Source organism: Corynebacterium sp. NPDC104732 (genome assembly GCF_055583565.1).
In genome coordinates this window covers 56,210-113,116 of the sequence record NZ_JBVJNS010000003.1, presented here as the reverse complement: position 1 = coordinate 113,116, position 56,907 = coordinate 56,210, and the positions used below count along the sequence as shown (strand labels likewise).

At 58.5% G+C, this 56,907-nt stretch carries 58 protein-coding genes and 1 pseudogene (2 of these 59 only partly in view); 40 read left to right on the top strand and 19 right to left on the bottom strand.

Going from position 1 to position 56,907, the window contains the following annotated elements:
* Together ACZ6ZO_RS03605 and ACZ6ZO_RS03600 are read left to right on the top strand one after the other, a co-directional pair.
* Positions 1-954, top strand: partial view of an O-acetylhomoserine aminocarboxypropyltransferase/cysteine synthase family protein gene (locus ACZ6ZO_RS03605; RefSeq protein WP_465290614.1) — the 3' portion only. The gene continues 312 nt to the left of window position 1, outside the view; only the last 954 of its 1,266 coding nucleotides appear in the window; its start codon lies beyond the left edge, outside the window; the stop codon is at positions 952-954.
* Between the two features lie 15 nt (positions 955-969).
* Positions 970-1,356, top strand: coding sequence for a Rieske (2Fe-2S) protein (locus tag ACZ6ZO_RS03600; protein ID WP_465290612.1), 387 nt, complete (start codon positions 970-972; stop codon positions 1,354-1,356).
* A gap of 178 nt (positions 1,357-1,534) precedes the next feature.
* Here the strand turns inward: ACZ6ZO_RS03600 and ACZ6ZO_RS03595 are convergent, their stop codons facing one another.
* Complete coding sequence (locus ACZ6ZO_RS03595; protein ID WP_465290610.1) at positions 1,535-2,758, bottom strand: dicarboxylate/amino acid:cation symporter; 1,224 nt, start codon at positions 2,756-2,758, stop codon at positions 1,535-1,537.
* Between the two features lie 85 nt (positions 2,759-2,843).
* Here ACZ6ZO_RS03595 and ACZ6ZO_RS03590 point away from each other — a divergent pair, with 85 nt between their 5' ends.
* From ACZ6ZO_RS03590 to ACZ6ZO_RS03530, 13 genes are all read left to right on the top strand, one after another.
* Entirely contained in the window at positions 2,844-3,278 is a 435-nt protein-coding gene (locus ACZ6ZO_RS03590; RefSeq protein WP_465290608.1) for an SdpI family protein, read from the top strand.
* On the top strand, positions 3,268-3,738 hold the full coding sequence (locus tag ACZ6ZO_RS03585; RefSeq protein ID WP_465290606.1) for an NUDIX hydrolase: 471 nt from the start codon (positions 3,268-3,270) through the stop codon (positions 3,736-3,738). Before ACZ6ZO_RS03590 ends, ACZ6ZO_RS03585 begins: the two co-directional genes overlap by 11 nt.
* A 164-nt stretch (positions 3,739-3,902) precedes the next feature.
* Positions 3,903-5,063 carry a tryptophan synthase subunit beta gene (gene trpB / locus ACZ6ZO_RS03580; protein ID WP_465290604.1) on the top strand — a complete coding sequence of 387 codons (1,161 nt, stop codon included), beginning with the start codon at positions 3,903-3,905 and terminating at the stop codon, positions 5,061-5,063.
* A complete protein-coding gene (locus ACZ6ZO_RS03575) occupies positions 5,060-6,382 on the top strand; it encodes a chorismate-binding protein (RefSeq protein WP_465290602.1) in 1,323 nt (440 codons plus the stop codon). Before trpB (ACZ6ZO_RS03580) ends, ACZ6ZO_RS03575 begins: the two co-directional genes overlap by 4 nt.
* Complete coding sequence (locus ACZ6ZO_RS03570; protein WP_465290600.1) at positions 6,370-6,885, top strand: anthranilate synthase component II; 516 nt, start codon at positions 6,370-6,372, stop codon at positions 6,883-6,885. The genes ACZ6ZO_RS03575 and ACZ6ZO_RS03570 overlap by 13 nt, the downstream gene beginning before the upstream one ends.
* Entirely contained in the window at positions 6,882-7,886 is a 1,005-nt protein-coding gene (trpD, locus tag ACZ6ZO_RS03565; protein WP_465290598.1) for an anthranilate phosphoribosyltransferase, read from the top strand. The genes ACZ6ZO_RS03570 and trpD overlap by 4 nt, the downstream gene beginning before the upstream one ends.
* Positions 7,825-9,171, top strand: a complete 1,347-nt coding sequence (gene trpCF / locus ACZ6ZO_RS03560) for a bifunctional indole-3-glycerol-phosphate synthase TrpC/phosphoribosylanthranilate isomerase TrpF (RefSeq protein WP_465290596.1) — start codon at positions 7,825-7,827, stop codon at positions 9,169-9,171. Before trpD ends, trpCF begins: the two co-directional genes overlap by 62 nt.
* A complete protein-coding gene (gene trpB, locus ACZ6ZO_RS03555; protein ID WP_465290594.1) occupies positions 9,168-10,328 on the top strand; it encodes a tryptophan synthase subunit beta in 1,161 nt (386 codons plus the stop codon). The genes trpCF and trpB (ACZ6ZO_RS03555) overlap by 4 nt, the downstream gene beginning before the upstream one ends.
* A complete protein-coding gene (trpA, locus tag ACZ6ZO_RS03550; RefSeq protein ID WP_465290592.1) occupies positions 10,328-11,101 on the top strand; it encodes a tryptophan synthase subunit alpha in 774 nt (257 codons plus the stop codon). Before trpB (ACZ6ZO_RS03555) ends, trpA begins: the two co-directional genes overlap by 1 nt.
* 68 nt (positions 11,102-11,169) lie before the next feature.
* Positions 11,170-11,931, top strand: coding sequence for a MerR family transcriptional regulator (locus ACZ6ZO_RS03545; RefSeq protein WP_465290590.1), 762 nt, complete (start codon positions 11,170-11,172; stop codon positions 11,929-11,931).
* Positions 11,928-12,764 carry an ABC transporter ATP-binding protein gene (locus ACZ6ZO_RS03540; RefSeq protein ID WP_465290588.1) on the top strand — a complete coding sequence of 279 codons (837 nt, stop codon included), beginning with the start codon at positions 11,928-11,930 and terminating at the stop codon, positions 12,762-12,764. The genes ACZ6ZO_RS03545 and ACZ6ZO_RS03540 overlap by 4 nt, the downstream gene beginning before the upstream one ends.
* A 179-nt stretch (positions 12,765-12,943) precedes the next feature.
* Positions 12,944-14,329 carry a hypothetical protein gene (locus ACZ6ZO_RS03535; RefSeq protein WP_465290586.1) on the top strand — a complete coding sequence of 462 codons (1,386 nt, stop codon included), beginning with the start codon at positions 12,944-12,946 and terminating at the stop codon, positions 14,327-14,329.
* 9 nt (positions 14,330-14,338) lie between these two features.
* Positions 14,339-14,713: a Rieske (2Fe-2S) protein gene (locus tag ACZ6ZO_RS03530; protein WP_465290584.1), complete on the top strand. Its 375-nt coding sequence runs from the start codon at positions 14,339-14,341 to the stop codon at positions 14,711-14,713.
* Between the two features lie 4 nt (positions 14,714-14,717).
* Here the strand turns inward: ACZ6ZO_RS03530 and ACZ6ZO_RS03525 are convergent, their stop codons facing one another.
* Entirely contained in the window at positions 14,718-15,704 is a 987-nt protein-coding gene (locus tag ACZ6ZO_RS03525; RefSeq protein ID WP_465290582.1) for an NADH:flavin oxidoreductase/NADH oxidase, read from the bottom strand.
* A gap of 54 nt (positions 15,705-15,758) precedes the next feature.
* On the opposite strand from ACZ6ZO_RS03525, the gene ACZ6ZO_RS03520 reads away from it, so the two are divergent.
* Both ACZ6ZO_RS03520 and ACZ6ZO_RS03515 read left to right on the top strand, forming a co-directional pair.
* On the top strand, positions 15,759-16,712 hold the full coding sequence (locus ACZ6ZO_RS03520; RefSeq protein ID WP_182385073.1) for a bile acid:sodium symporter family protein: 954 nt from the start codon (positions 15,759-15,761) through the stop codon (positions 16,710-16,712).
* Positions 16,693-17,007, top strand: coding sequence for a hypothetical protein (locus ACZ6ZO_RS03515; protein WP_182385074.1), 315 nt, complete (start codon positions 16,693-16,695; stop codon positions 17,005-17,007). The genes ACZ6ZO_RS03520 and ACZ6ZO_RS03515 overlap by 20 nt, the downstream gene beginning before the upstream one ends.
* On the opposite strand, the gene ACZ6ZO_RS03510 is transcribed toward ACZ6ZO_RS03515, so the two are convergent.
* Both ACZ6ZO_RS03510 and ACZ6ZO_RS03505 read right to left on the bottom strand, forming a co-directional pair.
* The gene (locus tag ACZ6ZO_RS03510; protein ID WP_465290579.1) at positions 16,976-17,590 is read right to left on the bottom strand and encodes a YqgE/AlgH family protein; all 615 of its coding nucleotides are present in this window, start codon (positions 17,588-17,590) and stop codon (positions 16,976-16,978) included. The genes ACZ6ZO_RS03515 and ACZ6ZO_RS03510 overlap by 32 nt on opposite strands.
* Entirely contained in the window at positions 17,591-19,000 is a 1,410-nt protein-coding gene (locus tag ACZ6ZO_RS03505) for a CCA tRNA nucleotidyltransferase (RefSeq protein ID WP_465290750.1), read from the bottom strand.
* A gap of 248 nt (positions 19,001-19,248) precedes the next feature.
* On the opposite strand from ACZ6ZO_RS03505, the pseudogene ACZ6ZO_RS03500 reads away from it, so the two are divergent.
* The 7 genes and pseudogenes from ACZ6ZO_RS03500 to ACZ6ZO_RS03470 all read left to right on the top strand — a co-directional run.
* Positions 19,249-19,749 (top strand): annotated as a pseudogene (locus tag ACZ6ZO_RS03500) (NUDIX hydrolase); the annotation flags it as partial.
* Complete coding sequence (locus ACZ6ZO_RS03495) at positions 19,749-21,932, top strand: DUF6049 family protein (RefSeq protein WP_465290577.1); 2,184 nt, start codon at positions 19,749-19,751, stop codon at positions 21,930-21,932. The pseudogene ACZ6ZO_RS03500 and the gene ACZ6ZO_RS03495, both read left to right, overlap by 1 nt.
* Before the next feature lie 230 nt (positions 21,933-22,162).
* A complete protein-coding gene (locus ACZ6ZO_RS03490; RefSeq protein WP_465290575.1) occupies positions 22,163-24,694 on the top strand; it encodes a lipid II flippase MurJ in 2,532 nt (843 codons plus the stop codon).
* A gap of 117 nt (positions 24,695-24,811) precedes the next feature.
* Positions 24,812-25,348 carry an RNA polymerase sigma factor gene (locus tag ACZ6ZO_RS03485; RefSeq protein ID WP_182385080.1) on the top strand — a complete coding sequence of 179 codons (537 nt, stop codon included), beginning with the start codon at positions 24,812-24,814 and terminating at the stop codon, positions 25,346-25,348.
* A 10-nt stretch (positions 25,349-25,358) separates the two neighbouring features.
* Positions 25,359-26,282 carry a thioredoxin-disulfide reductase gene (gene trxB / locus ACZ6ZO_RS03480; protein WP_465290572.1) on the top strand — a complete coding sequence of 308 codons (924 nt, stop codon included), beginning with the start codon at positions 25,359-25,361 and terminating at the stop codon, positions 26,280-26,282.
* An 11-nt stretch (positions 26,283-26,293) separates the two neighbouring features.
* The gene (gene trxA, locus ACZ6ZO_RS03475; protein ID WP_182385082.1) at positions 26,294-26,611 is read left to right on the top strand and encodes a thioredoxin; all 318 of its coding nucleotides are present in this window, start codon (positions 26,294-26,296) and stop codon (positions 26,609-26,611) included.
* Positions 26,612-26,626: 15 nt separating this feature from the next.
* Positions 26,627-27,808: an N-acetylmuramoyl-L-alanine amidase gene (locus tag ACZ6ZO_RS03470; RefSeq protein ID WP_465290570.1), complete on the top strand. Its 1,182-nt coding sequence runs from the start codon at positions 26,627-26,629 to the stop codon at positions 27,806-27,808.
* 22 nt (positions 27,809-27,830) lie between these two features.
* On the opposite strand, the gene ACZ6ZO_RS03465 is transcribed toward ACZ6ZO_RS03470, so the two are convergent.
* Complete coding sequence (locus tag ACZ6ZO_RS03465) at positions 27,831-28,700, bottom strand: polysaccharide deacetylase family protein (RefSeq protein WP_465290568.1); 870 nt, start codon at positions 28,698-28,700, stop codon at positions 27,831-27,833.
* Between the two features lie 33 nt (positions 28,701-28,733).
* Between ACZ6ZO_RS03465 and ACZ6ZO_RS03460 the strand changes: the two genes are divergently transcribed.
* Both ACZ6ZO_RS03460 and ACZ6ZO_RS03455 read left to right on the top strand, forming a co-directional pair.
* On the top strand, positions 28,734-29,537 hold the full coding sequence (locus tag ACZ6ZO_RS03460; RefSeq protein ID WP_182385084.1) for a DUF3800 domain-containing protein: 804 nt from the start codon (positions 28,734-28,736) through the stop codon (positions 29,535-29,537).
* 5 nt (positions 29,538-29,542) lie between these two features.
* A complete protein-coding gene (locus ACZ6ZO_RS03455; protein ID WP_182385085.1) occupies positions 29,543-30,067 on the top strand; it encodes a hypothetical protein in 525 nt (174 codons plus the stop codon).
* Between the two features lie 238 nt (positions 30,068-30,305).
* Here ACZ6ZO_RS03455 and ACZ6ZO_RS03450 read toward each other — a convergent pair whose 3' ends face one another.
* The 8 genes from ACZ6ZO_RS03450 to rpmH all read right to left on the bottom strand — a co-directional run bounded on the left by ACZ6ZO_RS03450 (position 30,306) and on the right by rpmH (position 35,152).
* The gene (locus tag ACZ6ZO_RS03450; protein ID WP_182385086.1) at positions 30,306-30,848 is read right to left on the bottom strand and encodes a hypothetical protein; all 543 of its coding nucleotides are present in this window, start codon (positions 30,846-30,848) and stop codon (positions 30,306-30,308) included.
* On the bottom strand, positions 30,848-31,810 hold the full coding sequence (locus ACZ6ZO_RS03445; protein ID WP_182385087.1) for a ParB/RepB/Spo0J family partition protein: 963 nt from the start codon (positions 31,808-31,810) through the stop codon (positions 30,848-30,850). Before ACZ6ZO_RS03445 ends, ACZ6ZO_RS03450 begins: the two co-directional genes overlap by 1 nt.
* On the bottom strand, positions 31,810-32,727 hold the full coding sequence (locus ACZ6ZO_RS03440) for a ParA family protein (RefSeq protein WP_208768362.1): 918 nt from the start codon (positions 32,725-32,727) through the stop codon (positions 31,810-31,812). Before ACZ6ZO_RS03440 ends, ACZ6ZO_RS03445 begins: the two co-directional genes overlap by 1 nt.
* Before the next feature lie 36 nt (positions 32,728-32,763).
* Complete coding sequence (gene rsmG / locus ACZ6ZO_RS03435; protein WP_465290564.1) at positions 32,764-33,390, bottom strand: 16S rRNA (guanine(527)-N(7))-methyltransferase RsmG; 627 nt, start codon at positions 33,388-33,390, stop codon at positions 32,764-32,766.
* Between the two features lie 70 nt (positions 33,391-33,460).
* Complete coding sequence (gene yidC / locus ACZ6ZO_RS03430; RefSeq protein WP_465290562.1) at positions 33,461-34,414, bottom strand: membrane protein insertase YidC; 954 nt, start codon at positions 34,412-34,414, stop codon at positions 33,461-33,463.
* An 8-nt stretch (positions 34,415-34,422) separates the two neighbouring features.
* A complete protein-coding gene (yidD, locus tag ACZ6ZO_RS03425; protein WP_182385091.1) occupies positions 34,423-34,686 on the bottom strand; it encodes a membrane protein insertion efficiency factor YidD in 264 nt (87 codons plus the stop codon).
* Complete coding sequence (rnpA, locus tag ACZ6ZO_RS03420) at positions 34,649-34,999, bottom strand: ribonuclease P protein component (RefSeq protein WP_182385092.1); 351 nt, start codon at positions 34,997-34,999, stop codon at positions 34,649-34,651. The genes yidD and rnpA overlap by 38 nt, the downstream gene beginning before the upstream one ends.
* 9 nt (positions 35,000-35,008) lie before the next feature.
* On the bottom strand, positions 35,009-35,152 hold the full coding sequence (rpmH, locus tag ACZ6ZO_RS03415; protein WP_182385093.1) for a 50S ribosomal protein L34: 144 nt from the start codon (positions 35,150-35,152) through the stop codon (positions 35,009-35,011).
* Between the two features lie 758 nt (positions 35,153-35,910).
* On the opposite strand from rpmH, the gene dnaA reads away from it, so the two are divergent.
* The 12 genes from dnaA to ACZ6ZO_RS03355 all read left to right on the top strand — a co-directional run bounded on the left by dnaA (position 35,911) and on the right by ACZ6ZO_RS03355 (position 50,721).
* Positions 35,911-37,359 (top strand): chromosomal replication initiator protein DnaA, encoded by a 1,449-nt coding sequence (dnaA, locus tag ACZ6ZO_RS03410; protein WP_182385094.1) that lies wholly within the window; start codon positions 35,911-35,913, stop codon positions 37,357-37,359.
* 556 nt (positions 37,360-37,915) lie between these two features.
* Entirely contained in the window at positions 37,916-39,097 is a 1,182-nt protein-coding gene (gene dnaN, locus ACZ6ZO_RS03405; RefSeq protein WP_465290558.1) for a DNA polymerase III subunit beta, read from the top strand.
* Positions 39,098-40,270, top strand: coding sequence for a DNA replication/repair protein RecF (gene recF / locus ACZ6ZO_RS03400; protein WP_465290556.1), 1,173 nt, complete (start codon positions 39,098-39,100; stop codon positions 40,268-40,270).
* Positions 40,254-40,787, top strand: coding sequence for a DciA family protein (locus ACZ6ZO_RS03395; protein WP_182385097.1), 534 nt, complete (start codon positions 40,254-40,256; stop codon positions 40,785-40,787). The genes recF and ACZ6ZO_RS03395 overlap by 17 nt, the downstream gene beginning before the upstream one ends.
* Positions 40,788-40,955: 168 nt before the next feature.
* On the top strand, positions 40,956-41,396 hold the full coding sequence (locus tag ACZ6ZO_RS03390; RefSeq protein WP_465290554.1) for a hypothetical protein: 441 nt from the start codon (positions 40,956-40,958) through the stop codon (positions 41,394-41,396).
* A 13-nt stretch (positions 41,397-41,409) separates the two neighbouring features.
* Positions 41,410-41,580: a hypothetical protein gene (locus tag ACZ6ZO_RS03385; RefSeq protein WP_465290552.1), complete on the top strand. Its 171-nt coding sequence runs from the start codon at positions 41,410-41,412 to the stop codon at positions 41,578-41,580.
* A gap of 156 nt (positions 41,581-41,736) precedes the next feature.
* Entirely contained in the window at positions 41,737-43,761 is a 2,025-nt protein-coding gene (gene gyrB, locus ACZ6ZO_RS03380; RefSeq protein ID WP_182385099.1) for a DNA topoisomerase (ATP-hydrolyzing) subunit B, read from the top strand.
* A 76-nt stretch (positions 43,762-43,837) separates the two neighbouring features.
* On the top strand, positions 43,838-44,788 hold the full coding sequence (locus tag ACZ6ZO_RS03375; RefSeq protein ID WP_182385100.1) for a pyridoxal-phosphate dependent enzyme: 951 nt from the start codon (positions 43,838-43,840) through the stop codon (positions 44,786-44,788).
* Positions 44,785-47,382: an FAD/NAD(P)-binding protein gene (locus ACZ6ZO_RS03370; protein ID WP_465290549.1), complete on the top strand. Its 2,598-nt coding sequence runs from the start codon at positions 44,785-44,787 to the stop codon at positions 47,380-47,382. Before ACZ6ZO_RS03375 ends, ACZ6ZO_RS03370 begins: the two co-directional genes overlap by 4 nt.
* A 59-nt stretch (positions 47,383-47,441) precedes the next feature.
* On the top strand, positions 47,442-47,705 hold the full coding sequence (locus ACZ6ZO_RS03365) for an ATP-binding cassette domain-containing protein (RefSeq protein ID WP_465290547.1): 264 nt from the start codon (positions 47,442-47,444) through the stop codon (positions 47,703-47,705).
* Positions 47,706-47,813: 108 nt separating this feature from the next.
* Positions 47,814-49,307 carry a DUF4143 domain-containing protein gene (locus ACZ6ZO_RS03360; RefSeq protein WP_232843216.1) on the top strand — a complete coding sequence of 498 codons (1,494 nt, stop codon included), beginning with the start codon at positions 47,814-47,816 and terminating at the stop codon, positions 49,305-49,307.
* A gap of 73 nt (positions 49,308-49,380) precedes the next feature.
* On the top strand, positions 49,381-50,721 hold the full coding sequence (locus ACZ6ZO_RS03355; protein ID WP_465290544.1) for a plasmid pRiA4b ORF-3 family protein: 1,341 nt from the start codon (positions 49,381-49,383) through the stop codon (positions 50,719-50,721).
* 10 nt (positions 50,722-50,731) lie between these two features.
* Here the strand turns inward: ACZ6ZO_RS03355 and ACZ6ZO_RS03350 are convergent, their stop codons facing one another.
* Both ACZ6ZO_RS03350 and ACZ6ZO_RS03345 read right to left on the bottom strand, forming a co-directional pair.
* Complete coding sequence (locus ACZ6ZO_RS03350) at positions 50,732-51,106, bottom strand: antitoxin HicB (protein WP_465290542.1); 375 nt, start codon at positions 51,104-51,106, stop codon at positions 50,732-50,734.
* Entirely contained in the window at positions 51,096-51,290 is a 195-nt protein-coding gene (locus ACZ6ZO_RS03345) for a type II toxin-antitoxin system HicA family toxin (protein WP_465290748.1), read from the bottom strand. Before ACZ6ZO_RS03345 ends, ACZ6ZO_RS03350 begins: the two co-directional genes overlap by 11 nt.
* A 325-nt stretch (positions 51,291-51,615) precedes the next feature.
* Here ACZ6ZO_RS03345 and ACZ6ZO_RS03340 point away from each other — a divergent pair, with 325 nt between their 5' ends.
* Positions 51,616-51,870, top strand: coding sequence for an AlbA family DNA-binding domain-containing protein (locus tag ACZ6ZO_RS03340; protein WP_182385106.1), 255 nt, complete (start codon positions 51,616-51,618; stop codon positions 51,868-51,870).
* Positions 51,871-52,325: 455 nt separating this feature from the next.
* On the opposite strand, the gene ACZ6ZO_RS03335 is transcribed toward ACZ6ZO_RS03340, so the two are convergent.
* On the bottom strand, positions 52,326-52,742 hold the full coding sequence (locus ACZ6ZO_RS03335) for a DUF6918 family protein (protein ID WP_182385107.1): 417 nt from the start codon (positions 52,740-52,742) through the stop codon (positions 52,326-52,328).
* 9 nt (positions 52,743-52,751) lie between these two features.
* Complete coding sequence (locus ACZ6ZO_RS03330; RefSeq protein ID WP_182385108.1) at positions 52,752-53,699, bottom strand: L-lactate dehydrogenase; 948 nt, start codon at positions 53,697-53,699, stop codon at positions 52,752-52,754.
* 169 nt (positions 53,700-53,868) lie between these two features.
* On the opposite strand from ACZ6ZO_RS03330, the gene ACZ6ZO_RS03325 reads away from it, so the two are divergent.
* Entirely contained in the window at positions 53,869-55,776 is a 1,908-nt protein-coding gene (locus ACZ6ZO_RS03325; RefSeq protein WP_465290539.1) for a fructose-specific PTS transporter subunit EIIC, read from the top strand.
* Here ACZ6ZO_RS03325 and ACZ6ZO_RS03320 read toward each other — a convergent pair.
* Both ACZ6ZO_RS03320 and ACZ6ZO_RS03315 read right to left on the bottom strand, forming a co-directional pair.
* Complete coding sequence (locus ACZ6ZO_RS03320; RefSeq protein WP_465290537.1) at positions 55,760-56,533, bottom strand: HAD-IIB family hydrolase; 774 nt, start codon at positions 56,531-56,533, stop codon at positions 55,760-55,762. The two genes, ACZ6ZO_RS03325 and ACZ6ZO_RS03320, sit on opposite strands and share 17 nt — an antisense overlap.
* Before the next feature lie 165 nt (positions 56,534-56,698).
* Positions 56,699-56,907, bottom strand: partial view of a hypothetical protein gene (locus tag ACZ6ZO_RS03315; RefSeq protein WP_465290535.1) — the 3' portion only. The gene runs 52 nt beyond the window's last position; the window shows 209 of its 261 coding nt (coding positions 53-261); its start codon lies beyond the right edge, outside the window — the gene reads right to left on this strand; its stop codon occupies positions 56,699-56,701.

Here is a 56,907-nt window from a genome sequence, read left to right as displayed (position 1 = left end):
ATCTACGGTGGTTCCTCCAACCTCTTCGCCACCACGCTGAAGCGCTTCGGCATCGACGTCATCTTCGTGGACCCAGATGCTTCAGAGGAGGAGATCGCCGCAGCTTTCCAGCCGAACACGAAAGCACTGTTCGGGGAAATTATCGCGAACCCGTCGATGACGGTACTGGACGTCGAAAAGTTTGCGCGCGTTGCCCACAGCCAGGGCGTACCGCTGATCGTCGATAACACCTTCGCCACGCCGGTGCTGTGCAAACCAATCGAACACGGCGCCGACGTCGTGGTGCACTCCACCTCAAAATACCTCGACGGCCACGCCATCCAGGTCGGCGGCATGATTGTCGACGCCGGTAGCTTCGACTACACCAACGGCAAATTCCCGGACTTCACCGAGCCGGACGAATCCTACCGCGGCATCGTCTACACCAAGGACTACGCGGCCGCGCCGTTCGTCATTAAGGCCCGCATGCAGCTGCAACGCGACTTCGGTGCCTACCCCGCGGCCCACTCCGCATTCATGCTCAGCAACTCCCTGGAAAGCCTGGACGTGCGCATGCAACGACACTGCACTAACGCACTGAAAGTTGCGGAATTCCTCGAGGGACGCCCCGAAGTTGCCGAGGTCCGCTACCCGGGCCTGAAGTCCTCGCCGTACTACGAGCTCGCCCAGAAATACCTGCCACACGGCGCCTCTGGCGTCGTCACCATTGACCTGGCCGGCGGCCGCGAAGCCGGCACGAAGTTCATGGATGCGCTTAAGATCATCACCCGCCAAGTGCACGTCGCCGACGCACGCTCCTGCGTCCTCCACCCGGCATCCACGACGCACCGGCAAGTCCCCGACGAGCAGCTGCCAGCCGTCGGAATCACCCCCGGGCTCGTGCGCCTGTCGATCGGCCTCGAGCACATCGACGACCTGCTCGCAGACATTCAACAGGCGCTGGAGGCGCTTTAGACCCATAATGACTATATGGTCTGCACTCGTCGTTTATTCCTGCTCGGCACCGCGACCACGTTGTCCGGTGCTGTACTAGCCGCCTGCTCCGCGCTGGGGGAGAAGCCTGAGCCGGAACACATCGCCAAGTTTGATGCTTCGGAGATCCCGGTGGGAGAGGCGGTGAGTTTCGGCAACTTCTTCGTCGCGCAGCCACGCGAGGGCCTATTCAAGGCCTACAGCTCCGAGTGCACGCACCAAGGCGGCACCGTGGATACCTTTGAAAACGGTAAGGGTCGGTGCCGGGAGCATAACTCCACCTTCGACCTGGAAACCGGAGAAGTGACCTGGGGCCCGGCGCGCGAGCCACTCAAGCCCGCCTCACTGGAAAACCGCGGGACCACGCTCTATCTGAACCCTTGAACGGTTGGTTAAGAGGAGCGTGCTAGGGATTCGTAGCGCGGGACAAATCCCTTCGCCTTACCCTGGCAAACTCCCAGGACACCGAGCCACAACGGCGTAGGGATTAGAAAACGAAAACAAATCGCTATCCAAGAACCCAAGAAAAAAGCACCCCGCAGGGTGCTTCTTACTTCCTGGATTACTTTCCGAAGACCTCTCGGGTGAGTTCCTCCTCGCCCTCCAGGTTGGTTTCCTTCACGAGCTTCCCGCCAGCGAACTTGTTCACCATGATGGCGATGGCGCCATCGCCGGTGACATTACATGCGGTACCGAAGGAGTCGATGGCGATGTACGCGGCGATCATCAGCGCTACCTGACTTTCATCGAAGCCCAGGTTAGATTGCAGCAGGCCAACAGCGGCCATGATCGCGCCACCTGGGACGCCTGGGGCCGCGATCATCATGATGGCGAGCAGGAAGATGAAGCCAAACATTTGGGCAGGTGGCATATCCATGCCGTTCATCCACATGATGGAAAAGGCGAAGAGGCCGATCTTCATCATCGATCCCGACAGGTGGATGGTGGCGCACAGTGGCACCACGAAGCCGGCCACGGCTTCGGATACCCCATTCTTCAAGGTGGAAGCGTAGGTGACTGGGATGGTTGCTGCGGAAGAAGACGTGCCCAGGGCCGTGCCGTAGGCCGGCAGCATGTTCTTCAGTGCAACGAATGGGTTCTTGCCAGACACGGCGCCCGCAATCACGTACTGCAGGAGCAGCACGATCCAGGTCATGATCGTCGCCAAGAGCAGCACCTTACCGAAGGCCGTCAGCGTCAGCATCAGGTTGCCGTTCATGCCCATGGACAAGAAGAGGCCGAAGATGAACACCGGTAGCAGCGGGATAACGAACTTAGCGATCACCTTCATGATCACCTCGTTCAGTTCATCCGCCGCCGCGAACAAGGTGTCGGACTTCACGGCCGTCATGCCCAGGCCGACAGTAAAGGCGAGCAGCAGCGCCGCCATCACTTCCATCGGCGCGGGCATCTCCACCTCGAAGTAAGGGGAGAGGGCAGTGGCGTCAATATCTTTACCTTCCACCACCTGCTGACCTTTAAGCAGCCACGGGTAGACGGTCACGGCGATGAGGTACGCGATGGAACCGGACACGATAGTGGAGGTGTAGGCAATACCCGTGGTGACGCCCAACCACTTACCCGCGCCACGGCCGAGCGAGGCGATCGCCGGGGTGATGAGGGCAAAGATAAGAATCGGCACAAAGAAGCCAAGGAAGTTACCAAACAAGCCGTTGAATGTCACGAAGACGCGGGCGAGCCATTCCGGGAAAATGAAGCTGCAGACGATGCCTAGGATGATCGCGACGATCACCTTAAACAGCAGCGATCCAGTGAATTTTTGCAATGGATTACCTTTCTAAGAAAAACCACTTGTAGTATGCACGATCCTGGAATATATACAAAGTTTTTTAGGTCGTAAGATAAGGCGTATGACGATTATCTCGATTGTGGTTCTGGTTCTCGCGGTGCTGGCAATGGCCGTCGGTATGCTGGCGTGGACCCGCCACCTACCTGGAAACGGCCTCGTGGGCTTGAAGGTGCCTGAGGTGCGTAAGTCGAAGGAGACGTGGGATGTCGCCCACGCCGTCGCCGCCCCAATGTGGACCGCGGCGGGCGTATCGATGCTGTTCGGCGGTTTGGTAGCACTGCGCTTAACGACGCTCCCCGGCCTCATTTTCCTCATCGTCACCGTGTTCGTAGCGCTGGTGTTCTTAGGCATTGGCGCGAATCTCGGCGCAAAAGCGGCCTACCTGATGGATCAGCAGGATGAGGGCTGTGGGGATTCTTGTGGCTGCGGTGGTGAAGAAGAAAAGCCCGAAGTGGATGTCGCTGCGCTGCGGAAAGCAATGGGCAATGACGCCTGATTTCATTCTGCGGCTGCGTGAGAAGGTAGGGCACCAGGAGCTGTGGCTGCCGGGAGTGACGGCAGTGATCCTGGATGGCGATGCTGTCCTGCTGGTGAAACGTTCCGACAACGGGCAGTGGACGCCCGTGTCCGGTATCTGTGATCCACGCGAGGAGGCACATCTGGCGGCAATCCGTGAGGCCAAGGAAGAAACGGGCATGGATATCAAGGTCGATCGGCTGCTCTGGGTTCAGGCAGTGGGTCCGGTGGAGTATCCCAACGGCGATATCACCAGCTACATGGACACCGCGTTCGTATGTTCCCTGGAAGAGGGCTCCCCGGAAGCGTATGTTGCCGACGATGAATCCACCGAAGTGCGGTGGTTCCCTCTCAATGCATTACCCCCGATGAAACCCCGCTTTACGCACCTCATTCAGACAGCTCAAACAGAAATTTCGGGATTCGGTTCCCAAAACTGACAAAACCGTGTTACTCTAACCACATGACTTATTCGAATGCACAGTGGTGGTGGCCCAACTAGCGGGCCCCCTTTTGGCATCTCGAATTAAGGCCCGCACCGCACAGGTAGCGGGCTTTTTGCATGTCTGTCTACCTGTTTCACACAAAACAAAGGAGACAAACAATGCGCAAGACCCTACTTCCCGCTTACTTCGGCCAGTTCGGCGGCCAGTACGTTCCCGATGAGCTGCTTCCGGTGCTCGATCAGCTGGAGCAAGCCTATGTGGATGCGATGAATGATCCGAGCTTCCGGGAAGAGCTCGATGATTTATACCGGAACTACTTGGGGCGCCCGACCCCGATTACGGAAACCAAGAACATTAGGTTTCCGAACGCTCGGATCTTCCTCAAGCGCGAAGACCTCGTGCACGGTGGTGCTCACAAGGGCAACCAGGTGGTAGCCCAGGCTCTGCTGGCCAAGAGGCTGGGCAAGACCCGCTTGATTGCTGAAACCGGCGCCGGGCAACACGGCACCGCAACCGCGATGGTCGCCGCGCTCTTTGACATGGACTGCACCATCTACATGGGTGCCAAAGACGTCGCCCGCCAGCAGCCGAACGTGTACCGCATGGAATTGATGGGCGCCACTGTGGTCCCGGTAGAGGAGGGCGGCAATGGCCTGGGCAACGCCATCGACGTGGCGCTGCAGGACTGGGTCGAATCCTATGACACCACCCACTACCTGCTCGGCACCGCAGCCGGCCCGCACCCATTCCCGACAATCGTGAAAGAATTCCAGGCAGTGATCTCCCGGGAATCCAAGCCGCAGATGATTGAGCGCACCGGCGGGCTTCCCGACGTCGTAGTGGCAGCCGTCGGCGGTGGCTCTAACGCGATCGGTGCCTTCGCCGACTACCTGGACGATACCGACGTGAAGCTTGTCGGCGTGGAACCTGCCGGTGAAGGCCTAGACACTCCTCGTCACGGCGCGCCGCTATGTCGCGGTAAGGTCGGCGTGCTGCACGGGTCGAAGTCCTACGTCGTGCTCAGCGGCGAGTCGCACTCAATTTCCGCTGGTTTGGATTACCCAGGCGTCGGCCCGGAGCATGCCCACCTGCTGGAAAGCGGGCGGGCTCAGTACGTAGGGATCACCGATGATGAGGCTCTCGCTGCGCTGCGTCTGCTGGCCCGCAAGGAAGGCATCATCCCAGCCCTGGAGTCCAGCCACGCGTTGGCCTACGCGTTGAAGCTGGCCGAAGATGCCACGGAGCCAACGAATATCATGGTCAACCTTTCCGGTCGGGGTGATAAGGACATCGAGTACATCCGGGGGCTCGGACGATGAAGATCCCTTATGAAGACGCAGCGACGATCTACGCGCGCTACCGCGGCCCGAATACGGCGTTGCTGGAATCGGCCGATGCCTCCAAGCGGCCCATTAAGTCCCTAGCCATCTTGCAAGCGAAGGGCAAGCTCACCTGCCATGGCGATACCGTGACGGCGACTGGGGCGATAGTTCCGGAGCTGGATCGCCAGTTGGAAAAGTACGGCAGCGGAGGAGTGTACCGCTTCCCGCGCGCGACCGCGTTGGATGAGCGGGAACGGTTGCTGGAAACCAGCTCCACCCTGCCGCTGAAGCTCCTGGAGCATGAGCTGCTCATCGGCGGTTTCGCCTTCGACTACCTGGAATCTTTCGAAGAGCTACCCTCGGTTGCGCCGGGGCGTAATACCTTCCCGGACTACGAATTCCTGGTCTCTGAGATATCGCTTCACATCGATCATGCCGCTGAGACAGCCGAGATCATCGGCGGTGTTCCACGTGAAACATCCTATGAATCACTGCCAGCTGGTCAGGCCCCGGAAGGCATGACCGACGAGGAATTCGAGCAGTGGGTGGTCGAGCTGCAGGACAATATCCATGCTGGCGACATCTACCAAGCAGTGCCATCGCGTGCGTTCTACCGCCCTTGCGGCGATGCGTTCGCGGCCTACCTCCGGCTCAAGGATTCCAACCCCAGCCCCTATTTGTTCTTCCTACAGGGGGAAGATTATGAGCTGTTCGGGGCCAGCCCCGAGTCCTATTTGAAGTTTGATCCGGTTTCACGTGAAACCGAGCTTTATCCCATCGCCGGCACCCAGCCACGGGGCGCCACTCCGGAAGAGGATACCCGCCTGGAACTACTGCTTCGCACCGACGCTAAGGAGATCGCGGAGCACACCATGTTGGTGGACCTGGCCCGCAATGACCTCGCGCGGGTGTGCTCCGAGCGTCACGTCACTCGGCTCATGGACGTGGATAAATACTCGCGGGTGATGCACCTGGTCTCCGAGGTGAGCGGCACTTTGGAAGAAGGACTCGATGCCCTCGACGCCTACCGCGCCTGCATGAACATGGGGACCCTCACCGGGGCACCAAAAATCCGCGCAACGGAGCTGATCCGGGGCGTCGAAAAGCACCGGCGTGGGTCTTACGGTGGGGCAGTCGGCTACCTCCACAACGGCGCCATGGACACCTGCATCGTCATCCGCTCTGCCTTCGTGCAGGACGGCGTAGCCACGGTCCAGGCAGGCGCCGGTGTGGTTCGTGACTCCGTCCCCGCCAGCGAATCGGCAGAAACCCGGCACAAGGCCCGAGCTGTACTGGGGGCGCTATGCGAGTCCTGATCGATAATTTCGACTCCTTCACCTACAACCTGGTTGACGCGATCGGCGATGTCACCGTGGTGCGCAACACCGCCACGCCACAACAGATCCGCGAGCTGAACCCCACAACGATCATCCTCTCACCCGGACCAGGACGACCGAATATGCGGCCGTTCATCGAAGAGTTCCTCGGTGAAGTCCCCATCGTGGGCATCTGCCTGGGTTTCCAAGCCATCGTGGAATACTTCGGCGGCGAGATCAAAGAGGTCGGCCCGGTCCATGGCTTCCGCGATACCCTGGCCTCGGACCACCCTGTTTTCGCAGGTCAATCAGTTGCTCGTTATCACTCGCTGGGCTGCACCGAGCTTCCCGACGGCTTGGAGCTGCTCGCCACGTGCGAAGGAATTGTCATGGCAGCACGGTCCACGGAGCACAAGGTCATCGGACTGCAATTCCACCCCGAATCCATCCTGACCCCTAACGGCGGCGCACTACTCGATTTCTGTTTGGAGTGTTTCACGTGAAACTTCTCGAATTTCTGGATAACCCGAACCCCACCGTCGAGGAAGCACGCGAAGTCTTCGAGCCACTAACCATCGGCGAATACGAGGACGTTCATATCGCCGCGCTGCTTGCGACGATCCGCACCCGGGGCGAAACCATCGCCGATGTCACCGGCGCCGCGCTCGCGTTCCTCAACGCCGGTCGCCCGTTCCCCATCACGGGGGAGGGGATCTTGGACACTGCGGGAACAGGTGGCGATGGCGCCAACACCATTAACATCTCCACCGGCGCCTCCCTCGTCGCGGCTGCCGGCGGCTGCAAACTGGTCAAGCACGGCAACCGCTCCGTGTCCTCCAAATCAGGATCCGCCGATGTGCTGGAAGCTCTGAACATCCCGCTCGACCTCAACGTGGATCGCGCGGTCAAACAGTTCGAAAACGCTAACTTCACCTTCCTCTTCGCCCCGGCCTACAATCCTGCGGTCGCACACGTGCAGCACGTGCGACGCGCATTAAAAGTTCCGACGCTTTTTAACACTATGGGCCCGCTGCTGAGCCCCGCCCGCCCGGAATTCCAGCTCATGGGTGTGGCCCGCCCGGAGCAGGGCGAGCTCGTCATCCACACCATGCGCGAACTGGGGCGCGGGCGCGCGCTCGTCGTCCACGGCTCTGGCACTGACGAAATTGCCGTGCACGGGCCGACCACCGTCTGGGAACTGCGGGACGGTGACATCCAGCAGTACACGGTGACCCCGGAGGAGATGGGCGTCGGCAAGCATGCCCTGGCCGACCTCCGCGGTGGCGACGGTACGGAAAACGCCCGGCACCTGCGCGCCGTGTTTGCTGACGAAGCACCGGCGGCGCACCGGGACGCGGTAGCCCTCAACGCCGGCGCAATGTTCTACCTGTGCGGCCACGCTGCCACCATCGCGGAAGGCACACAGAAAGCGCTCGGGCTGCTTGCCGACGGCACCGTGCACGAATGGCTACGCAAGCACGAGGAGGCGGACTACGGTGCTTGATCGGATTGTCGCATCGCGACGCACCCAATTAGACGATATTTCCTATGGACCCGCCCCTAGGTCAGAGCGCTCGCTAGAAACGTCACTGTTACGAAATGGGCCACAGTTCATTATGGAATGTAAATCGGCCTCACCATCGCTTGGGGAGATCCGTGCCGACTACAAACCCGCGGAACTGGCCAGCATCTACTCCCGCTACGCGGCCGGCATCTCCGTCCTCTGCGAACCAACCTGGTTTGGCGGCTCCTACGCCCACCTTGCCACCGTAGCCGCCACCACACACCTTCCCGTGCTGTGCAAAGACTTCATCATCGACGAACGCCAGGTGCGCGCGGCCCGCTACTACGGCGCCGACGCGATCCTGCTCATGCTGTCCGTGCTTGACGACGCTGAATACCGGCAACTTGCAGCCGTAGCGGAAGAGCTCGGCCTAGACGTCCTTACCGAGGTGGTCGACGAGGAAGAATGTGCTCGTGCCAATGCGCTGGGCGCCCGGATCGTCGGGATTAACCACCGTGAACTTGCCACTCTCACCATCGACCTGAGTCGCTCAGCGCGACTTCGCCCGCTGATCGATGCGCCCGTGGTAATCGGGGAGTCGGGAATTCGCTCGCACGAAACAATCCGTAGCATGAACTTCCTTGACGGTTTCCTCGTTGGCTCCCATCTCTCCGGCTGCGAAGATGTGGATGCAGCAGCCCGCGCGCTCGTGTTCGGGGAGCACAAGGTCTGCGGTATCACCTCTCCCGAAATCGCCCAAACGGTACGCGCAGCCGGCGCAACCTATGGCGGATTGATCTTCGCGCCGGAATCACCACGCAATGTTTCACGTGAAACATCGGAAAAAATCATGGCCGCGGAGCCCGGATTGAAATACGTCTATGTCACACGCGAGCACAGCGGTTGGGATCTTCCGGACGGCATCCATGCCATCCAGATTCACGGGGAAGCAGCGGACGAAGACGCCTTGCTTCGCGAGGCGCGAGCTACCGGGGTAGAGGTGTGGCGCGCGGTGGATATGTCCCACGGCTTCCACTATGAGTACGACGTTGACCGGATCGTCCTCGATGTCGGCAACGGTGGCACCGGACAGACCTTCGACTGGGACACTATCCCATCAGGGGTCAATGCCATGCTGGCCGGAGGGCTGAATCTGAACAACCTGACGCAGGCCCTCGATACCGGCCTGCCACTCGACCTTAACTCCGGGCTTGAACGCGAACCTGGGGTGAAAGATCCCGGCGCGATCCTCAGCGCCTTCCGAACCATTAAGGAGCACCGATGAAACTACCTGCATATTTCGGCGAGTTCGGCGGCCAATTCGTTCCCGAGGTCCTCATCCCGGCCCTCGACCAGCTCGAAGCGGCCTTTGTCGACGCCCAACAGGACCCACAGTTCCAGGCCGAACTCAATGCGCTGCTCAAGGACTATCTCGGCCGGCCGACCCCACTGTATGAGTGCCGCAACCTGGGTGGGCCCGCCCGGATTTTCCTGAAGCGAGAGGATTTGGTCCACGGTGGCGCACACAAGACCAACCAGGTACTTGGACAAGCGCTGTTGGCCAAGCGCATGGGTAAGACCCGTATCATCGCCGAGACTGGCGCGGGCCAGCACGGCACGGCGACCGCCCTGGCCTGTGCATTGCTGGGACTTGAGTGCGACATCTACATGGGCGCTCATGACGTCGCCCGTCAGCAGCCAAACGTGTACCGCATGGAATTGATGGGCGCCCGTGTCATCCCCGTAGACACCGGCTCCGGAACCCTGAAAGACGCCGTGAACGAGGCACTGCGAGACTGGACGGCCACCTTTAACGAATCCCACTACCTGCTCGGCACTGCGGCCGGACCGCACCCATTCCCAACGATCGTCCGGGAATTCCACCGCGTCATCTCCACGGAAGCGAAAGCGCAGCTGCTGGAGCAGACTGGGGGATTGCCCGACATCGTCGTGGCCGCTGTCGGTGGTGGCTCCAACGCGATCGGCATCTTCGCCGATTTCATCGACGAGCCCGACGTGCAGCTTGTGGGTGTCGAGCCAGCGGGCGAAGGCCTGGATTCTGGCAAGCATGGCGCCACCATCAATGCTGGAAAAATTGGCATTTTGCACGGTGCCCGCTCCTATTTGATGCGCACCTCTGAGGGCCAAGTGGAGGAGTCTTACTCTATCTCCGCGGGTTTGGATTATCCGGGCGTCGGCCCGCAGCATGCCCACCTGCACGCCACGGGTCGCGCGCAGTATGTCGGCATCACGGATCAGGAGGCATTGGAGGCCTTCCAGCTGCTGTCGAAGAAGGAAGGTATCATCCCGGCGCTCGAATCCAGCCATGCGCTCGCATATGCCTTGAAACGTTCCGATGAGCCAGTAAACATTCTGGTGTCCCTATCCGGCCGTGGCGATAAGGATATCGACCACGTGAAACGAACCTTGGAGGGTAACTAATGGACCGCTACGCAGCACTGTTCGCCGAATGTACCGGCGTTTTTGTCCCCTTCCTCATGCTGGGCGATCCTAGCTACGAAAAATCGAAAGAGCTCATCCGTACGGCCGTGCACAACGGTGCGGATGCACTCGAACTTGGTATTGCGTTCTCTGACCCGGTCGCTGACGGCCCCACAATTCAGAAGGCTCACCTGCGTGCGATGGACACTACACCGGCTCGCGCACTTGAGCTGGTGAAGGAGATACGCGAGGAATTTCCCAACCTCCCGATCGGGCTCCTGGTGTACGGCAACGTGGCATTCTCCATGGGCTTTGACGAGTTTTACGCTGCGGTAGCAGCCGCCGGCGCCGATTCTGTTCTCATCCCAGACGTGCCGGTCCGCGAGTCTGCGCCGTTCCGTGAGGCTGCACATCGGCACGGAATCAGCCAGGTGTTCATCGCGCCACCACATTCCAGCCAGGAGACGCTACAGATGGTGGCAGAGCACTCCGAGGGCTACATTTATGCCGTGTCGCGCAACGGTGTGACTGGCACTGAACGTGAAGCGCGGTTCGAATCGATCGGGGATACGGTGGCCAACGCGCACACGCCGGTGCTGCTTGGGTTCGGCGTGTCCACACCGGCACATGTGGAGGCAGCGCTGGAAGCCGGCGCTGATGGCGCCATTGTGGGCTCTGCCCTTGTCAAACTGATCGAAGAAGAGCGCTACGAGGACTTCGCCTCCACTGTTGCAGCTCTGAAAGCTGCAACTCATACAGGGAAGCAGGGATAGCCCCGAGCACGGCAATGTTTCACGTGAAACATTGACAGTGACGTAACGTCACAGCGTTTAATGGAGGCGTGCGGATAAAAGAACTCGCCGACACCGCCGGAACCACTGTCCGGACGGTGCGGTACTACCACGAAGCGGGGCTGCTCCCCACACCATCCGGGACGCCCCGAAACTACACCTTCGAGCACCTCGTGCGCCTGATCAGGATAAGAAACCTGGTTTCCAGCGGCCTGAGCCTAGAGCAGGTGAAGAAACTGATCGGTCGAGGTCGGGTTAACCCCGCTGAGGAACTTCGCCAAACTAAGCAATCAATCGACGAGCGCATCAGCCAACTACTGGAACAACGCCGGCGGATTGAGGCTCTGGAGCAGCGCCAGAACCAAACCCCCACAGCCATTCCACTCCCACAGCGGGTCACTAATTTCTACCGCTTGTTGCTTGAGCGCGAAACCGATCCCACCCTGCGCCGCGTTATTAAACGCGAGCAACGAATGGTAGAGGTACTGTCTCATCTTGGCTGTTTAGATAGTCTGGACCATCTTTGGGATGCCAACCCTTCCGAAGAATACCTCGACGTCGCCCGAAGCATGTTCCATTCCTTTTACCACATCACGGAGCTAACGCCGGACCAAGCAGAAGAGGAAATCGACCAACTACTGGATGAGCACTTCCAAAAATCTGGTTTCGACCGGGAGGATGTCCCCGAAATTTTAGAGAAGTTCCTCAGCATGCCACGGGCGTTGGATCTGATCTACCTTGCGTATCCGCATCCGAATCACAAGTTGTACGTCAACAAATTCATCAGCACTTATCTACAGGGGCCATCATGAACGTCATCAACATTGAGCGACTCACCGTCACGTTTGGAGCTTTCCGAGCCCTCGATGGCCTCACCATGGAGGTAGCACAGGGCAGCATTCATGGTTTTCTTGGCCCCAATGGGTCTGGCAAGTCGACAACGATTCGCACTCTTCTCGGGCTGTTACATCCTTCAGCAGGCAAGGTTAGGGTGTTGGGGGAAGACCCTCGTGCACACCCGGCAGTATTGCAGCGCGTGGGTTATGTGCCCGGTGACGTGTCGCTGTGGCCGAACCTCACCGGCGCTGAGACGCTCCGGGCTCTGGAGGCACTGCGGGGAATACCGAGTAACCGCGCTCGGGAGGCTGAGCTTATCGACGCCTTCGACCTCGATCCCACGAAGCGCGCGAAGTCCTATTCCACGGGCAACCGTCGGAAGGTGCTTCTTGTGGCGGCGCTCAGTATGGATGCGGAGCTCCTCATCCTGGATGAGCCCACCGCAGGACTGGATCCGCTCATGGAACGAGTGTTCCAGGAGCAGCTGCGCCAAGAAAACCACAATGGGGCTTCAGTGTTGCTATCAAGTCACATTTTGAGCGAGGTGGAAGCCCTATGCAATAATGTCACTGTGATTAAACAGGGAAGGGTGGTAGGTGGTGGCTCGATCGAGTCGCTGCGCGAACTTTCGGGCCACAAAGTCACGGCGAACGTGGATGGCGAACATATTACGCGCACCATTCCCGAGACGGAAGTGAATGCACTGCTCGCAGAGCTCCTCCGCCGTGCTGCCACCAACATTGGCGTCACCACCGCCAGCTTGGAGGAAACCTTCCTACGTCACTATGAGGCAGGGGAGACGCGATGAATGCTTTAAAAGTCGCTCGTTTAAATCTACGACTCAATCGTGTCTTTCTCCTATCATCGCTTATCCCATTATGGAGTATTCCCATCCTTTTTATCCCCAGCTATAAGAATTACTACCCTGAGCTGGGCGATCGATCCACCCTAGTCCACGGGATGAGGGTCAACCTTGGGATGCGAGCCATGTATGGCGAAGTGTACGAACCCGGCACACTGGGTCAACTTATGTCCTGGGAGGGCGCCGGATGGCTAACAATCCTGAGCGCCGTCATGTCGGTGCTCCTACTTTTTCGATGCTACCGCAAGCCGGAAAGCAGTAGCTTAGGTGAGCTGCCGCGGGCAACAGGTTTGCGTCCGTTGGACATCGCGGCAGGTGCGCTCATTCTCGTCATGGGCGTTGCTATTACGCTCGGGGCCGGAATCACGGCAATACTCTTGGCTTTGAACCACTTTTACGGCGAGATCGACACCCGTGGGTGCGTCGCATACGGGTGCGCTATTGCGCTCAGCACGTTGGCATCTGCGCTTCTAGCGGGGTGCGTCAGCCTGCTTGGTGGGTCGGAAACCACAAAGCTGGGCATGCTGACGCTCGGAGCAGGGTTTATGGTGCGCGCCGTCGGAGACATCGAGCAAAGCGACCCGATCCGGTGGCTGACGCCCCTGGGGTGGATGGGGATCGTCCGGCCGTTCACCGATGACAATTGGTGGTCCCTAGCGGCGGCCGCTACCATCACTGGTGTGTTGGCTTTGCTCTGGCTTGCGGGGGAGCGAGGCCGACAGTATGGGTTCGGCATCCTGCCGACGCGCACACACCGCACTAGGAAACAACGCCGGATCGCCACCCCTTGGGGACTGCGTCGGCTGTTGGACCGTAGTTTCCGTCTCACCTGGCTGCTAACCGGTTTCATCCTCGCATTCTTCATGAATAGCCTCAGTGCTTCCATGGATGAGTTGCTCACTCAGGATGACAAGACCGGCCAAATCTTCAAGCAAATGTTTAGCGAAACCGACTTGGAGATCGCGTTCATCACGTACCTGGCCGATTTCCTCGGGATCTTGTTAGGTGTCGCCGCAGTTGCTGGAATGCTGAAGCTTGGATCCGAGGAGCGAAATCGGACCGTGGACCTGATGCGGTCCCGTGGTGTCAGTAGGACGCTCCCGATGGCGCTTCAGGCCGGGAGCACGGTGCTGTTCATCGTGGAGAGCTGCCTAGCTACTGGGCTCGGGGCGATCCTTGGTGTCTCCCGAGACGCGTGGCCAGTGGCACTCTCGGCTAATCTCACGCAATTTGCCCCCATGTTCGCACTCGCTGGCCTTACCACGCTCATCATCGGCCTGACATCGCGATACGGGTGGCTGGCATGGCTCCCAATTATCTACTCGGGCGCAATGACGATCATCGGCCCGCTGTTGCAAGCACCAGAGTGGCTCCTGAATACCTCGGTCTTTAACCACGCCATCAATTCGGAGAACACCGGCAACCTCGTGGCGTGGCTGGTCCTCGTCGCCGTCGGTGGGGTAGCCATGGTCGGGGGAGTGGTTTTGGCTGGTCGGCGCGAGGTTCTCTAGGCTGGCTGTATGCCTGATTTTTCCTGCAGCCGACGCCTCTTCCTCATCGGCACCGCCACCACATTCGCCGGCGCGGTGCTCGCCGCGTGCGGGTCTGACGCGCCCTCAACCGTCACGGCCGGAGACGTCCCCGTCGGCAGCGCCGTGCTTATCGACGGCTTTATCATCGCGCAACCCGAGCCCGGCGTGTACAAGGCCTACAGCAACGTGTGTCCTCATCAGGGCTACTCTATCTCCAAGATTGACGGCGACACGGCCATCTGCCCGAAGCACAACTCCGTCTTCCAGTTAGCGGACGGCGCCTGTATCGCAGGCCCGGCGCGCAGCGGCATGTCCCCGGCAAAGCTCAGCGCTCAGGGTGATCAGCTCACCGTGCAGAAGTAATGTTTCACGTGAAACTGGTTTTGTAGCTTCGGGGGATCGGGACCGATACTCCCAGCTTCTGAGCCGCGTGTAGCGGCCAGTGGGGGTCATTGAGTGCGGCGCGACCGATGAGGACCACATCGACCTCATCGCGATCCAAGTAGCCCTGGGCTTCCTCCGCAGTAGTAATGAGTCCCACGCCTGCTGTGAGCATTCCGGTTTCGCGACGAATCTCCGCAGCCAGATCGGTCTGATAATTCGGCGCCACCGGGATGTCCGCTTCGACTAGGCCACCGCTGGAAACATCCAACACATCCGCGCCACCTTTCTGCAGCAACTGGGCCAGTTCGATTGATTGCTGCAGATCCCAGGATGGCCGGTCGGGAATCCAGTCGGTGGCGGAGATCCGCACGAGAAGCGGCATCCCCTCCGGAATGGCGTCGCGAACGGCGGATAGGACGTCGAGAAGCATACGCGTGCGACCAGCAAACGAGCCTCCGTAGCCGTCTATTCGCTGGTTCGACAACGGTGAGAGGAACTGGTGCAGGAGATACCCGTGCGCGGCGTGGATCTCCACGGCGTCAAAACCAGCTGCCACGGCAGCCCGCGCAGCCTCCGCGAACTGGCCAGGCAGCGCTAAAAGTTCCGCATGGGTCATCGATTCCGGAGACACCGGCAACTCGGTTTCCGCTTTGCGGCCGGCATGGGCCAGCTGCACGGCAATCGCACCCCCATGCAGATGCACGAACGAGGTGATCGGATGCCACTTCATGATGTGCTCGTGCGACCACAGCCCGGTGTCCCGGACGCTGATCCGCCCCTCGGGGACCACCGCCGTCGCCTCCGCGATCATCAACCCGAACCCACCAACGGCACGCGCGCCGTAGTGCATTAAATGCCAACTGTTCGGCATCCCATCGAGGGTATCCACCTGAAACTGGCACATCGCCGGTAGCCACATGCGATTGCGCAGCTCCAAGTCACGGATCGTGATCGGGGAAAAGATATCCATATAGATAAACAATACTTCGCAGCGCGAGTGTCAGGAAGACCTTAAACTGTCTGCATGAAAATAGACATCCTGATCGTGCTCATCGTGCTCGCGGTGGTGGTAGCAATCGTCGCCCCAGTTTCCGGCGACGCCGCCCACTACTTCGCCATCGCCACTTCCATCGCGATCGCCCTCCTATTTTTCCTCTACGGGGCCAGGCTTTCCCCGGCCGAAGCGCTAGCGGGCTTCAAACACTGGAAGCTCCACCTCACCATCCTGGTGTTCACCTTCGTCCTGTACCCGCTCATCGGGCTCGGTCTCAAACCCCTGTCAGGACTCGTGCCCGACGGGCTTTACGACGGCATCTTGTACCTCACCCTCGTGCCCTCCACGGTGCAATCCTCGGTTGCCTTCACCTCCATCGCCCACGGCAATGTGGCCGGCTCTATCGTCAGCGCCAGCGCCTCCAATCTGCTGGGCGTGTTCCTCACCCCGCTTTTAGTCATGCTCACGATGCAAGCCGGGGGAGGGGTCCAGGTGGATGCCCAGGTCTTCATTGACATCGCCGTCCAGCTCATGCTGCCGTTCATCCTGGGTCAGCTCGCCCGGAAGTGGGTGAAGGGCGTGGCGGCTCACAAGGCGACCAAGGTGGTGGACCGCGGATCGATCACCATGGTGGTGTATTCCGCATTTTCTGCGGGCATGGTGTCCGGGGTGTGGCAGAGCGTGACGGTGGGGCAGATCGTCGGGCTGTGTGTGTTTTCGGTGGCATTGGTCGTCGTTATGCTTGCACTCACCCGCTGGCTCGCCACGCTGCTGCGCTTTGATCGCGCCGACCGCATCGCCATCGAATTCTGCGGCTCAAAAAAGTCACTGGCTACCGGGCTACCGATGGCATCCGTCATCTTCGGCACCGCCAACCTGGGCCTGCTGATCCTGCCACTGATGATCTACCACCAGGTACAGCTCATGATCTGCTCGCTGCTCGCCTCGCACTATGCTAAAGCGCATGAACCTGATCTACGTTAAAACCACGATGCAGGTGCCGGGCATGCAGGACGTGGTGCACTACGCGGAACTGGAGCACCTGCCCGGCTCGCCGCTATGCCGCCCGCTGCGGATGCTGGAGGCGTCGGGAAGCACCATCACCGGCGCTTTCCGACGCGAACCCGCCCTCTCAGTCGGCATGGCGAACGAACCACAGCAGATCATTCCGCACCCAGACAGCTGGGGCGACATGCCGGACATCAGCTCCGAGCGGATGACAGTTGAGACCTTTGAAGCGCTGTGGGTTAGTTATCTTCCAGATCAGCAGGGAACGTAGCGAACAGCGGCAGTGGCATCGGCTGCCGGCGCAGCACCTCCGCCCACAGATCGACATTCCCAGGGGCGATGATGTCGGAGGCGAGCGCGGAGGTGGCGTACCAGTAGCCCATGCCGAGTTCTTCTTCCAGCTCTGAGCCAGCCCATTCGACAAACCCCGCGAACAGGCGGATCGATTCCACGTACTGCTGGATCTCCTCAACGGGGGCGCGCAGATCAATCACCACGATGCGATGTTCCAGGTACCGCAAGAATGGCACGGCAGAGATGTCAGCAGGGGAGAGTCCAGTCTTAAGCACGCCTAACGCCACCACGGCGTCACGGTTTGCTTCGCCACCCACATAGAAAGCCTGTGGCTTGGCCACCAGCGGAACCAGGGGTTCCATGATATTCGCCACGGCCACGTCGCCCCGGCGGTTCAGCACCACCCCAAGGGTATGGGAAGGGGTTTGCTCCACGATGAAGACCACGCTGCGGCTCCGAAAATTTAAGTCCATACCAGGGGCCGCGAGCAGCAGGCTTCCCGGTTGGGCGTCTCCCAGCTCTAACGCCCGAAAGAGCCGATCAGCGAAAAAGTCTTCCATCTACTGTTCCTTCCACCACGCGAGCAGCTCGCGCTCTGCTTCCTCCCGCTCCAGCGGCCCACGCTCCAAGCGAAGTTCCTTCAGGAACGCCCACGCGCGCCCCACCTCTGGTCCGGGCTGCAAACCCAACAGTTCCATAATCGCATTTCCATCGAGATCTGGCCGAACCTTCGCCAAATCTTCTTGCTCAGCCAGCTCCGCGATCCGCGCCTCCAGGTTGTCGTAGGCGCGGCGCAGTCGCTCAGACTTGCGCTTATTGCGCGTGGTGCAGTCCGCCCGCACCAGTTTGTGCAAGCGAGGTAGCAGCTCCCCAGCGTCCGCCACGTAACGACGCACAGCTGAATCAGTCCACGCGTCCTCCCCGTAGCCGTAGAAGCGCATGTGGAGGAACACCAACTGCGAGACATCGTTCGTCATCTGCTTAGAGTGCTTGAGCCAGCGGAAGCGTTTGCGCACCAACTTCGCTCCCACGACCTCGTGGTGGTGGAAGCTCACCCGGCCGTCGTGAAACGCGCGGGTAGCAGGCTTGCCGCAATCGTGCAGCAACGCCGCCCACCGCAGCACCAAATCCGGGCCGTCCTCTTCCTGAGCCATCGCTTGACGCAACACCGTCATGGAGTGGGCGTACACATCCTTGTGCTGCATGTGTTCGTCGGTTTCCATCCGAATCCCCGACAGCTCCGGCAGAATCCGGTCCGCGATCCCGCAATCAACCAGCAGGTCAAAGCCATCCCACGGGGCGGACCCTGCCATGAGCTTATCCAGCTCTACCTGAATGCGTTCCTTAGTGATGCGGTCAATCTCCGCAGCCATATCCGTCATGGCGGCCGACACTCGAGGCGCTACCTTAAAGCCCAGCTGGGATACGAATCGGGCGGCCCGGAGCATACGCAGTGGGTCATCTTGGAAGCTGATCTCCGGCGCGCTCGGGGTATCGAGCACACCTTCCAACAGGGCGGACAACCCTCCGAGTGGATCGTGGAATTCGAAGCTGCCATCGCGATGGATCTCCACCGCCATCGCGTTGACAGTAAAATCACGACGCACCAAGTCACCCTCGAGCGTGTCGCCGAACTGTACCTCCGGGTTGCGGGAAGACCCGTCGTAGGAATCAGAACGGAACGTGGTGATCTCGATCTGCTGACCATCCTTTTCCGCAGACAAGGTGCCAAACTCGATGCCGGTATCCCACACCACATCGGCATACTCATCCAAGATGGCGCGGGTCACTTCCGGGCGGGCAGAGGTGGTGAAGTCGAGGTCGTGGCTGAGCTGGCCGAGCAGCGCATCGCGGACCGATCCTCCTACTAAGTAGAGAGTGTGGCCATGGTCGTCGAAAAGCGCGGCGAGGGGCGCGAGGGCGGACAATGACGCAAAACGGGCGGAGAGATCGGAATTCACCCCGCACATTCTACCAATTCGCCGGTTCAGGGCCACGGCAGGATACGATATTAGGGATGACTGACCAGCAACCGAACCCGAAGCCACGGCGCCGCTCCTCCCGAGGGGCTACGTCGTCGCGCCCTGGTCAGGAGAAACGCCGGCGGCGCAGGCCTCGGCGACGCAACAATACAGCTAATGCAAATGCCCCGGAGAAGAGGACTCGGAAAGCTAACCCGAAGCGCCGGACGCAACGCTATTCGGAGCGCAGCCACATGCGCACCAGCGATGAAACCTCAGCCGGTGGCCTGGTGGTCAGTGGCCTCGCCGAGGCCGTGAACGACCACGGTGACGTTGATCTTTCCAAAATCTACGTGGCGCTCATCGGCCGATTAGATCGTCGCGGTCGGTTGCTATGGTCCATGCCGAAGGGGCACGTAGAGCCGGGGGAGGAGCGCGCCCTGACCGCCGAGCGGGAAGTGTGGGAGGAAACCGGGGTCCACGGCAAGGTATTCGCTGAACTTGGCGTGATCGACTACTGGTTTGTCTCCGAAGGCACCCGCATCCATAAAACAGTGCACCACCACCTGTTGCGCTACGTTGACGGGGACCTCAACGATGAAGATCCCGAGGTCACCGAGGTGGCGTGGATTCCGGCCAGCGAACTGATCGAGCGCCTGGCCTACGCTGATGAACGCAAACTCGCCCGGATTGCGCACGATCTGATCCCGGAGTTTGCTCGCAAAGCGAAAGCTGAGGGAAAGGCGACTCCTCGCTAATGCGCGCGCTGACCATGCTTGTGACCGCCTCGTTGCTGGTGTTGCCGAGTACGCCGGCCCTGGCATTGCCCTTGCCGACGGCCCCCACCGACCCGATCGTGGCCAGCCAGTGGGCGAACCCGGAGCTGCGGCCGCTGGACTCCGCTAGTGCGATCACTACCAGCATTGACGCCATCAACGAGCATTCCATCACCGTCACCATCAGCAACAATGCGCAGGTGCCTCTGCGCGATGTGTCGGTGCGGGTGCAGCGCGCAGAGCCCGTCTCCACCGTGGCGCAGGGAAAGTTCGCGCTATCCCAGGACCAATCCTTCTATGGCTTCCATACGGGGTTTGTGCCGGTGGATGTGGAGCTTGCTCCGGCAGCGAGCCATACCTTCACCGTCGCGCTGCACCGCGAGGAATTGGGGATCACTGATCCGGCCGTGTACCCGCTACTGATTAATGTCAATGGGGAATTGTCTGGTGCACAGCAGTATGTGTCGTCGCAACGCACGTTGCTGGAAGTGGAAGAACACGCGGTAGATAAAGAAAAGCAGCCCACCCCACTGAGTGTGCTGATCCCGATCACGACCACCACGGACATCGTGCCCGGTGAAACCGGAGAGGCTCCGAACCATCCACCGCTTATCCTGCGTTCGGAGAAACTGGCCCAAGATATCGGCCACGATGGGCGCCTCAGCACGCTAGTGGATACCTTCAACACGGGCGACCCGTCGGTCTGTCTGGCGCTGGATCCGGAAGTGGTGGAGACGGTGGACCGCATGACGGCTGGCTACCAGGTTGCCGAGGATCGTCCGAGCACGGTGGAACACAAACCACGGCTGCGTGACTCCTGGGGCACTAAGGACAAGCAGATCAAGGGCAATCCGGGCACCGGCACGGAGGACGCTAAAGCGTTTTTAGGAAAGCTGCAGAGCATTGCCCAGTCCGGGGGCTGCATCGTTCCTCTTCCGCGGGCAAATGCGGAGCTCAACGCTGTTGCCCAGACTGGTAATTCGCAGCTCATGGAGGAAGCAGTGAGCAGCGGGGCTTCCAGTTTGAGCAAGCTGCTAGGGGTGTCAGTGCGCCCCGATGTGGTGATTCCCGGCTATGGCTACGTGGAGCAGGGCACAGTGGCAGCTCTTTCCGAACCGACGACATTATTGGTGGCGGATAATACGATTCCGGCAAACGCCACAATGATGTCCGACAATGTGAAAGCGGTGGGCTATCACTCGGATGTGACAGCCATGTTGGCGACGATGGGCGACACCCCGGCCACTGCCGGTTTTGCGAACCAGTGGCAGCGCTTTGATTACCGACTGGACTCTCCGGTTGCACGGCGCGCGAGTGCGACAGCTGCCGTGACCCTGGCAGTGGGGGAGGGGGACCACCCGGTGCTGGTGATGCCGCCGCCAACCTTGCAGGTGGATGATGCTCGGGCATTGCAGCTCCACCTCAGACACCTGTTGGAGAGCGGTCGTGCCACGCCACTTTCGTTCTATGACTTCCTGGCACAAGAACCCAGCGTTTCCGCGCCAGCTGAGGGATCGCCGTTTGAGGATCCGACGGTTTTGTCGGATGTCGAGGTGCTGCACGCGCAGCAACAGGCGAAGAGCATTGATGATCTGACGTCATTGATGATTGATGCGCCGACGATTGCGCTGACCCCGCGCGGTTTCACTGATCCGCTGCGGCATGATCTGTTGCGGGCGTTGTCAGTTAATGGGCGTCGTTCGATGATGGGTTATGCCTTGCGTACGGAGAGCAGTGCCGACATCCTGGGGAGGAACAGTGCGATCCTGCAGCAGTTGCGTAGCTCGGTGGTGCTGCTTCCGCCGGGCAACGTGTACACCCGCACGTCTGAATCCTCTCCGCTGCTGATCGTGGCGGAGAACGGGCTGCCACTGCCTGTCGACGCCAAACTCAGTTACTCCGGCCCGGAGGGCGCCAAGATCAACACGGCGGAGTCACTGAAAATCCCTGCTCGTGGTTCGATCACAGCGCAGATGACCGCTGATCTTCCGGACGCCGAACGCAATGACCTCACCGTGTGGCTGGCCACCCAAGCCGGCGCACCGATCAGCGCTCCCGTCGATATTCGTGTCCAAACCCGCTCTGGTTTGCTGGGCTTTGGTGGCATCTCTGCATTGCTGCTTGCGGTGCTCGGATTTGTTATGTTTCACGTGAAACGTCGCTAAAGTTTTGCATTTCCTCGCGAATCCTCACAGAATGGCCTTTCGTGGACTCCTCTCAACAATCTCAAGGGCAACGCTCGCGGATTGTGGCTCCGGCCCCACCCGCGCCGTCGACAAGCCCGGTGGCGCCAAGGCCGCGCCCCGCGCCGCGTGACGACGACCATTCCCTCCTCACCCACGCCCCCAAACAGCAACAACAGTCAAACTCTGATCTCGTCAGATCCACCGGCTCCATGGCGGTAGCAACTCTGGTCTCCCGCATCACGGGCTTCCTCCGCAACGCCATGATCGTGTGGACGCTGGGTGCTGCGATTTCCTCCGCATTCAACACTGCGAACACGCTGCCGAACCTCATTACTGAGATCGTGCTCGGCGCGGTGCTCACCTCGCTCGTGGTGCCGGTGTTGGTGCGCGCGGAGAAGGAAGACCCGGACCGCGGTGAAGCGTTCGTCCGCAGGCTCTTCACTCTGGCGGCCTCGCTCCTGATCGTGGTGACCATCCTGTCGGTGCTCGGGGCTCCACTGCTCACGGCGCTTCAGCTGCGTTCCGACGGCCAGGTCAACCTGAGCCAGGCCACCGCCTTTGCAGTCCTACTGTTGCCACAGATTTTCTTCTACGGCATCTTCTCGCTCTTCATGGCGGTGCTCAACACCAAGGGCATTTTTAAGCCAGGCGCCTGGGCCCCCGTGGTGAACAACCTCATTGCGCTCGCTACCCTCGGGGCATATTGGCTGGTGCCGGGTAAGCTCCATGCCCGGCAAACTGTATCCATCGCAGACCCGCATGTGTTGCTCCTGGGTGTCGGCACAACCCTGGGTGTGGTGGTGCAGGCCCTGATCCTGCTGCCGTACCTGGCCAAGGCCGGGGTGAGCCTCAAACCCCTGTGGGGAATTGATGACCGCCTCAAGCAGTTCGGCGGAATGGCGCTGGCGATTATCGTCTATGTCGCCATCTCCCAGGCCGGTTACGTGGTCACCACCCGTATCGCCTCCGGCGCGGATGAGGCAGCACCGAACATTTACCAGCAGGCCTGGCTGCTGCTGCAGATGCCGTACGGCATCATCGGCGTCACGCTGCTTACCGCGATCATGCCACGCCTGTCCCGCCGGGCCGCCGAAGGTGACGACGCCGGTGTGGTCGCCGACCTCATCTTGGGCACCAAACTCACCTTCTTGGCCCTCATCCCAGTGGTGGTGTTCTTCACCGCCTTCGGCACCTACATCTCCATCGGCCTGTTCGCGTACCTCGAGTTCTCCATGGACGCGGCCACCACGCTCGGCTGGACGCTCTCCTTTTCCGCCTTCACCCTGATCCCGTACGCCCTCGTGCTGCTGCACCTGCGCGTGTTCTACGCCCGGGAAGAAGCCTGGACCCCCACCTTCATCATCGCCGGTATTACCGCGACCAAGGTGATCTTGTCCTACCTTGCGCAGGCTATCGCGACCTCCCCGGACCGCGTGGTGGTGCTGCTGGGTGCCGCGAACGGTTTCGGCTTTGTGGCTGGTGCCGTGATCGGCGCGACACTGCTGCGCCGCCAGCTCGGATCCCTCGGGGCCCGCGACATTCTGCGTTCCTCACTGTGGGTCGGTGGCGCTGCGGTCATCGGCGCAGCGGGTGCGTGGACGCTCGATATTGCGCTCTGGAGTCTGCTTGACGGGTTGTGGAGTTTCCTGGGCTCGGCGGGATTCTTGATCCGCACCGCACTCATCGGGTTCTTCTTCCTGGCCATCACGGCCGGGGTGCTCGCGAAATCCCCGCTGGAAGAAGTGCAGCGGTTCACGGACGTCGTGAAGCGTCGCCTGGGCCGTGCCACCCCAAGCCAGACTGCCGCGGTGAGCGCCGCGGTGACCCCGACGGAGGCCATGCCGATCCCGGCGCCGATGTCTGCCGGCATGGTGCAGCCGCCACGACTGCTGCCAGGCGCGCCCGTGCTGGATGGTAGGTTCCGCCTGCTCGCCTCCTTCGGCGAGTCTGGCGATGACCAAGTGACCGCGAAGTTCTGGCAGGCCAAGGAGGTGAGCACCGGCCGGGATGCTGCGCTGGTGTTCGTGGAGGCCCACGGCACATCGCTCGCAGCTCAGGCCGGGGCGGCAGCTGAGGTCACCCGCCGGACCCGCAAGCTCGTCGAGCTGGGGTGCCCCGCTGTCGCGCCCGATGTGACCGTGATGGCCTACCGCTCCGGCTGCCTAGTCATCGCTGACTGGGCGGAAGGGTCGGCGCTACGAGCCGTAGCTGAGTTGGGTGCGGCGAACCGTGACGCAGCCGCCGCTGCGCTCGCACCGCTTGCCGACGCCGCTGCCACGGCACACGGCGCCGGGGTGCCTCTCGGGATGGATTCGATCGACCGTATCCGCATTTCCAAGTCCGGTACCGCCGTCCTAGCCTTCCCAGCCGTGTTGTCGAGCAACAATCCCGCCAACGACTGCGCCACCCTCGTCAGCGCCTTCAAGATACTCACCGGCGAACAGCTTTCCGGAGATGCTGCTCAGGTGGCGGCGTCACTGCGTGGGGTATCTCCTGAGGAGCCACTTCCGGTTGCGCCCGAGGAACATCCAGAGCCCACCTCACGGGCTGGTTTCGGGGCGAAGGGCTATTCCCGCACGATGACGGGCGTGCTCATCGCCATGTCCATTACCTTGGTGGCGATCATCGCGCTCCTTACTGCGTACCTGCTCGGGGTGATGGGAGGCTTCCGCGAGGACTCCCCGGTGCGGGTGGAACCCGATGTTGTGCATGTCACGATAGAACCGGTTCCTACCAGCTAGTTTCTGGTAACCAACGAGCCGCTCGGCAAGAGTTATCCACACCACGAGATGACTCACCGAGCGGTTTTTTGTTCGCCACGGCACAATGAGGGAGACATTCACAACTCGGGGGGTTCCATGAACGATCAAACTTTGGTGACCGATTTCATCGCTGGGGACGATGCCGCATTCGCGCAGATCATCCATCGCTACCACCATTCGTTGTGGTGGACGGCGCGCAAGTATGTCCGCAGCGATTTCGACGCCCAAGATGTGCTGCAGGAAGCGTACCTGCGGGCCGCACTGGGCCTGCGCCACTACCGCGCGGACTGCAGCTTAAAAACATGGCTGCATCGGCTGGTACTCAACGCCAGCCACGACTACCGCACCGCCAGGTACCGTTCCAACGAGCTGTCACTGCTCGATGATCACACTTATGATTTCCCGCACCCTACCTACAACCCACTGGACTCATTGGACCTGACGCTGACGCTGATCAACGTGCTGCATAAGCTTAACGACGACCAAAAAACCATCCTTTTCATGGTGGATGTACTGGGTTACACCATCTACCGAACCGCGGATGATCTGGGAATATCATCAGGAACCCTGAAGTCCCGCCGGTCACGCGCCAAGTCCTATATTCGCGCCAAACACCCGGAACTAGTGCGCTAGACTAAGCCCCATGACTGAAATCCATGACGTGGCAATCATCGGCTCTGGCCCCGCGGGCTATACCGCAGCAATCTACGCGGCTCGCGCTGAGCTTAAGCCGATCATGTTCGAAGGCATCGAGTACGGTGGCTCACTGATGACAACCACCGAGGTGGAGAATTTCCCTGGCTTTGCCGAGGGAATCATGGGACCAGAACTCATGGATCAGATGCGCAACCAGGCCGAGCGATTCGGTACGCAGCTGCTCATGGAGATCGTGGATCGGGTAGACCTTTCGGGGGATATCAAGAAGCTGTATGTGGGCAATGAGGAGTACCAGGCCCGGGCCGTCATTCTCGCGATGGGTGCGGCGCCACGTTATCTGAACGTCCCAGGTGAGCAGGAGCTGCTCGGTCGTGGCGTGTCGTCCTGCGCAACGTGCGACGGTTTCTTCTTCAAGGATCACGATATCGCCGTGATCGGTGGTGGCGATTCTGCGATGGAGGAGGCAACGTTCCTCACTAAGTTCGCGAAATCCGTGACGATTGTGCACCGCCGAGAAGAGTTCCGAGCATCCGCAATCATGTTGGAGCGGGCGAAAGCTAACGAAAAGATCAAATTTGCTACGAACAAAGTCGTGTCGCGCGTTGTGGGCACCTCTTCAGTGGAAGGCTTGGAGCTTACTGACACCGTCACTGGCGAAGTCTCTGAGCTTCCAGTCACCGCGATGTTTGTGGCCATCGGGCATGACCCTCGTTCTGCGTTGGTGCAGCCGGACGTCGCCACAGACGATGTCGGCTACATCACGGTCGCGGAGCCTTCGACCCACACCAACATCCCCGGTGTGTTCGCGGCCGGTGACATAGTGGATAGCCACTACCAGCAGGCCATTACGGCTGCGGGTGCTGGCTGCCGCGCAGCGATTGATGCCGAGCATTACCTGGCGAGCCTGTAAGGAGTTTTGTTGTGATTGTCGATGTAACTTCGGATACCTTCCGTAGCACTGTGATCGAGTCTTCCAAGCCTGTGCTGGTGGATTTTTGGGCCGAGTGGTGCGGGCCGTGTAAGAAACTCGGCCCAGTTCTGGAGCAGGTTGCTGAGGAGCTGGGAGACGCTGTTACCATTGCGAAAGTGAACGTGGATAACGAGCGTACGTTGGGCGCGATGTTCCAAATCATGTCTATTCCTGCTGTCATGATTTTCAAGGACGGCAAGAAGGTCGATGAGTTCGTTGGGGTGCGCTCTAAGAGCGATATTGTGGCCAAGCTTCAGGCACAACTGTAAGGGGAGAGTAAAGCGTTGTCCGATCTGTTGCGGGTTGGCGATAAGAGCCCTCGGGTAGCCGAGGTCCGAACCATTTTGGCGGGCCTGGGCTTGTTGCCGACCTTCGACGTAAACCTGGTCCCGGAGTCTTCCCAGCAATATTCTGAGGCGGACACCATCTTTGATGAGGAACTCGCCTCCGCTGTTCGCGCGTTTCAGCAGAGCAGAGGAATCCTCGCTGATGGCATCATCAGGGAAAGGCTGCTGCGACTTCTGCGCGAAGCATCGTACAAGCTAGGTAATCGCGTCCTCATTTTCCAGCCCGGGAACGTGATGGTGGGCGACGATGTTGCCCAGCTCCAGACCCAGCTGCAGGACTTGGGGTTTTATGCGCAGCGTATCGACGGCCATTACGGTGAAGCCACGTACCTGGCAGTGAAGTCCTACCAGCTGAACTACGGTCTGAATGAGGATGGCATCACGGGCCCTGACACGGTTCGGGCGCTCGGGCTGCTGGGGCGCCGTATTAAGGGCGGTTCCAAGCAAGCTATTTCGGAACGAGAGCAGGTCCGTAAAGCTGGCCCGAAGTTGGCCGGTAAGCGAGTGGTTATTGACCCGCACCTTGGTGGTGAGCACACCGGTCAGGTGGTGCAGGGCAAATTTGGGACGATCTCGGAGGAAGAGATCCTGTGGGATCTCGCTACCCGGATTGAAGGTCGCATGATCGCGGCCGGGATGGAAGCAATTTTGTCGCGCCCCCGGCACAGTGACCCTTCCACTAAACAGCGCGCTGACATCGCTAACGCCTTCGGGGCGGATTTGTTGATTAACCTGCAGTGCGATTCTTACCCCAATGAGAAAGCTGGTGGCGCGGCGACGTTCTACTTTGGTTCGGAAATCGGGGCAACGTCGCTCACAGGTGAGATGCTGTCGGGCTATGTGCAGCGCGAAGTAGTGGCCCGCACTGGCCTGGTGAACTGTGGGAACCACGCCCGCACCTGGGAGATTCTGCGAATGTCCAAAATGCCAACCATCGAGCTGGTGTGCGGTTACCTGACGAACCCGACTGACGTTGCGATCCTGACAGACCCTAAGAAGCGAGATGCCATCGCGGAAGCCGTGGTGGTTGCTGTGAAGCGCCTGTACCTGCTGGACGAGGACGATCAGCCCACCGGTACCTTCAAGTTCACAGAACTGTTGGCGGCCGAGGACATGTAGGTTTCGGGACGGCCTGCTGCCTTTAGCGGGATACGTCCCCTAGCTGCACGAAAGTAAATCCGGCCTCGCGAAGCTGCGGTATTGCTGCTCGAACTCCTTCGGCAGTACCGTGCCCTGGCTGGTTCATATGCATGATTGCAATCGCGCCAGGGCCACTGTGCGTCAAAGATTTGGTCACCGCGCGCGCAGCGAGGGTTGCCCCGGCATCCCCATTAACGGAAAAGCCGGCAATAGCTACCCCCAAGTCGCGCGCAATCCGCACGGCGATGTCGTCGTAATGCGCAGTGCCAGAGCGGAACCATTTCGACTCGACGCCCAAAAACTCACGCAGGAACCGCCGATTTCCTTCGATTTCCTCGACGAGCTCCGCAACATTTGCTGTCCCCGCAATGCCATAAGCCGACCGACCATTGACCGACAAGGGTTTGTGCGAGGTCCCGTGGTTTTCGATCTGAAACAGGGGATGAGCAGCGATTTCTTGGGCTCGCCGCGGGTTGGCATCAATCCACCGTTTGTTCCAAAACAGCGTGGCGGGGACGTTTTGTTCCTGCAGCGTAGCAAGCAGAGCCTCATCGATGCGTGATCCTTTTGGCCCGCCACAGGCATCGAAGGTCAGCGCAATCGTCTTCGCCTCGGGAGGCATCGTGCGCACGATGCCTGGCACATCAAGTCCCCAGGCGTGCGCGCCCGCGTGCTCGTAGCGCGCAATGATATCTACTTCCGGTAGCAGGGTCTGAGTTGGTGGCGCCGCGCTCGTCGTACTGCTTGCAGTCGGGTTCATGGTGGCGCCACGACGCTCGGTCTGCAGCGTGCAGCCAGCCACTGCCATGACGGGCAAAGCGAGGCCGGCAGCAAGGAAACCGCGGCGAGAAAGTTCAGAAGGATGCCCCACGAGCACCAAGTTTATGCAACCTCATGTCTTCGCATGCTTACCGACGCCCGGGGCTGGCAAAGCGGGGAGGCGGCACATCAGCTACGTGTGCCGGTTGCGGTTAGAATTGGTCACAATCATGAAAGGAAGTTCTGCTTCGTGAACGGTGACCTAAATATATACTGCGACGAAAGTACTCACCTGCCGGGTGATGGTATGCCCTTCATGGTTCTCGGTGCCATCGCTTGCCCAACAGAAAAAACGAAGGAAGCAGCCTCGCGACTGAGAGATTTGCGGAGGAAGCATGATCTTCCAAGCTACTTCGAGATCAAGTGGAACAAAATTTCTCCATCCAAACTGGATTTCTACTTGGATGTTATTGATTATTTCTTCGATGACGACGATCTAGGTTTCCGTTGTGTTATTGCCCCCAAAGCTGAGCTTGACCATCAGCGATTCCGTCAGACACACGATGACTGGTACTACAAAATGATGTTCCTGCTGATACGCAACGTCATCCCATCTTCTGGCAGGGCGTTTATCTACCTCGATAAGAAGGATACTCGAGGCGCGGGAAAGGTCGCGAAGCTCAAAGAGGTGATATCGAATTCGATGTACGATTTTGACCGCAGGATCGTACAGCGAATTCAAATCGTTGAGTCTCACCATGTCGGTCTCCTCCAGTTGTCAGATTTACTGCTGGGTTGTGTCAATTACGCCAGCCGTGCTCAGCTCGACAGTGAGGCAAAAACACGCGTTCTACATCGGGTCCAGGAACGGTCAGGGCTAAAATTGACTCAGACAACGTTACTCACGGAAACAAAGTTCAACGTCTTTCGTTGGAACCCACAGGAGTAGCATCTGTGATCCATCTCGAACCAACGGAAGTCTTCAATCCAGGACAAATGACGTGCGATGAATACCTAGATTCGCTCTTCAATACCTTCCTAAAGACATTGATTCATCGACCTCTTTATTGGAAAACGGCAGGCTGCCGTGTAAGTTTCCGCCGTTATGAAGAAGTCGATGGACGTTACGCGAGCTTCTGGCATCTCATTAGCGGTGGGAGTCAAACCGACACTGAGCGTAATGTTGAAATCGAACGTTGCCGTCGGATTGGTTGGATTCGTCCGATGGTGGAGGCCTTCAATCAAGATTTTCCTAACCGCGAGAACCACATCTATTGGTGGGTTAGCCCTGACCCACGCTGGCGAGGCCGCAGGTATGGTCTAGCTACTGAAGGATTCGAATACGTTCTGTTCATTGAGGAACGTCCTAAGTATGCTCTTATCATCACGGCATACTACGTAAAGCAAACCCGTCGTCGCGCAAAGTTTAGAGCCGAGCATGACGAATTTTGGAAGGAAAAGCAAGGGCCGCCCGCGTAGCGAACGGCCCCAGATACTCCTTCAACATCCTGGTTGATGAGCTATAAACAAGGATAGCAGGCCATGTCAACCCATCCTCTGTAGCGCGGTATCTTCCGGGGCTGCAGACGTATTATTGGACGTCTCGCGCTGCAAGTTCGATCTAATTCGGGAGTTGATAGGCAGCGTGAAACTGACTCATCCGATTGACGAGCAGTGGCAGCTTTTCGATGTCGCAAAAGGACAAACTCGGTGCCCCTCACACCACGGCCACCGCCAACAACTCCGACACTTCCGCGGCAGTGAGCAACCCATCGACGGGTGGCAGTTCGATACGAAGCCGTGGCACCTCATCGTGGTCGGCGACCACCCAAAAACCCGCTGCTAACAGGGCGGATTCGGGGATGAGTCCGATAGGTCCGTAAGTGGAACCGGAGCGCCAACCGAAGGCCTCAACGGCGGGGATGTCGGCGGCAAGGAGGTGGGTGAGGCAGGCGTCGATAAGCACAGTGTGCGCGCCCTCGGTGAGCCGCGAGCCAAACAGTGAGCTGAGCACGGTGGCGTCGGGGGAGACCGGGCCACTGGGCATCTCTAACACTCCCGGCAGCAAAACTGGGGGAGCGAAGAGGATGGTAGCTACGTCTGGGATGGCAAACCCGCAGGTGCCATAGGTCATCAGGGTGTTGCTCAGCCACAGCTCCTTGGTCATGGCCACGTCAGTTGCTGCGGAGCCGGCCTCCCAGAACGCGGAACGCAGACAGGCCGGATGCACGTTCGACAGTGACACCGGCTCAATGCGCATTAGCCCTCCAGCAAGCCCATGATGCGGTCGAAGTCATCGCGGTCGCCGAATTCCAGCACGATCTTGCCCTTGCGCTTGCCCACAGAGACGGACACCTTGGTGTCAAAGCGGTCGCCGAGGCGGTCAGCGGCCTCAGTGGCAAAGGCTGGCGCTGGGGCCTTGGTGCGCTGCTTCGGGGCCGGTTCCTCACCACGGTTGAGCAGAGTGACGGCTTCTTCCGTGGCACGTACCGACAGCCCCTCGGCCACAATGCGGGTGGCGAGCTCGGACTGGGCCTGAGCACCAGCCTTGAGGCCCAGGAGGGCGCGCGCATGCCCCGCAGACAGCACGCCCGCGGCTACCTTGCGCTGCACATCCACCGGGAGTGCCAGCAGGCGAATCATGTTGGTGATCAGCGGACGGGACCGTCCGATCCGGGCAGCGAGTTCGGCTTGGGTGACGCCGAATTCTTCCAACAACTGCTGATACGCGGCCGCTTCTTCCAGCGGGTTGAGCTGCGCGCGGTGGATGTTTTCCAGCAGTGCATCGCGGAGCATCTCGCCATCATCGGTTTCCCGGACGATCGCCGGGATCTTATGCAATCCCGCTTTGCCGGCCGCGCGCCAGCGGCGTTCACCCATGATGATCTCGTAGCCACTGTCCTTCTCGCGAACGACGATGGGCTGCATGAGTCCGAACTCCTTGATGGAGTGCACGAGCTCAGCCAAAGCCTCGGGGTCGAATACCTGGCGTGGCTGGCGGGGATTCGGGCGAATGTCCCGGAGGGGGATTTCGCGGTAGGTTGCGCCGAAGGACGTTTCCGAAGTCGCCTGTTGCTGGCCCGCCTGTTGCGCGGGTGTGGATCCGTTGCCCAGAATAATGTCGGCAGCAGAGCTGGTCAGGCGTGGTTTTTCTTCCGGGGTGCTCGGGATCAGTGCGGCGAGTCCGCGGCCGAGGCCACCTTTACGAGTTTCGTTCGCCACTACTTTTCTCCTTCTGGCTGTTGTCCGATGGGTCCGGATTCTTCGGTGGGCAGGTAATCGCCCCTGGTCGCGAGTTCCTTCGCTGCATCGAGGTAGGCGAGTGCGCCGCGCGAACCGGGGTCGTATTGCAGCACGGTTTGCCCGTATCCTGGCGCTTCGGAAACCTTCACGGAACGCGGGATCATGTTGCGCAGCACCACGGGGCCGAAGTGTTCCCGGACTTCGTTGGCCACTTGCTCGGCGAGTTTAGTGCGAGCGTCGTACATGGTCAGCAAGATCGCGCTGATGTGCAGCTTGGGGTTGAGGTGCTGCCGGATCATGGTGATGTTGTTCAGCAGCTGACCCACGCCTTCCAGCGCGTAGTACTCCGCCTGGATGGGAATGATGACTTCGTTCACCGCGGTCATGGCGTTGATGGTGAGCAGGCCTAACGACGGCGGGCAGTCAATAATCACGTAGTCGAAGCCATCGAGGGTGGCGAGGGCGTCGGCAAGCCGGTATTCGCGTCGCACCATAGACACCAGCTCGATTTCGGAGCCGGCGAGGTCAATGGTGGCGGGGATGCAGAAGAGATTGTCGTTGAAGGTGGATTTCTGCATGGCTTCGGCCGCGGTGCATTCCCCGATGAGCATCTCGTAGGAGGACAGCACCCCGGATCGGTGTTCAACGCCGAGCGCGGTGGATGCGTTACCTTGCGGATCCAGGTCCACGACCAGCACTTTCAGCCCGTGTAGTGCCAGTCCGGCGGCGAGGTTCACTGATGAGGTAGTTTTACCTACTCCGCCTTTTTGGTTCGCAATGGTGATGGTGCGAGGCACCTCGGGGCGGGGGAGTGACAGTGCGTTTGGCGTCATCACCTTCGCTGCCCGCCTAGCTGCGGCGGCAATTGGTGTGTCGTCCCAGAACTGCTCGTCCATTCACATTTCCCTTCCCAAAATTTTGGCCTTTTTATCCTACTTGATCCGCGGCACGATGATGAGGGTCGTTGGCTCTTCCAGGTGTGCCTGGCCCACAATGCGGATCTCCGCGAGCCCGCCGCCAGCCTTTTTGACCTCTTTCGCGTCCCGCTGCAGCTCTTCCGCCACCGAGGATCCTTTGAGAGCAATCATCCTGCCGCCCTTTTTTACCAGCGGGAGGGACCATCCGGCGAGCCGCCCTAGGGGAGCGACGGCGCGCGACGTCACGACGTCGACAAGCCCCACCTGCGCCCGCACGGCCTTTTCTTCGGCGCGGCCGCGGATGACGGTCACGTTGTCAAGGCCGAGCTTCTCGACGACCTCCCCCAGGAACACGGAGCGCTTTAGCAGTGGCTCGATCAGAATGATATTCAGGTCAGGACGTGCGATCGCGAGGGGAATACCCGGAAGACCAGCACCGGAACCGACATCGGCGACGGTCACCCCATGTGGGATCGCCTCCTGCGCCACGGCACAGTTGAGGATGTGGCGCTCCCAGAGCCTAGGCACCTCACGGGGGCCGATGAAGCCCCTGGTAGAGCCGTCTGTCGCGAGGAGATCGTGGTACTTTTCCGCCAATTCGAGGCGATCCCCGAACACATCCGCTGGTTTCACGTGAAACATCCTTTCTTGCTCTTCTCACTCTACTGTGGCATGAAAAAAGCCACCCTTGCGGGTGGCATGTGGTGGAAGCTTACTTGCGTTTCTTCTTCGGGTTGTTGGGTCGCTGACCTGGCTTCGGGGCGGACGCTCGCTTTGCTGCCTTTTTAGCCTCGATCTCTGCTTCTTCTTCCTTGTCCATCTTGTCAAAGACGTACTTCATCTGGAAGTAAGTCCAGATGTTGTTGGCGCCCATGTAGCACAGCAGACCGATGTGCCACAGCACACCAGTGAACAAAATCGTGGCTGGCATGAACCAGAGCATCATCTTGTTCATCATGTCCATTTGAGACGCCATCATGTCATTAGCAGGGGCCTTCTGCTTACCGGAGGCAATGCGCGCTTTCTGACGTTCCAGCGACATCCGAGCATTGAAGTGCGTGGCGAGCACCGTCAGCACGATCAGCGGAGCCGCAACCATGGCGATCTTCAGCTTGCTCAGATCGGCGCCGGGGAAGGCAGCGTACTGCTCTGCCGGCATCGAGATGTACGAAGACAGTGGCACACCGAACAGTTTCGCATCCAGGAAGGACTGCACATCTTCTGGCTTGAAGAAGTAGTTGGCGGTGTTGCGGTTTTCCTCAATGGACATCCCCAGCTGTCCCGCGCCGGTACCGGTGCGGTTGAAGGAGCGCAGCACGTGGAACAGGCCAATGAACACCGGCATCTGCACCAGTAGTGGCAAGCAACCTGCGATTGGGTTGACGCCCATCTCCTTTTGGAGCTTGCGCGTCTCCTCCATCATCTTCTGCTGGTCGTTCTTGTACTTCTGGCGAATTTCCTGCATCAGTGGCTGCATTTCCTGCATCTTGCGACCGGAACGCATCTGGTTGATGATCGGCTTCACCAGCAGGATACGGATGGTGAAGGTCAGGAAGATGATGGCCAGGACCCAGGTGATACCGGATCCGGGGTCGAGCACAAAAGAAAATACTTTGTGCCAGAACCACAGCACAAAGGAAATCGGCCAATAGATGAAATTGAGCACTGTGAGTCTTAACTCCTTTTGGTTTTGCTTGGGCGGACGGGGTCAAATCCGCCCGGATGCCAGGGCCCACATTTAGAAAGCCGCACTAGGGACATTACGGTACCTTTCACGGCTCCGTGTTCCTTCAGTGCATCGAGTGCATACGCGCTGCACGTTGGCTCAAAACGACAGGTAGAACCCATCTTAAGTGGCGAGATGTACTTTTGGTATACCAACACCAGGCGCAGCAGCGCTTTAGTTGCGGGTGAGTTTGGTGAGTGCGTACTGCACATCGTCCATGAGCTCCTTGCTGGTTGCGTGGCCGGCGCGTGGCAGCGCCCTAATGACAACGTCACAGCCAGCGGGGATAGTTCCCGAAAGGTGATGGCACACATGCCGAAGCCGTCGGTAGGTTCGGTGTCTGACGACCGAATTACCGACGGCTTTGGAAACGATGAGACCGAAGTGAGGTCCGCCGAAACGGACAAACTCACTCTGATCCGCGATCACAAGATGGACGACAACCGTTTTGGTTCCCGTCCGGCGTCCCTTACGCACTACGCGCCGGAACTCGGCAGAGTCCAGCTTGAACTGCTGAGGGAGCACTCTTGTAAATTACGCGGTCAGCTTTGCACGGCCCTTGCTACGACGAGCCGCAACGATTGCGCGACCGGAACGGGTACGCATACGAGTACGGAAGCCGTGAACACGTGCACGACGACGGTTGTTCGGCTGGAACGTCCGCTTGCCCTTTGCCACGGTTACACTCCTAAAGTTCTGATCGGGAGACGTCATGGCTGCGAAAAATTGGCTGGCGCGCTTAACGACGCCAGTTGTTCAAAATCCGTGGCCCTTACGTCACCCTGGTTTGGATGATTGTTAACAACTCGGACGTTGAAATGTGTCGCACACGCTTAGCTAAGCGGCGCGTCACAGGCCGACTAACTTCCGAGCCGCCAGGCTTGAAGAACAAACCCGGCGTTATGCACACCAAAATCTAGTGATGTGACAGACAGGTGAAATCCTACGCTATGGCTGGGTGCGAACCAAATCGACACGCCGGGGGAAATGACTACCCCTTGAATGACATTTTTGTAATTCGAGCGCTGGTAGGACGCGTTTTTGCACGGTTATCCACATGTAGCATGTTCACTACCGAGTGGGGCATTTTCCCTATGTAGACAGGGTGCGCGAGAGCCGAGTAAGTATAGAAATACGCGTTTCATTCACAGCCTGTGCGTAAACCAAAATGTGTATAACTCTCGACCAAAACTTTAGAGTTTAAAATTTCATCGCTAAAGATGCAGGTCACAAGGTTTTCCACCCCCATGAAAGTTATCCACAGGCTATGACGTATCCTGTGTATAACTTGGTGTAAAAAGTTATCCACAGGTGTGTACAACTCTGTGGAAGCACAGGACAATGACAATTTCATGATGTGGACAACCTATCCACCGCCAAAAGAACAACCGTCCGACCACATCCATCGGACAACTGCGTAGCAAAAAGGAATGTAAGTGACCCAGATTTCAGATGATCTGCAAACAACGTGGCATGAGATCGTCGCAGACCTCACCCGCCTAGCCGAGGAACCCGGCTCAGGCGTGGCACCGCTGACCGTTAAGCAGCGCGCATTCCTTGCTCTGGTCAAGCCGATTTCTTTCATTCCGGGCTACGCCATCATTTCCACACCACACAACATGGCTCGTGACGTGATCGAAAATGATCTCGGCGATGCCATCCGCCTCGTCCTGCAGCGCAAAATGGGTCGCCCCTTCTCGCTCGCCGTATCCGTGGAGCCAGATAACCCTGATCAACACGAGTTGCCGCTTGAGAAAAAGCCGGCGCAACAGGATCACTGGAAAGAGGTGGTCGTCGATACGCCCGCGCCTGAACCGGCCCCTGTCGTGCGGGAAGCACCGTCCACCGACAAACGAGACCTCTCACTGAATCCGAAGTACACCTTCGAAAATTTTGTGATCGGCAGCTCGAACCGTTTCCCAGTCGCCGCCGCCAAGGCGGTCTCGGAATCACTGGCTCAGGCCTACAACCCGCTGTTTATTTGGGGCGGATCCGGCCTCGGGAAAACGCACCTGCTGCACGCCATCGGTAACTATGCAAAGGTGCTGCAACCTGGGCTGCGCGTGAAATACGTGTCCTCTGAGGAATTCACCAACGACTACATCAACTCGGTGCGTGATGACCGTCAGGAAAAATTCAAGCGAAACTACCGCAACCTGGACGTGCTCATGGTTGATGACATCCAGTTCCTGGAGGGCAAGGAAGGCACCCAGGAAGAGTTCTTCCACACCTTCAACGCGCTACATCAGGCGGACAAGCAGATCGTCTTGAGCTCTGACCGCCCACCAAAGGAGCTAACTACCCTCACCGACCGGCTGCGCACCCGATTCAAGGCCGGCCTCATTACTGACATTCAGCCGCCTGACCTGGAAACACGGATGGCCATCTTGTCCAAGAAGGCGCAGTCCGAAGGTACCGTCGTCGATCACGAAGTTCTGGAGCTCATTGCATCCCGGTTTGAGACATCCATCCGTGAACTCGAAGGCGCCCTCATCCGCGTCACTGCCTATTCCTCGCTGATCAAAGAACCAATCGACCTCAAAACCGCCGAGATCGCCCTGCGCGACATCATGCCCGACGCCGACGACGTTGAAATCAGCGCTGACCACATCATTGAGCAGGCAGCCGAGTACTTCGACGTCACCGTTGATGCGCTCACCGGCGTCGGCAAGACCCGTGCGGTGGCACATGCGCGTCAGATCGCCATGTACCTGTGCCGCGAACTCACCGATCTTTCCTTGCCACGTATCGGCGAGTACTTCGGCGGTAAGGATCACACGACAGTGATGTACGCGGTGCGCAAGATCAACAAGGAAATGACCGAAAAGCGCGATACTTACGATCAGATCCAGTCGCTGACCTCGGCGATTAAGAAGCGCAAGTAGCGGGTTGCTGATAGCGATTCGGTCGCTGGAACTAATCCCTATGCCTATCCAAAGCAAAAGCCCAGGTGGCGAGCATGAATAGGCATAGGGATTTTTTGTGCAACCACCGATCGCTATCCGCGCATTCTTGGCCGCAAAAAACTATCCACAGATGTTATCCACACCTGTGTAATTACAAGAGTGTGATTCCGTGAAACAGCACACAAGCGGGCATGTGCAAAACTACGGCAAATCTGTGCAAGAACACGTGGATCATTTGTGGATAACCAACGACTGGCAAAAGTATCCCCAACCGGCCATTGTTATCCACAGATCATTCACATGCCATCCACACGCTAGGATTGAAGCGATGAGCTGTGGAAAACCCGAGTTATCCACAGTTTGCACAGGACTTACTGTAGTTACCATTCTTTTACTTGTAATTCTTAAAGAAGAAAGAGGGCGTGGGGATAGTTCTTCGAAAGCACCTCGGGCCGAGGCTGCTCGATTTACCTTCGCTCCTCTTCCCAGGTAGCTTTGTGTGTAATTACGAAACTTTGAAGGAGACTTAGCGAGCATGGAGACATCAATTTCATTCCGTGTGGCCAAGGACGATTTGGCTAGCGCGGTGGCTTGGGTTGCACGTAGCTTGCCGTCGAAGCCAACTCAGCCGGTGCTCCGTGGCATGCTGATCACCGCAGACGATGATGGTCTTGAGCTTGCTGGCTTTGACTATGAGGTGTCTACCAAGCAACGAATTTCTGCCGAGGTTTCCCAAAATGGCCGCATTGCTGTTGCCGGTAAACTGATCGCGGATATCACCAGCACGTTGCCTAACAAGCCTGTTGATGTCACGGTTGATGGCTCTAAGGTGTTGCTTTCCTGTGGTGCTTCTCGCTTCGAGCTGCCGAGCATTCCACTCGATGATTACCCGCAGCTCCCTGCCCTCCCTGAGGTCACCGGTGCGATCGACCCGAAGCTCTTCACCGAGGCCGTCACCCAGGTTGCTACGGCTGCTGGTCGCGACGAAACCCTCCCAATGCTCACCGGCGTCCACTTTGAGGTTCACGGCGAAGATGTACTGCTGGCCGCTACAGACCGATTCCGTCTTGCCGTACGCAGCTTCAACTGGATTCCACGGAACCCGCAGGTAGAAGCCAAGTTGCTGATCCCAGCGAAGACGCTCTTGGAAAACGCCCGCAGCCTGGATACCAGCCTCAACGATCCTGTTGAGATCGCGGTGGGCAACGATGAACAGATCGGTAGCGATGGTTTGTTTGGTGTTCATGCGGACACCCGCCAGACCACCACGCGCATGCTCGACGCGGACTTCCCGAATTTCCGCCCGCTGCTGCCGAAGTCTCACACCTCCATCGCCAGCGTGGAGATTGCACCGCTTCTCGACGCCATCCGCCGCGTCGCCCTCGTCGCCGACCGCAACGCGCAGATCCGCATGAGCTTCTCCGAGGGCCAGGTTGTGCTGGACGCAGGTGGCAATGACTCCGGCCATGCAGAGGAAGTTCTTCCGTGTGCTTTTGCAGGTGAACCGCTGCACATCGCGTTTAACCCGGGTTATCTGAAGGACGGTCTAGCCGTGATTAACACGAATCGTGTTGTTTTCGGTTTCACGCAGCCTTCTCGCCCGGCGATCATGATTCCGGAGCCAGAGGTGTTGCCTGAGGCTGATGGCAATGGTGAGTTCCCGACCCCAGCCACGGACTTCACCTATTTGTTGATGCCAGTTCGCCTGCCGGGCTAAATGCACCTTCGTCACCTGCAGTTACGGGATTTCCGTTCATGGCCGACGCTTGAGCTTGAGCTGGGGCCGGGCGTGACCGTGTTTGTGGGCAGAAATGGCCACGGAAAGACGAACATTGTCGAGGCCGTCGGGTACGCGGCACACCTGTCGAGCCATCGGGTTCCCACCGATGCGCCGCTCGTGCGATCTGGGCAAGACAACGCCCTGATTTCCGCGACGGCGATCAATGACGGCCGTGAGCTGACTGCGCACTTGCTGGTGAATGCCCATCGGGCCAACCAGGCGCAGATTAACCGTACTCGCCTGAAAAGCCCCCGCGAGCTGCTGGGAGTGGTCAAGACGGTGCTGTTCGCCCCGGAGGATTTGGCCCTGGTCAAGGGTGAGCCCTCGGAGCGGCGCAAGTACTTAGACACGATCCTGGCCACTCGTCAGCCGCGGCTCGCGGGCGTGAAAGCGGACTACGAGCGCGTCGTTAAGCAACGCAATGCCCTATTGAAGTCGGCGGGTGCCGCGCTGCGCCGCGGGTATGACGACGCAGACGGGGCTAGCGCCTTAACGACGCTGGATGTGTGGGATTCCCACCTTGCCCACCTCGGGGCGCAGTTGATTGCGCACCGACTCATGCTGGTCGCCGAATTACGGGACGAAGTACCCAAGGCCTATTCCACCATCGCCCCGGAATCCCGGCCCGCATCCGTGAGTTACAAGTCCACCGTGCCTGTCTCCGGGACAGACCCGGCGGTGATCGAAGCCGAGATGCTCGCGGAACTTGGGGTCCGGCGTGCTAAGGAAATTGACCGCGGAATGTCATTAGTAGGCCCGCATCGCGATGACCTGGAGCTGATTTTGGGTAACGATCCCGCAAAAGGATTCGCCAGCCACGGGGAGACGTGGTCGTTTGCGCTTTCGTTGCGGATCGCCGAATTTTATCTGGTCAAAGGCACCGGTTCTGACCCCATTTTGATATTGGACGACGTTTTCGCGGAGCTCGACGCCAAACGGCGCACCAAACTAGTACAGATCGCTCAAGATGTAGAGCAAGTGCTGATCACCGCTGCCGTGGATGGAGATTTACCCGAAAACCTGGTTGATGTCACCACCCACACAGTGACTGCGATCGACGATCCGGAACTCGGCAGAATTTCAAGGTTGGACTATGAGCGAGCCGATTGACCCAATCCAGGCCGCCTTCGAAAACGTTCGCAAGCAGGCGAAACTCAAAACCGGGAAGGCGCCGGACTTAAGTAAGCAGGGGCAGGGGCGTCGTAAAGCGCCTGCTTCCGGGCGGCGTCGCGGCATCCCCACAGGTAAAGACGGCAGGCCGCTGCGCAGGCGCGACAATTTTCAGACCCTCAGCGACGTGCTCAAAGGCGAGATTCGTAGCCGGGGTTGGCAAAAAGACATTGCCGGCGGTTGGATTTTCTCGCACTGGAATGTGCTGGTCGGCGACAAAATCGCCCAGCACACGCGCGTGCAGATGATGAAAGACAAAGCACTGTTCATTCAATGCGACTCCACCGCGTGGGCGACAAACCTGCGCCTTATGCAGCGTCAAATCCTGCAGGAAATTGCAAAACACGTCGGGCCGGACGTGGTGGCGGAGCTGAAGATCTTTGGTCCGAACGTACCGAGCTGGCGCAAAGGACCGCTGCATGTGAAAGGCCGCGGGCCGCGGGATACCTACGGATAACTAAATAAAGTTGCGATTTCAGGTTGATTACGAGTAGGTAACAATCATTGAATGGCGTTCAGTGGCAGGTGATGATATTTATGTTCATTACCGGCTATCCTTTGAGGAAGGAAACCATGTTTGGAAAAAACCGCGCTAGTGATTGCCTGTATAGCAAGCATGTCGAGTATGACCTCACCTGCTGCAGTCGCTGCCCCAACGAGTGCGATTGAAGTTCCGGCTCAATCGAATATCGAAGCTGTGCGTGAGGCTCAAGAGCAGTATCGGCAGACTGCAACCCCAGAAGAGTACGCCGCAGCCATGCGCGCCTATGAGGAACTACGTACCACGGGCGCAATCAGTGAAACCACATTAAATAGCGGTCCAAACACAGCAACCTTGAGAGCGGCCTGCATTTCAATTCCTAAGTGGGCGATTGTTGCCTACGGCTGGAATCTCAAAGCGGGTGGTTATGTATCAGCTATAACTGCTACTGGAGTATCAGGTACCATAATTGGACTTCCTGCTGCACAGGTGCTGATCGCAATTGGAGCCATCGGAGTTGAAGGCGGGCAGGGATTAATCAATTGGGCAGAATCTACTACATGGCCAAAACAAATTTGCATCTAGCTAGGTGATTGACTTGATTTCGACTGTGCTGCTGTATGTTATCGACGGGTTATTCATTTCTGCTTTGGGCTACTCGGCTTGGTATCAAGCTGACCGAAGACGTAAAGCGGAAAAGAGGATAAGCGAGTTAGAGGCGATCATCGGCAAGAAGGAACCCCGCGCTGGTTTTGGTGAAGGAAACTGATTTTTGCCCGGCCACACCAGTGAGTTTTCTGAAGCATCAGCAAAAAGGCGCCACAATCGTCCCTGAGCACTCGCGTCCGTCATCCCAGTAGGGGAGCACACAGTGTAAGATAGAGGGGTCTATCGGCAATTTTAGAGCAAGGAGTGCTAGCGACCCGTGGCTGCGCAACATGAATATGACGCTTCATCGATCACTATCCTTGAGGGTCTTGAAGCTGTCCGTAAGCGCCCTGGCATGTACATCGGTTCCACCGGTGAGCGTGGCCTCCACCATCTGGTGTGGGAAGTAGTTGACAACTCCGTCGATGAGGCGATGGCGGGATACGCCACGCACGTCGATGTCACCCTGCTCAAGGATGGCGGGGTCGAGGTCGTTGACGATGGCCGTGGTATCCCAGTGGAAATGCACCCTTCTGGCGCTCCTACCGTCCAGGTTGTTATGACCCAGCTGCACGCCGGCGGTAAGTTCGACTCCGAATCCTACGCAGTGTCCGGTGGTTTGCACGGCGTGGGTATCTCCGTGGTCAACGCCCTGTCCACCCGAGTGGAAGCCGACATTAAACGTGATGGGAAGCACTGGTACCAGCGCTTCAACAACGCCGTTCCAGAACCACTGGAAGAAGGTGGCGGAGCTCGTGGCACCGGCACCACCATTCGATTCTGGCCAGACCCGGAAATCTTTGAGACCACCACCTTCAAGTTCGAAACCATCTCCAAGCGCCTGCAGGAAATGGCCTTCCTGAACAAGGGGCTGACCATCACCCTCACGGACAAGCGCGTCACCGAGGAAGAACTCGTACTGGAAGAAATCGCTGAGGAAGGCGACACCGCCCAGTCCGTCTCTCTCGAAGAAGTTGACGCCCAGGCCGAGCAGAAGCCGAAGAAAACAGAGAAGAAGCTTGTTTTCCATTACCCGGATGGTCTGAAGGACTACGTTAAATTCATCAATAAAACGAAGACCGCGGTCCACCCAAGCATCGTCACCTACGAAGCTAAGGGGGAGGGTCACGAACTAGAGATCGCATTGCAGTGGAACTCCGGCTTCTCCGAGTCAGTGCACACCTTCGCTAACACCATCAACACCCACGAGGGGGGTACTCATGAGGAGGGTTTCCGCGCTGCGCTGACCTCCCTGATGAACAAGTACGCCCGTGAGCACAAGCTCCTCAAGGACAAGGAGCCTAATCTCACCGGCGATGACTGCCGTGAAGGCCTTGCCGCCGTGGTCTCCGTGCGGGTGTCTGACCCACAGTTTGAAGGCCAGACTAAGACCAAGCTCGGCAACACTGAGGTGCGGTCCTTCGTCCAGAAGGCCACCAACGAACACCTTCATGACTGGTTTGATGCCAACCCTGCTGAGGCCAAGGTCATCATCTCCAAGGCGGTATCCTCCTCTCACGCACGCCAAGCTGCCCGCAAGGCCCGCGACCTGATTCGACGTAAGTCCGCCACCGACCTCGGCGGCCTGCCAGGTAAGCTTGCGGACTGCCGTTCCAAGGATCCAGTAAAGTCCGAACTGTACATCGTGGAGGGTGACTCCGCAGGTGGCTCCGCCAAGTCCGGCCGCGACTCCATGTACCAGGCCATCCTTCCGCTCCGTGGCAAGATCCTGAACGTGGAAAAGGCCCGCCTGGATAAGGTGTTGAAAAACAACGAAGTGCAGGCCATCATCACTGCACTCGGCACCGGCATCAATGACGAGTTCGACATCGCCAAGCTGCGTTACCACAAGATCGTGCTCATGGCCGACGCCGACGTCGACGGCCAGCACATCGCAACGCTGCTGCTCACCCTGCTGTTCCGCTTCATGCCAGAGCTGATCATCCAAGGCCACGTCTATCTCGCGCAGCCACCGCTGTATAAGCTCAAGTGGGCCAAGGGCGATCCTGGCTTCGCCTACTCCGACGCCGAACGCGATCAACAACTCGCCGAAGGCCTCGAAGCCGGCCGCAAGATCAACACCGACGACGGCATCCAGCGCTACAAGGGCCTCGGCGAAATGAACGCCAACGAGCTGTGGGAAACCACCATGGACCCATCCATCCGTATCCTGCGTCGCGTAGACATGGAAGACGCGCAGCGTGCCGACGAACTGTTCTCCATCCTCATGGGTGACGACGTCGCCGCTCGCCGTTCCTTCATCACGCGTAATGCGAAGGATGTTCGCTTCTTGGATGTGTAACCGCTGTCGAATTTGTGGTTCTGTTTTGGCCAGATCGAGCCAGAAATTCGACGCAAGTTAACCTATAATAGGGAAAATGAATCGTGCACCCCATCCCTGTGCAAGTATTTCTGATGCCCTGGGAAACACCCCGCTGGTAAGTCTGGAACGACTCGGACTCAATAAGCTCACTGCCTGGGCCAAGTTGGAGCAGTTCAATCCCGGTGGTAGCGCCAAGGATCGGACGGCGCGCGAGATGGTGAAAGTGGCCGATATTGCTCCCGGCACTATGGTGATCGAGTCCAGCTCGGGAAACCTGGGGCTGGCGCTGTCTCGGGAAGCTGTGTTGGGTGGCTGGGATTTCCACTGCGTGGTTGATCCCCGCGCGAACAAGGCCACAGTTAATTACATGAAGGCCATGGGCGCGACCGTCCACGTCCTCACCGAGCCAGATCCGGAGACCGGGGATTGGCTCGCGGCCCGCCGCAAGAAGGTAGCTGAGCTGCTCAAGGACAACCCGGATGCGATCAATCTGGATCAGTACTCGAACACCGCGGCTTTTCACGCACATGCGCAAGGCACCATGCGCGAAATTCACGAACAACTGGGCCACGCCCCAGACTTTCTCCTCGTAGCTGTGTCCACCACCGGAACTATCGGCGGCTGCCAAAAATATGTGCGTCAACACGGACTGGGTACCCAACTGGTCGCAGTGGACGCCGAAGGCTCGGTGCTCTTTGGGGGTGAGCGCGGCACGCGCCACCTGCCCGGATTTGGGGCGGGGGTGGTGCCGGAGCTTTCGTCCCAGGTCCGCCCGGATCGGGTTATGAGGATCGCGGATCGGGCGTCGATAAGCGCTGCGCGGAATTTAGCGCGCACCACAGCGATTGTGCCAGGGGCATCGGGCGGCGCGGTGATTGCGGCACTGCTCCAGCTTGATCGCGAGCTGACCGAGCCTGCCGAGGCAGTGGTGGTTATTCACGATAGCGGCAATTTCTACCTGGATACGATCTACAACGACGAGTGGGTGCGGGAGAACGTGAAATGAGGATCGCAATTGTCGGCGGCGGGCCACGCGGGTTGTGGGCGGCCGAGGAACTGATGAACTTGGCGTGGCAGCGTGGCCTTGCGCTGCACGTGACGGTGTTCGATGGCGGGGGAGTAAAAGCTTACGATCCGTCCCAGCCGGACTATTGGCTGCTCAACGTCACCGCGGAGATCGTTGAGTCCACCACGCTGGGATCTTTCAATGAGTGGTCCGGCAACACCGAGACCTACCCGCCCCGGGCGCGCGTCGGTGAGTTCCTTGCCGAGTCTTGGACCCGCCTGCCCATCCCGCCGCGCTGCACGATCACGCGTGTGGGCCACGAAATCGCCGACTCGCAGGCACTCACCAGCGAGTTTGACCAGGTCCTCGACGTCACAGGGCACGACGCGACCTGGCCGGGCGCGCTTGACGACGCCCTGACGGTCTATCCCCACGGCTCCCTGGATTCCGTGACCCCGGGCAGCACCGTCGCGATTCGCGGCACCGCCCTGACCTTCATCGATGCCGTCCTTGACCTCACCATCGGTCGGGGCGGAAAGTTCAAAGATGGCGTGTACCACCCTTCCGGATACGAGCCCAAGCAGATCATTCCGGTCAGTCGCTCGGGCAGATTCATGAACGTCAAGCCGGATCACTCCCCGCAGACCGATTATGTGGTCGATCGATTCGGCCCTGCTATTGGGGCTGCTGAGTCGACAGCGGAGATTACTGCGCTCTTGCAGCAGGCGGCGGCCACCCTGACCGAGGACTGTCCTGACAACATTGCGGCGGTGCTGGCGGGAACTGATGCGCCGGCAGATGGCGTCGCTGAGCTGCGTGCGAGCATTGCGGTTGCCGTAGGGGAGCGGCCACTGGATGCGCGCGGAGCGGTGGGAGTGGCGTATCGTGCGCTGTATCCGCAGCTCGTTGACCGAATCTCCTTCCAGGATCCGCTCCCAGGATTTAAGGAACTGACCCGCATCTTGGAGCCGGTCGCCTTCGGCCCGCCGTCCTGTAATGCCCTCAAGATCCTGGCGCTTATTGACGCTGAACTCATCGCTCCACCCGTGACCGGGGATATTCCCGGGGCGGACTTTGTGATTGATGCGGTGCAAGCACCACCTCCGTATCCGCCGGTGCGCACAGATCGGGACGGTTTCCTGCCGGGGTCCGACAATTTTGCGGTGATTGGCCGCGCGACCGAGCTCTGGGTGCTGGGTAACGACACGCTCTCGCGCGCCTACCACGATGTGATTCCGCGGTGGGCGCGCCGGGTGGTAGCTGCCCACTCGCCACAGGAAGTGCATGGCCTACCACCAATGCCGGCGCGGCTGGAGCCGTGGGCGCAGCAACTGACGGAGTCCTATTCCGATGCTCGCCGCCTGATTGACACCTACGGTAGTCCGATCAACGTCCTGAATTCGGAGCCGATGCTGCGCAATGCCCAAGAACTGGTGGCCGCCGGTCAGGATCACGACGTGGAAATCCGCGTGTTCTTCGCACGCAAGGCAAACAAAGCGCTGACTTTTGTTGACGCCATCCACCAGGCCGGGCACGGCGTGGATGTGGCGAGCTTCCGCGAACTGCAGCAAGTGCTGGATCGCGGAGTTGCAGGGGAGAACATCATCTTGAGCGCCGCGATCAAGTCCGATGAGCTACTGCGCTTGGCAGTCGAGCGCAATGTGACGATCAGCGTGGACAATGTCACGGAGCTGCGGCGCATCGTCCAGCTGGCAGACCGACCGGTGCGCGTCGCCCCGCGCCTGGCTCCCAACCCGAAGCGCTTGCCACCGACCCGCTTCGGTGAGCGCAGTTCCACCTGGATCCAGGCGCTGACTAGCATAGATCTTGGTCATGTCTCGGTAGTCGGAGTTCACGTCCACCTGCACGGCTACAGTGCTTCCGACCGGGTCACCGCTCTCCACGAGGCCTTCCACCTCATCGATGCCCTGCCACACCCTATCGAATTCATCGACCTCGGCGGCGGCGTGCCCATGAGCTACCTCGCGGACCCTGCCGACTGGCAGCGCTTCCACACAATGCGTGCGCACCCACACCTTGCCCCGTTCACCTGGAAAAACGACCCGCTGAAGACGATTTACCCGTATTGGCAAACCCTCACGCGTGGCACCTGGCTCGGCGAGGTCCTCACCTCCGAAGGCATCGCCGACGGGCTGCGCAGCCGGGCCCTTAGGCTGCACCTGGAGCCGGGCCGTTCGCTTCTCGACGGCTGTGGCCTCATTCTGGCCCAAGTGGAATTCGTCAAAACCCGCAGCGATGGCCTGCCCCTGGTGGGCCTGGCGATGAATCGCACCCAATGTCGTACCACCTCGGACGATTACACAGTCGACCCGCTGCTCATCCGCGCGCCGGGCAATGCATCCGGACCCGAGGTGGAAGCATTCCTGGTGGGTGCCTACTGCATCGAAGACGAGATCATCTTGCGTCGTCGCATTCGATTTCCTCACGGGGTGGCTCCGGGCGACATTGTTGCGATCCCGAATACTGCCGGATACTTTATGCACATCTTGGAAAGTGCGTCCCATCAGATTCCATTGGCGAGGAATGTTCAGTGGCCTAGTGGCCAATTGGACGACATCGATAGGCTTAGTTGATCTTGCGCTGCGGAAGTTGCTAACCAGGGGGCATCTGGGTTTCGCCCTAAGATGGTGGCATGACCACGTTGATCCACGTGGATAGTTTCAACATCACGCGAGGCAAGACGCACATCCTTCGTGTTTTATCCTTTGAGCTGCAAGAATGCAGCATTACGGGCATCATCGGTCCTTCTGGTTCCGGCAAGACGACGCTGCTCCGAGCCATCGTTGGTGTGCAGAAATACCAAGGCGAGTTACATGTCCTTGGCCACCCAGCCGGTGACGCTGCCAATCGCGGGCGAATTGGCTATATGACGCAAAGTGCCAGCGTCTACGAGTGACTCACCGTCCGCCAAAACCTCAGCTACTTTTCCCAGCTCACGGGTTCAGCAGCCGAGGTTGACAGCACAATCGAATTCCTGGGTCTTACCGAGCAGCGCGACCAAAAAGTGAGCACGCTCTCGGGTGGCCAACGCAATCGGGTGAGTTTGAGAGCACCGCTCGCTGGTATCGTCGGCGGGTCTTTTGGCTTGCTAGCCAGTGCATTTGCCGAAAACGGATTCCAGGCGGTGCAGTTCATGCCCGTTTTCTTTGGCCCGCAGTTCTTCCTGGGCGGCGTGCTGGTGCCGCGCTCGGATATGAATTCCGTGCTCCAGGTGGTCTCGAATTTCCTGCCGCTGTCCTACGTGATCGACGTGCTGCGAAAGCTGCTGGTTTCCACAGAAATCTACGGCGAATTTTGGCGCGACATGTCCGTCGTGGCGGCCTTCGCGGTGGGAGCACTCATCCTCGCGGCGGTGTCCATGCCGCGCGCCACGAACACTTATCGCCTTGATCGTGAGAACGAGCGGGCTCTGATTGAAGCCAGCATGGATGAACTCTTAACAAGTGAGGATTCGGTATGCCTCGATGAGTGGCAGCATGTGCCGCAAGTATGGGACGCTGTGCGACGCTTGGTCGATGATGGTACCTCAACGCGATTTTTCTTGAACGGAAGCGCGACTCCGCGAACTGGGATAGATATTCATTCTGGCGCTGGCCGGATTTTGTCTTTGCGCATGCGTCCCTTGTCAGTGGCTGAGCGTGTTGGAACGACACCAACCGCGTACATAGCCGACTTGTTCGAAGGAACAGCAGATGTTCGCGGTGAAACTGACTGGACGCTCCAGAAGTATGCGGACGCCATTTGTTCCACTGGTTTGCCGGGTATCTACCAAATGAGCGGGGGAATGCGTCGACAAGCTATCGCGTCGTACATCGGGCGGGTAATTGACCGTGACATCGCTGACCAAGGCTTGATGGTTCGCAAGCCTGAATCCATGCGCGCATGGTGGGCGGCCTACGCGGCTGCATCGTCAACCACAACTGCGTACAACAAGATTTTGGATGCGGCGACACCAGGGGATGCCGGAAAGGTGTCCAAAGACGCTGCCCTGGCATATCGTGATGCTCTCACCGCGTTGTGGCTGCTTGATCCAGTTCCGGCGTGGTTCCCTAACCGTTCACCCTTCAAGAAGCTGACTACAGGGCCGAAGCATCAAGTTTTCGACCCAGGCATCGCTGCAGCTCTGATTGGGGTGACGCCAGAAATGCTAGTTTCACAGAACCCGAGTAGTTGGGAACTCTTTGGCCAACTCTTTGAGTCATTAGCAACTTTGACCGTTCGTGCGGCCGGCCAAGCCGCCGAGGCACACACTTCTCACCTCCGGACTCAAGGAGGATTGAAAGAAGTGGATCTCATCCTTGAGCGTTTTGATGGCCGTGTCATTGCATTCGAAGTCAAACTTAAGCCGGTGCCCAATGACCGAGATGTGCGCCATCTGCATTGGCTCGGCGAACAACTCGGGGGTCGACTCAAGGAAAAAGTTGTCATCACGACGGGCACGCATGCTTATCGACGCTCCGATGGTGTCATCGCTGTCCCACTGGCACTGCTGGGTTAGCAATCATTGGATCTGACCAAGATTACCCGTGTTACAACCAACCGCGGCCCGTAAAAACCGGCATGCTAGTGGCATGGATCTTGCAACTCTCCGCATTTCTCTTAATGACACCAACGTTTACCGAATCGTCGAGCTACCTCATGAGGTTTCGCTGAATGCGTTGCATCGTGTTGTCCAGTTCGCCTTTGGTTGGGAAGATATGCATCTCCATTCGTTCACTTCACCAGCGATGAAAGGTGTTGAATGGACGAATTACATTTCGGAACCAGAGCGTCAGCGTGACGACAGCACGGAGTTTCTGCATGTTCTGGCTCCCAAAGTGGGCGACAGACTGACCTATGTGTATGACTTCGGTGACTGGTGGGAGCACACCATCGAAGTAGTTGAATTGCAGCCCGGAAAGGCTCAGGGGCCTTGGACACTTGGCCTGCACGAACACTGGTTTGAACCTATTCGAATCATTTCAGGAGTCGGAATGTGCCCCCCTGAGGATTTCGGCGGCCCTGGCATCTGGACCGATTTCCTGAAATGGTCGGCAGGTGCCCAGGTAGAACACAAGATGTTCGAAGAGCGGATGGAGTTTTTCTTCCCTGATTACCGTCGGCAAGATATTGCAGAAATAGCAACACTTCCGATCCGGGGTATCGAGCAGTATCTGCCACTGGGGCCCGCTTTTGATGCCCGACATGATTATTTCCTACCGCTTGATGAATCGCTGCCTCTTGCCGAATTCGTGGCGACCGGACAGTTGTGGAATCTGCAGCGCATCGTGGCTGAGGCATGGCAGTCCTGGCTTGATCCAGACGAGATGGCTTCTCCTCGTGAGCTCCTAGAAGTTATCTATTTCTTCCTTGATTTGGTGGGAGAGGGGGCGAAGCTCACGTCAGCTGGCTACTTGCCGACGAGTATCGTCACAGAATTGGAGCAGTGGGGGAGCGAGCACGGTCAAGATTGGATCAGCACGGGGCGTCGTAAAGCGCCATATAGCGAGCGGGATGTGGCGCGCGCGGGGTGGCTGCGGGAGCTGCTTTGCGACGCCGGGATCCTCAAAATCCAGAAGAAAATGATTGTCCCGGTGAAGAGCGCTCAGAAGAAGGTGCAGGACCCGGAGTGGCTGTTGGAAAGAATCTTGCGAACGATTGCGAGAAGCAATCACCCGATTGAAACCGGCCTCGAGTTGTCTACTTACATCATGTATGTGTCCTACGGCGACATGTGGCCGAACCAATTTGTTCCAACTTTCAGCCACATCATTGGTGACATGGACCTCGCCGTGAGGGATATGCACCAACGCTACCTGGACTACCTACACAATTTCATGGCGCTCGGTTACGTGGAAAAGGATCAGCGCTGGCGTAGTGCACTCGTCAGGATGTGCCACATGGTGGACGAGGATCTGAAGAAGCCAGACTAGCGTCACACAATCAGGAAAGCAGCTGGTAGACCCTACCGGTCGAGACCCCCAACAGTTCGGCGGTGTCGGCGGACGAAATGCCGCGATCTTTCAGCTGGCGAGCGACATTGCGGATCCGTGCGGCCGCAACTTCCTGTAGACGCGCGGCCTGCTCAGTTTGTGCTTTAGCCTCGGCAATCTCATTCTCGAAGCCGTCCAACGTTGCGCGAATGAGAATTTCGACGTGGGAGTGATCAACCTCTGGCTCAACGGCGTCTAGATAGTCTCGCACTTGCTGTTTTGCGTGTTTCAATGCGGAGACGCTCGTTGCATTGTTGTCGTCAACCACCAAGTCCCAGCCGCCTTCCCACCTGGAGGCTTGCACGACAATTCGGTTAGTTTCCATGTCTCACCTCGTTAATAGCCCTTAGCTCGTGTCGAGTAACCGCCGGTGAAAGCTCTCGCGTCTGTGTCAAAACCACCGGACGGTTAAGGCTTGGGTGTTCCCATACTTCGTGGTCGCCTTTTCCTTGGCGGGCAAAAGTAAACCCGGCATCAATCAGTAGTTTTACCAGGTCGCGATATTTCATCGGCTTGGTCACACAGTCAGTACAGCCCCCACTATACAAATGCTGGCAATGGTGAAAGTGGGGACTAGAAAGTCCCGATTTCCAGTGGATTACCGGCATGACCTGCCGTTTTCTGGCTACTAGAAACCTACTGGAAAATCGGGGGCTTCTAGTAGAAACAGCTCTGACCTGCAGAAAAATATTAGAGACAGTTTACTAGAAATGTTTCTAGTGACCTTTTGGTCATGGACAACTACTCCATCGCTGACCTTTGCTCGCGTCCGGAAGATCAATGGTTTGATCGAAAGTCCTCTTCAATTGCACCCAAGGACCTCGCGGACATCTCGTGGCCTTCGCCAATGCTGAGGGCGGACTTCTTGCTGTTGGAATTACAGACGACGGCAAGGTGGAAGAGAAGCTTACCGTCGAGCGCGAGAACGATCTGCGGGTCGCCGCCCACAATCACACAGATCCCGCAGTGCGACTTCGCATTGAGAAGCTGAACTCGGTGCTGCTTTTTCACGTCGAGCCGGGTGAGCGTGTCCACTTCACCGAAAATGGTGATTGTTATCTCCGGCTTGCAGAAAAATCGGTGAAGTAGGGCGTTGACCAGCAGCAAGAGCTCCGCTATTCCAAGGGTGAGCAGCTTTATGACGCCACTGGGCTGCGCACCACTAGCTCCGATGACCTTGACATGGAAGCACTAGCAGGTTTCGCTCGGCGGATAGGTTCCAGCTCGCCTGAAAATGCCTCAGAGCTCGTAGTTTGATTACTCGAAGTGCGCAAGAGCTTGGCATCGCTTTCCGACGCCGGTCTCGTCGAATGGCACGGGAATTCGCCACGAGACCCCCGAGCCCGGTGGGTGGCCAAGCCACCACTGAACTAGAGACCAATGATTCCAGTAGCTTTTAATAATAAGCAGATTGGGATCAAGCGAGAATCGGTCCGGGGAATGAGTTGCTGTGTTTCCTGGATTCCTAAGTCAATTTGCCTGCCAGGGACTCCTGCGCGAGTGACCTTGCGCTGCTCGTTAGAGGACGGGAGGTATTTTGCGCGCTACCCCGCGTGCTTTTCGACGACCTCGCCCAGGCCACCAACATTTTCAGCGACGACATTGGCGGCCTTGCCGCGAATTGATCCGTACAGCTTGGTGAGTGGGCTGTTGTATAGCTTCTCAGCTTGGCGGTCGGCGGTGGCCATGAGCTTGTCGGAAATTTCCTCGCTGTGGGCTTCCAGGTGCTTGCTAAAAGAGGTGTCGGCTGGCTTGGAATCCCAGTAAGGGGCGAGAATTTCTAACATCTCATCCAGTACGCGTTCCACTCCAGCTTCGACAATGTCAGCTTTCGCCTTAGTGGCAGCAGTTAACCCACCTTTAAGAGCCATGCCGGCAATACCGGTTTGGCTCTCGATGGTGGTGCGGACGAAGTTAGCGAGGTCAGTAACGAGTGCTGCGCGGTCATTAATAGTGATCATGCAGCCAGTTTAGCTAAAGAACTCCTTTTGGATGGCGCGGAGCGTGTCGGCAGAGTGCTTGAAACGTTCCAGTTCGTGCTCGGAAATCTCCAGCTCAACGACGCGACGGATACCCTTGCGGTTCACGATCGCCGGGGTACCAATGTAGATGTCCTCCTCCCCGTACTCGCCTTGCAGCAGCGCGGAGACTGGGAGTGCGACATCCTGATTCTGCAGGATAGCGCGGGTAATACGGGCCAAGCCCATGCCAATGCCGTACGAGGTTGATCCTTTGGCGTCAATGATGGTGTAGGCAGCGTCGCGGGTTTCTTCGAAGATCTTCTCTAGCTTTGCCTCTAGGGATGGGTCCTTCTCCAGCTGCTTGCGCATGGACACGCCAGCAATCGTGGCAGAGGAGAGCACCGGAAGTTCGGTGTCGCCGTGCTCGCCGATGATGTAAGCGTGGACCGAGGTAGGGGAGACCTCGTAGAGTTCGCCCAGCATGTAGCGGAACCGAGCGGAGTCCAAAATGGTGCCAGAACCAAGCACGCGTTCGTGAGGCAGCCCAGAGTACTTCCAGGCGGCGTAGCTCAAGATATCCACTGGGTTCGACGCCACCACGATGATGCCGTCGAAGCCATTGGCCATGACTTGATCAACGATCGATTTCATGATCTTCATGTTCTTGTCCACCAGCTGCAGACGCGTCTCACCTGGCTTCTGGGCAGCTCCGGCACAAATGACGACGATGGCGGCGTCCGCACAATCCTCATAGGTGCCTTTGGTGACCTTCGTGCGCGAATGCGCCCATACCACGCCATGGTTGAGGTCCATGACGTTACCTTCAAGCTTCTTTTCATCGATGTCAATGATTGCGAGGTGATCGCAGGTTCCTTGGTTGACCAGTGCATAGGCGTAGGCGACTCCGACGTCACCCGCACCGATGAGAACCACTTTGTTTCCTACAGTTTGCTTCATGCCATAGCCTTTCTTCGGGTTCATTTCCATTATGCGCCCGAATGGAGCAACATGCAGGGCTTAAAGCAGACTGATTCGGGTGAAAACAGACACAATCGGGCAGGTTTGGGGGCTAGAAATTACCGCTTCAGGTATTCGTTTTTGGTTAACCGCTTGTTAGCATGACTCTATGAATCAAGATATAACCACCGACAAGCCTCGGATACTGGCTATTACAGCCTGTCCGACAGGTATCGCACACACATATTTGGCGGCTGAAAATCTAGAGACCGCGGCCAACGAAAAAGGCATCAATCTGAAGGTGGAAACGCACGGATCGATTGGTGTAGAAAACGCTTTTACTGAAGCTGACATCAAGAATGCAGATGCGGTGTTAATCGCGGCAGATACGGTGATTGAAAAAGACCGCTTCGTCGGTAAGCGCTTGCTTGCTGTGTCTGTTGACGAAGCCATCAAACATCCCGCTACATTGCTCGAACGCACCCTCAGTGCCGGTTATTGGAACGAGGGAAAGAATGTCGCGGGAGAAAATGACAACGCTTCGACGCGCGACGGGACTTCCTTAGGACGCCAGCTTTATCAGGCACTGATGAACGGTGTTTCTCACATGGTGCCTTTTGTTGTCACCGGCGGTTTGCTCATCGCAATTGCGCTGTCAATCGGTGGCCAGGCCACTGCTGAAGGGTATCAAATCCCGGAAGATTCGTTCTGGTTTACCATCAGTTCCATTGGAGCCTTGGCGTTTAGCCTGATGGTGCCTGTGCTGTCGGCCTTTATCGCATCGGGTATAGCGGGCCGGCCTGGTCTGGCCCCCGGGTTTATTACCGGTCTGATAGCGACGACAGGCACGCTCTATAACTCCGAAGCCGGAGCAGGCTTCATCGGCGGTATTATCACGGGCTTTCTTTCCGGCTACGTGGCACTGGCGATTAAGAAAATTCCGGTGGGCAAATACATCGCTCCGATCATGCCGGTGATTATCATTCCGATCTTCACCACGCTCATTGTCGGGTTGTTGTTTGTCTACCTGTTGGGCAATCCGATTTCGTTGCTGTTCGAGGCGCTGTCGAACTGGTTGAATTCCCTCGAAGGAACCTCGGTCATTGTGTTGGGCGCTATTTTGGGCGCGATGATCGCTTTCGATATGGGTGGCCCCTTTAATAAGACAGCGTTCCTGTTTGGCGGTGGCATGATCGCAGCGGGCAATGCAGCTCCGATGGGCATGGCTGCTGCGGCGATTGCCGTGCCTCCGCTCGCGGTAGGTGCGGCCACCTTGATTCGCCGGGACTGGTTCAGCAAACCAGAGCGCGAATCAGGAATCGCCGCATTGTTCATGGGCTTTTTCGGCATTACCGAGGGAGCGATCCCCATTGCTGCGGCGCGTCCGCTGCACGTCATCCCCGCGAACGTTATTGGTGGTGCGGTAGCCGGTGCGTTGGCGGGAATGTGGGGTGTCAAAGACAATGTCATGCACGGGGGACCAATCGTCGCGGTGCTCGGTGCTGTGGATGGAGTGCCAACTTTCTTCCTCTCGCTGGGGGCAGGTATTGCTGCTACCGTTGCTTTCTTACTGTTGGTCATGCGGGTTTCGCGTAGCAAGACCGACAGCCAGGAGCAGGCGCTTATCGACGCCGATCTGGTTTTTCTTGATCACGATGCCCCGGCGGGGGAAAGAAATGATGTTGTCCGAGGTCTGGTTGAATCCGCCGCACAGCAGGGGCGCATTGCGGATGTCGAGCAGGTAGTCCGCTCTGCTCTTGATCGAGAAGCACAAAATTCCACGGCTGTTGGGAATGCAGTTGCTATTCCGCATGCCCGCTGTGGCGGAGTGAAAGTCCCGACTCTTGCTTTCGCACGCTTGGCGGAACCGGGAACCCATTGGTCCGCACCGGACAATGCCCCGGTGCGGTTGGTGTTCTTGATTGCCGTTCCTGAAGACGCTGGGAAACAGCATTTGCGGCTACTAAGTAAACTCGCCCGCGCTCTCATGCGTGACGATTTCCGGGAAGCACTCCTGACTGCGTCCTCACGCGAGCAGGCGCTTGGCCGGATCCGGGAAGTTACGGAAGTTGCTTAAGTAACTGGCTGAGTGTGCCACTGACGGAGTCAACCACTTCGTCAGTGGCTTGTTTCACCTCATCCGGAGACCACGGGAGGCTGAAACTGCGGTGAGCCAGAGCGTGCATGGTCAGGTCGTTCCAGGAATCACCGAAGGTGAAGATCGGTTGTTCGTGGAGGCCAAGATGATCGATGAGCCATTGCAGACCAGCGCCTTTACTGATGCCCTTCGGTGCTATGTCGATGAAGTCCTGGTTTCGAACCGGGGTGATGGTCGGAACCGTTGAGATCTTGTCGAACAGTAGCTGCAGCTTGGCCTCGTCATGTGGAACCCAAAACGGAACTTGGGTGACGGTGTGGCGAGGCAGGTCGGCAATATCAACATCGATGAAGTCGTCGAGAACGAAACTGTGGGAGTCTGTCGTACTGTCATACAGCCGTAAATCCCGGCTCTCCAATGTGCAAGCAAAAACCGCCACATTGGACAGACCCTGTGCCAGGTCGACGAGGTTGCGTACACAGTCAGTCGGAATACTGCTGTGGTGGAGATAGGTGCCAGTTGCGTCGTAAAGCGCTGCCCCCGTGGAGGCTATGACATAGTCGCATTGGAGTGGCGCCCCGTCCAGCGCGTCACGCACGCCAGCTGGTGATTTTCCGGTGGCTATGACAGCTAGGTGCCCTGCGCGACGCCATTGTTCTACTGCCGTGCAGATGTGCTCGGCGAGCTGACGCTCAAAATAGATTGTTCCATCGAGATCGAATACTGCTACCGCCATATCCTTGACCTTAAAACACAAATCCCCTTGGGACACCGCTCTTGACGTCAAAAAACGGTCTCCGAAGGGGATCGGAAATGTTGTAACTCTTCCGCCACAGTAGTTAACTGCAATCACAACAGCCACAACTGTAACACAGCACTAAAGGGTAACGATAAAAGAAACTCATAACCTTTCGGTAACGGCGGCGCACAGCACATGAGCGAACACCTCATTACTGGAGGTCAGCGGTTGCAGTGCGCTGCAGCACGACGAAATGTAGTCACACTGCGCCTGGGGGGATCTAAACACCGAAATTCCCGCGATGTGGGGGCGAGTGAGACTCGCTAACGCCACAATTGCACCAAGAGAACGGACCGAGGCGCCAGTTTCGG

Bases quoted from the DNA above. Each gene is read 5' to 3' on its own strand.
- ACZ6ZO_RS03370 (WP_465290549.1), top strand. From the start codon at position 44,785: ATGAGGATCGCAATTGTCGGCGGCGGGCCACGCGGGTTGTGGGCGGCC.
- recF (WP_465290556.1), top strand. From the start codon at position 39,098: ATGCACCTTCGTCACCTGCAGTTACGGGATTTCCGTTCATGGCCGACG.
- trpB (WP_465290594.1), top strand. From the start codon at position 9,168: ATGAAACTACCTGCATATTTCGGCGAGTTCGGCGGCCAATTCGTTCCC.
- ACZ6ZO_RS03490 (WP_465290575.1), top strand. From the start codon at position 22,163: ATGGCGGTAGCAACTCTGGTCTCCCGCATCACGGGCTTCCTCCGCAAC.
- ACZ6ZO_RS03585 (WP_465290606.1), top strand. From the start codon at position 3,268: ATGACGCCTGATTTCATTCTGCGGCTGCGTGAGAAGGTAGGGCACCAG.
- ACZ6ZO_RS03540 (WP_465290588.1), top strand. From the start codon at position 11,928: ATGAACGTCATCAACATTGAGCGACTCACCGTCACGTTTGGAGCTTTC.
- ACZ6ZO_RS03320 (WP_465290537.1), bottom strand. From the start codon at position 56,533: ATGGCGGTAGCAGTATTCGATCTCGATGGAACAATCTATTTTGAGCGT.
- ACZ6ZO_RS03350 (WP_465290542.1), bottom strand. From the start codon at position 51,106: ATGGAAACTAACCGAATTGTCGTGCAAGCCTCCAGGTGGGAAGGCGGC.
- ACZ6ZO_RS03365 (WP_465290547.1), top strand. From the start codon at position 47,442: ATGACCACGTTGATCCACGTGGATAGTTTCAACATCACGCGAGGCAAG.
- trpB (WP_465290604.1), top strand. From the start codon at position 3,903: ATGCGCAAGACCCTACTTCCCGCTTACTTCGGCCAGTTCGGCGGCCAG.
- ACZ6ZO_RS03535 (WP_465290586.1), top strand. From the start codon at position 12,944: ATGTATGGCGAAGTGTACGAACCCGGCACACTGGGTCAACTTATGTCC.
- ACZ6ZO_RS03530 (WP_465290584.1), top strand. From the start codon at position 14,339: ATGCCTGATTTTTCCTGCAGCCGACGCCTCTTCCTCATCGGCACCGCC.
- ACZ6ZO_RS03505 (WP_465290750.1), bottom strand. From the start codon at position 19,000: ATGTGCGGGGTGAATTCCGATCTCTCCGCCCGTTTTGCGTCATTGTCC.
- ACZ6ZO_RS03450 (WP_182385086.1), bottom strand. From the start codon at position 30,848: ATGCGCATTGAGCCGGTGTCACTGTCGAACGTGCATCCGGCCTGTCTG.
- ACZ6ZO_RS03600 (WP_465290612.1), top strand. From the start codon at position 970: ATGGTCTGCACTCGTCGTTTATTCCTGCTCGGCACCGCGACCACGTTG.
- ACZ6ZO_RS03485 (WP_182385080.1), top strand. From the start codon at position 24,812: ATGAACGATCAAACTTTGGTGACCGATTTCATCGCTGGGGACGATGCC.
- ACZ6ZO_RS03395 (WP_182385097.1), top strand. From the start codon at position 40,254: ATGAGCGAGCCGATTGACCCAATCCAGGCCGCCTTCGAAAACGTTCGC.
- trpA (WP_465290592.1), top strand. From the start codon at position 10,328: ATGGACCGCTACGCAGCACTGTTCGCCGAATGTACCGGCGTTTTTGTC.
- ACZ6ZO_RS03355 (WP_465290544.1), top strand. From the start codon at position 49,381: ATGGATCTTGCAACTCTCCGCATTTCTCTTAATGACACCAACGTTTAC.
- rsmG (WP_465290564.1), bottom strand. From the start codon at position 33,390: ATGTTTCACGTGAAACCAGCGGATGTGTTCGGGGATCGCCTCGAATTG.
- ACZ6ZO_RS03325 (WP_465290539.1), top strand. From the start codon at position 53,869: ATGAATCAAGATATAACCACCGACAAGCCTCGGATACTGGCTATTACA.
- ACZ6ZO_RS03345 (WP_465290748.1), bottom strand. From the start codon at position 51,290: ATGAAATATCGCGACCTGGTAAAACTACTGATTGATGCCGGGTTTACT.
- ACZ6ZO_RS03495 (WP_465290577.1), top strand. From the start codon at position 19,749: ATGCGCGCGCTGACCATGCTTGTGACCGCCTCGTTGCTGGTGTTGCCG.
- ACZ6ZO_RS03590 (WP_465290608.1), top strand. From the start codon at position 2,844: ATGACGATTATCTCGATTGTGGTTCTGGTTCTCGCGGTGCTGGCAATG.
- ACZ6ZO_RS03525 (WP_465290582.1), bottom strand. From the start codon at position 15,704: ATGGATATCTTTTCCCCGATCACGATCCGTGACTTGGAGCTGCGCAAT.
- dnaN (WP_465290558.1), top strand. From the start codon at position 37,916: ATGGAGACATCAATTTCATTCCGTGTGGCCAAGGACGATTTGGCTAGC.
- ACZ6ZO_RS03510 (WP_465290579.1), bottom strand. From the start codon at position 17,590: ATGGAAGACTTTTTCGCTGATCGGCTCTTTCGGGCGTTAGAGCTGGGA.
- ACZ6ZO_RS03330 (WP_182385108.1), bottom strand. From the start codon at position 53,699: ATGAAGCAAACTGTAGGAAACAAAGTGGTTCTCATCGGTGCGGGTGAC.
- ACZ6ZO_RS03460 (WP_182385084.1), top strand. From the start codon at position 28,734: ATGCTTACCGACGCCCGGGGCTGGCAAAGCGGGGAGGCGGCACATCAG.
- yidD (WP_182385091.1), bottom strand. From the start codon at position 34,686: ATGTGCAGTACGCACTCACCAAACTCACCCGCAACTAAAGCGCTGCTG.
- trxB (WP_465290572.1), top strand. From the start codon at position 25,359: ATGACTGAAATCCATGACGTGGCAATCATCGGCTCTGGCCCCGCGGGC.
- ACZ6ZO_RS03515 (WP_182385074.1), top strand. From the start codon at position 16,693: ATGAACCTGATCTACGTTAAAACCACGATGCAGGTGCCGGGCATGCAG.
- ACZ6ZO_RS03520 (WP_182385073.1), top strand. From the start codon at position 15,759: ATGAAAATAGACATCCTGATCGTGCTCATCGTGCTCGCGGTGGTGGTA.
- ACZ6ZO_RS03575 (WP_465290602.1), top strand. From the start codon at position 5,060: ATGAAGATCCCTTATGAAGACGCAGCGACGATCTACGCGCGCTACCGC.
- ACZ6ZO_RS03335 (WP_182385107.1), bottom strand. From the start codon at position 52,742: ATGATCACTATTAATGACCGCGCAGCACTCGTTACTGACCTCGCTAAC.
- ACZ6ZO_RS03440 (WP_208768362.1), bottom strand. From the start codon at position 32,727: ATGGACGAGCAGTTCTGGGACGACACACCAATTGCCGCCGCAGCTAGG.
- ACZ6ZO_RS03390 (WP_465290554.1), top strand. From the start codon at position 40,956: ATGACCTCACCTGCTGCAGTCGCTGCCCCAACGAGTGCGATTGAAGTT.
- ACZ6ZO_RS03570 (WP_465290600.1), top strand. From the start codon at position 6,370: ATGCGAGTCCTGATCGATAATTTCGACTCCTTCACCTACAACCTGGTT.
- ACZ6ZO_RS03375 (WP_182385100.1), top strand. From the start codon at position 43,838: ATGAATCGTGCACCCCATCCCTGTGCAAGTATTTCTGATGCCCTGGGA.